The following is a 50640-nucleotide window of genomic DNA, read 5'->3' on the forward strand; positions in this document are numbered from 1 at the left end:
GGCGGCAAGGGCATGCGCATCGCCCACTCCAAAAACGAGGTCGCCGAAGGCTACACGCTCGCCAAGGCCGAGGCGAAATCCTCATTCGGCGACGACCGCATCTTCATCGAGAAGTTCATCGAGAGCCCGCGCCACATCGAGATCCAGGTGCTGGGCGACAAGCACGGCCATGTCGTCCACCTGTTCGAGCGCGAATGCTCCATCCAGCGGCGCAACCAGAAGGTCATCGAGGAGGCACCGTCGCCGCTGCTCGACGAGAGCGCCCGCCGCAAGATGGGCGAACAGGCAGTCGCGCTGGCCAAGGCCGTGAACTACGATTCCGCAGGGACCGTCGAGTTCGTCGCCGGCCAGGACAAGAGCTTCTTCTTCCTGGAGATGAACACCCGCCTGCAGGTCGAGCATCCCGTCACCGAGTTGGTTACCGGCATCGACCTGGTCGAGCAGATGATCCGGGTCGCGGCTGGCGAGAAGCTGAGCATCGCACAGAAGGATGTCAGCTTGACCGGTTGGGCAGTGGAATCGCGCGTCTATGCCGAAGACCCGTTCCGCAACTTCCTGCCCTCGATCGGCCGCCTGGTGAAGTATCGCCCGCCGGCCGAGAGCAAGTCCGAAGGCATCACCGTGCGCAACGACACCGGCGTGCAGGAGGGCGGCGAGATCTCGATCTATTACGATCCGATGATCGCGAAGCTGGTCACCCATGCGCCGTCGCGCGCTGCGGCGATCGAGGCGCAATCGAGCGCGCTCGATGCGTTCTATGTCGACGGCATCCGCCACAACATCCCGTTTTTATCGGCGCTGATGAACCATCCGCGCTGGCGCGAGGGCAAGCTGTCGACCGGCTTCATCGCGGAGGAATTCCCGAAGGGCTTCGCTCCGCGCGCGCCGGAAGGCGAGGTGGCGCGCCGGCTCGCCGCGGTGGGCGCCGCGATTGATCACGTGCTCGGCGAGCGCAAGCGCCAGATCTCGGGCCAGATGATCGGTCGTCCGGTCAAGCGGCAAGGCCGCCGCGCGGTGTGGCTCGGCCGCGACGAGATCGTGCTCGACATCACCCGTGCGGACGGTGCGATCGCGGTGCGCTTCGTAGGCGCCGACGGCAAGGTCGGCACGGCGCATCATTTGATCTCGCATTGGAAACCAGGCGAGCCGGTTTGGCAGGGCACCATCGATGGTGCCTCGATCGCGGTCCAGGTGCGGCCGGTCTCTAATGGCGTCCGGCTCACCCACCAGGGCGTCGAGACCGCGGTCTATGTCTACACGGAGGCTGAGGCTGCATCGGCACGGCTGATGCCGGTGGTCACCGCCACTGATACCGGCAAGAAGCTGCTGTGCCCGATGCCGGGGCTGGTGGTCTCGATCGCCGTCAGCGAAGGCCAGGAGATCAAGGCGGGCGAGACGCTCGCCGTGATCGAGGCGATGAAGATGCAGAACGTGCTGCGCGCCGAACAGGACGGCACGGTGAAGAAGATCCACGCCGCCGCCGGCGCCACGCTGGCAGTGGACGCGCTGATTCTGGAGTTTGCTTAAAGGCAACCTGCCGTCGTCGGCAGTCTCCGTCCTTGCGAGCGAGCGAAGCAATCCAGAGCTCGGACAAGATCCTGGATTGCTTCCGCCGTCGCCCTTCGGGCTATGGCGGACAAGTCGTCGCTTTGTTCCTCGCAATGACGGGGAGAGGAGTGACAAATGACCTTCCGTGCACGCAGAGACCAACTGCGCTCCATCCTCACCGGCACGCGTTGCATTCGACCGGGCTCGGTCTACGATGCGATCTCGATGCGCATTGCTGACGACCTCGGCTTCGAGCTCGGCATGTTCGGCGGCTCGGTGGCATCGCTCGCCGTGCTCGGCGATCCCGACATTGCGCTGATCACACTCACCGAACTTGCCGAGCAGGTGCGGCGGATGTCGCGTGCATCGGCGCTGCCATTCCTGGTCGATGCCGATCACGGCTATGGCAACGCGCTCAACGTGCGCCGTACGGTGCAGGAGCTGGAGGCCGCCGGCGCGGCCGGCCTCACGATCGAGGATACGCTGCTGCCGCCAGCCTTTGGCGACGCCAAGACACAGCTCATTTCTCTGGAGGAGGGCGTCGGCAAGATGAAGGGGGCGCTCGACGGCCGCGGCGATCCGTCGTTCGTCATCCTCGGCCGCACTGGTGCGGTTTCGATCACCTCGCTCGACGATGCGATTGCGCGCGCGAAGGCCTACGAGACTGTTGGCGTCGACGGATTGTTCTTCACCGGCATCAAGGCGCGCGGCGAGCTCGATGCCATCGCGGCCGCGACCAGGCTGCCGATCGTGCTCGGCGGCGCGCCGGAGGAGATGTCGGATCTGGATTATCTCGCCGCCCGCCGCGTCCGCATCGCGCTGCAGGGCCACGCACCGATCGCCGCTGCCACGCAGGCCGTCTACGAGACGCTGAAGGCGCTGCGCGAGGGCACGCCGCCGAAGCAGCTCAAGGGGCTGGCATCGGGCGAATTGACCGCGCGCGTGACCCGCGAGGCGGAGGTCAAGGCGCGCGGCCGCGACATGCTCGGATTGAAGTCATGAGGGCCGACCGGAGCATCGTTCACGTTCTTATCCGCGGCCGAGTCCAGGGCGTCGGCTACCGCGCCTGGGTCGAGGACCAGGCCACGCTCAACGGTCTCGAAGGCTGGGTGCGCAACCGCCAGGACAGCAGCGTCGAAGCCGTATTCGCCGGCCCCGCGCAGGACGTCGCCGAGATGGTCGCGCTGTGCCGGAAAGGGCCGCCGGCCGCCCGTGTCGACGCCGTGACCGAGGAGCCCGCGACCGCCGACCAGCTCAAGCTGCGCCAGGCAGGGGAAGAGTTTTCGGTCCTGTCGACGGTGTAACGGCTTCACGCGAACGCCTCATTGCCCGACGCGCTGCACCGTCATAGACGGCAGCTCGCCAAACGTCTCGCGATAGTAGCGGGCGAAGTGGCCGGGATTGACGAAATTGCAGGTGGCCGCGGCCGCGGCCACGGTCATGGCCGGATCGCCCGACAGCAGCAGCTCGCGGGCGCGGCGCAGCCGCACGGATTTGGCGAACGCGATCGGTGAATAGCCGCGCACGCGCTCGAATGCCCGGAACAGCGAGCGCGCGCTGACGCCGGCTTCCACGACCAGCCGCTCGATCGTGATGGCCTCGCGCCAGCTCGCCTCGATGAAGTCCTCCATCCGTCTGACCAGGCTGAATTCCGGTAGCGGCGCCGGCGCGTCCAGCAGCTCGCGATATTTGTGCCGGCTTGCCGACAGGAAAGCGACCTGTATCGCGTCCTCCAGTTCACGACAGACCGCGCGGGGCAGGGCCACGGTACTGTCATTGAGCTGCTGCGCGACGAAGGTGATCAGCCGCAACAGGCTGCGCGCCTGCGGATCGTGGGCCGGGATCGCATGCTCGAACCCGTGATCGCCCTTCGGCTGCATGCCGATGATCGCAGTGAGCTTCCGCGTCAGCGCGGCCTGGTTGAAGCGCAGGGTCATGCGCTCGTGGCCGCCCTGAGACACCATCTGCCAGGGGACGCCGGCAGGCGTGACTGCAAACTGGCGCTCGTCGATGTCGGTGACCTGACTGCCGACGCAGCTCAGGCCACGCCCCCGAAGCGCGATCTGCAGCCGGACGACGTCCATGGGATATTGATCGGCGACGAGATCGCAACTCGTCGCGCCGAACGCGAGGCCCGTCGTTTCGAGATTGAGCGCATTGAGCCGCGCCTTGAAGGGACCGGCGTTGCGCAGCTCGATTCTGACAGCACCAAGCCACCGCATAGCAAGCTCGCGCAGCTGCTCCGAGTCGGAGGTGCAGAGCGCCTGGAAGCGATGCAGGGGCTCTGGGTGCGGATCTGCCATCTCTGTCAGGCCACGATTTCCGGCACGTTGGCCACGGTCGGTCCGAAAATATCGGCGAATGTCTGCCGAAGCGCAATATCGATGTCGGCCATGGTCACGGGATGGCCGAGATCGACCAGGCTGGTGACGCCATAGCGCGGATCGACCACGCCGCAGGGCACGATCGCCCGGAAGTGCGAAAGGTCCGGCTCGACATTGATGGCGATGCCGTGGAACGACACCCAGCGCTTCAGTCGTACACCGATCGCGGCGATCTTGTCCTCGAAGCCATCGCCCTTGTCCGGGCGCCTGACCCAGACTCCGACGCGGTCCTCACGCCGCTCGCCGCGGATGTTGAAGGCATCCAATGTCTCGATGATCCATTGCTCCAGCGCCGCGACATAAGCGCGGACGTCGGGCCGGCGCCGCTTCAGGTCCAGCATCACGTAGGCGATCCGCTGGCCGGGACCGTGATAGGTCACCTGGCCGCCGCGGCCGGTCGCAATCAGCGGAAAGCGCGGATCGAGCAGGTCGCCGGCCTTGCCCGAGGTGCCCAGGGTGTAGAGCGGGGGGTGTTCGAGCAGCCAAACCAGCTCCGGCGCTTCACCGGATGCGATGGCGGCGGCGCGCGCCTCCATCGCTGCGACCGCCTCGGCATAGTCGGCCGGCGAATCGGAGATGCGCCATTCGACCGCGCTGTCGGCGGCGGCGGCGAAGGTGGTCAGATCAAGGTTTTCGCGGCTGTTAACCATTGGCTAACCACAACGTGATGATGTCCCGGTCACGCACTCTAGTTTGATTTCGGTGGCCGTGCAGTGTCTACCCTCGATAAAGTGACCGTCGACCTCATGGTTGTCCTCGGGACGTCCACCATGCCCATCCATCAGGTGCTGCGCCTGTCGCGCGGTGCCATCATCGAGCTGGACGCAACCGAGGCGGACGAGGTCAAGGTGCTGGCCAACAATTTGCCGGTGGCGAGCGGGGTGGTGCTGGTCGACCGCAACCGAATCGCGGTCGAGGTCAAGCAGATGCTGACGAAATCGCCCGGCGGCAAAGAAGGCACAAAAAAACCCGGTATAAACCCCTGATGCGAGGGCGCCGCGGGCCTTGTGGCGCCAGCATCGATTTGTTACATCGGCGCCGTTGATCCGGTTCGCCGATTTCGGTTCCGGTCTTCCTTCGCGCTCGTGGCGGAATTGGTAGACGCGCTGCCTTGAGGTGGCAGTGAGTAAAATCGTGGGGGTTCGAGTCCCTCCGAGCGCACCACTCCCACGCGTAAGCAACTGAAGCTGCTACGCTTTTTCCAAATGTTACCACGGAAAGTTACTACTCTGTTCTCGGTGCATGTTCCTGTTTTGTTCTCATCGGGCATCGCCAGGAAGTCGTCGAGCGACTGACTCCGATCAAACGCCACGACCTTGTCCATGCCGCTGATGCCGAGCTTCTCGCGGTCGGTCTGCGCGATGTAGAGGGCCGGCATCTTCGGGTCCGTCCAGCCGAACATCGGCATCATCTGGCTCTCGGTGCACTCGGCATAAGCCGCCACTTCGGCGCGCGCCTTGCGGACCCCATGGCAGCTCTTCTTGGGCTCGTTGAAGCCGGCCAGCACCGCGTACTTCTTGAACTTCATTGCCCAGGCCTTCTTGTTCAGCACCCGGCCTCTGACCCGCCTGCCGGTGAAGACCTCCGCGCCGATCATCCCGGCCGCGCGTGCCGCCCGCAGGCTGTCTGCGAATTGCGGATGCACCGGCACCGTGGTGTTGCCCTGGTGAGAATTTGAAAGCTCTTAGCCAGCACTGCAAGAACGCGGGCACCATTTTCCGTGCCGGGCGGCTTCACCGCGATCCTGGACACGCTGAAGAGCCGCAAGACCGATCGTAGGCGTCGCAATGACACATCACAGCTAACGAAGCGAACATCGCGAGCGGCGCCCGCCGAGCTTACGCTCGGAGAGCTAGGCCAGCGATAGCCGCGAGGCTGGCGGTGGAATGTAGCCGCGCCAATGGACCGAGCACGAGACCGCCGGTGATCGAATCTGGCTGAAACCAGTTTAGCCGTTCTGCCCTCATGAGAGAGGCAAGCGGGTCAACTCGGCCAGGAATGAGCGCGGGCAGCGATCGCGAATTGCAGTCCGGCGCGGACCAATCTTGGACACGCTGGAACAGTTGGCGACCAAGAGAGTTTTTCGGCGAGGGTACGAAGACTCCAGCTTAAGAGGCCGTGACTAACATGGTGTCCGCAGAAAAAGTCCTGCAAGATTGTGCGAACTGTGGGTTCTGGCCGATGGCTCTTCGCCGCCGTGGTTCTTTTGGCTCCATTAAATTCCGTTGCGGGCGGTGCGGATCGACGGTGAGATATGATCAAATCGCAACACGATCGTCATTCGGACCTCCGACCCGGCCAGTAACCGTGCGACTGCCGAAGCTAAGGTAATGCGATGATGTCATTTACCAATCGCACGTGATCCGAGAGCGCACACGAGGAGCTCGAACCGGTGTGGATATGGGAGTAGCTCAAACCTCACGTACGGCCGCCAAATGGAAGCCTTCGCTTTATCGTCGCACCGTTCGAACGCCCGCTCATCCCCCGGTCGTGAAGCCAGGAAAGAGCGTCATGCCGCCGTCGACAAAGAACGTCGCTCCGGTCACATAATCGGCAGCATCCGACACGAGCCAAGCGACCGCCTGCGCGATGTCCTCGGGCTCGCCGATGCGCTTGTAAGGTACGAGTGTCATCAGCTCTTTGTAGGCCGCGGGCGTCTCCCAGGCAGATTTGTTGATCGGGGTACGGATGGCGCCCGGCGCGATCGCGTTGGCCCGGATCGCCAGCGGCGCCACTTCCTGGGCAATGCTTCGCATCAATTGCATCACTCCACCCTTTGAGGCGGCGTAGTTGACATGGCCGGCCCAGGGAATTTCCTGGTGCACCGAGCTCATAAAAACGAGCTTGCCGGCGGCGGCGGAGACCTCGCGCACAACGCCACGCGTCTTGAATTCGCGGACCGCTTCGCGGGCACAAAGGAACTGACCGGTCAGATTGACGGAAATAACCTCATTCCACTGCTTCAGCGTCATGTCGAGCAGAGGCGCATCACGCTGCAGGCCGGCATTGTTGACGCAGATGTGGAGTGTTCCGAAGTGGTTGATCGCCTTGGCGAACATGGCCTGCACGTCTTCTTCCCGGCTGACGTCGGCCTTAATGGCGAGCGCGCGGCGCCCGCTAGCTTCAATGCGGTGCGCAACCTCTTCGGCGCTCTCTGGATTCGTCACATAGTTGACGACGACGTCGGCGCCGGATGCGCCAAGGCCGAGTGCGACTGCCTTGCCGATGCCTGAATTCGCGCCGGTCACAAGGGCGGCTTGCCCTGCCAGCACCACAGGGAATTGAGCGGGCGGTCGCTGGCGCTGTCCCGGTGGTGCCGGCGCCGCGGGATCGGTTGTCGAGTCAGTCATGGCTTGCTCCTCTCGCCGTCCTGCGTCTTCCGGCTTGACTTGAAATCGCTCGATGGCCGCTGCGTTTCTCCGACGGCTTGTCGCGATGCGTGAGATTGTGAGCTGTGTTGACCAGCGCCATATGCGAAAACGCCTGTGGAAAGTTGCCGACTAGGCGGCGTCGACCCACGTCATACTCCTCCGCTAATAATCCAACATCATTACGCAGGGCGAGGAGGCGCTCGAGCAAAGTCTTGGCATCGGACTCGCGGCCGATCAGGTGATAGGCATCCGCAAGCCAGAAACTGCAAGCCAGGAACATGCCTTCGCCCGGAGGCAAGCCATCCCCTGCGGCTTTCGTGTCGTAGCGTCGAACGAAGCCGTCCGCGACCAATCCGTTTTCGATCGCGTTGATGGTTGAGATCACGCGCTGATCATCCGGCGGCAAAAAGCCGACCGCCGCAATCAGCAGCAGGCTCGCATCGAGCTGAGGCTCGCCATAGACCTGGACAAACGCACCTTGCTTTTCATCGAAACCGTGGCGGCAGACATCCGCATGAATGGTCTCGCGGATCGCTTTCCATTCGCCGACCGGGCCGTCCATGCCGAACTCCTCCGCCGACTTGATCGCCCGATCGAACGCGACCCATGTCATGATCTTCGAATAGGTGAAATGCTTGCGGCCGCCGCGAACTTCCCAGATCCCCTCATCAGGCTCGGTCCAGATGTGTTTCAGATGCGATAGGAGCGCACACTGGATTTCCCAGGCTCGCTCGTTTTCGGGGAGACCTCCGCAGCGCGCCTGATATAGCGCGTCCATGAGTTCGCCATAGACATCCAGCTGAAGCTGGGTATGCGCGGCATTGCCGACCCGGACCGGGCGCGATCCTTCATAACCGGAAAGCCACGGCACCTCCCACTCCGTCAGGCGCCGCTCACCCGATACGGCGTACATGATTTGAAGCTGCTTGGGGCTGCCGGCAACTGCGCGAACGAGCCAATCACGCCAAGCCCGTGCTTCATCGTAATAGCCTGCGCCCATCAAGGTAAGCAGACTAAGCGTGGCGTCTCGAATCCAGCAAAATCGATAATCCCAATTCCTGCTGCCGCCGAGTTGCTCGGGGAGCGACGTCGTCGCGGCAGCGACGATGCCGCCGCTCGGTTGAAACGTGAGCGCCTTCAGGGTAATGAGCGAGCGCCTGACATACTCAGAATATGCGCCAGCATCCTCACAACGTCCGGACCAACTCAGCCAGAACCGCTCGCACTGCGCGAGCAGATCGGAAGGGGCGACCTCGGCGGCTTCGTGCTGATATGAAACCTGATGCGTCAGCACGAAGCTCTTGCTCTCGCCCCGGGAAATAGTGAAGTCGCCGACCGTGCTCATGCCCAGGCCGGTCATGGATACGTCGCTGCGCAACACCAGCATGGCGGCGCCGGCGACCAACGTCAGCGCGCCGTCCTGCAGGCGGCTGACCCAAGGTATGGAAATCCCGTAGTCGAACCGGACAGCGAGTTCGCTCCGCATTTCGACGCTGCCTTCCAGACCTTCAACAATACGGACGATCCTCGAATGACCGGATTTCAGAGGCATGAAGTCGGTTACGCGGACCTTCCCTTGCTCAGCCTCGAAAATGGTCTCGAGAATCAACGTGCCAGGGCGATAACGTCGCTCCTGCTTGCACGGTTTAAGCGCTGAGAGGCGCCAAAATCCGTTGTCCTCCGTTCCGAGCAGCTTTGCAAAACAGCTGTCTGAATCGAACCTTGGCAGGCACAGCCAATCAATCGAGCCATCCAGCCCGACAAGGGCTGACGTCTCGCAGTCACCGATTAGCGCGTAGTCTTCGATCCAAGGCATGACATACCCGATGTATGAAGCTCACAGTGATATTCTTGTTCCCGGCAGACGGGCACGCTTAGTGTAGACTTTAGGATCATCGTCGTTGCAGAGGTCGTTTGCGGTGCATGCGAGCGGCTGCGCGGTGGCCGCGTCCCTTCAAGGTCGCGATCGAAGTCGCACTGATGCAGCTCAACGAAGAGCTGCCAAGACGGCTTGCTGAAATGCTGAAGGGACGGGATTGCGGCCCTCGCGGCTCGACATCGAACTCGCCGAAAGCGAAATCATCGCAGATCGGCAGCATGCGCTTCAAATCGTACTCGCGTTGAAAGCCATTGGCGTTACGGTCGCAGGGGACGCATTCGGCGCGCGATATTCCTCCTTGTCGACGCGACCCGCCGCGCTCAACGGGTGAGCACGTCACTGAGGGTCAATGTGAACATGGCTATCACAAAGACCAGGCCGGAGATTGCAGCGAGCCGGACCAGTGATTTCGATGTGACGAGCTCCATGAACAGCAGCAAGACGAGCGTGGATTTTACGGCGGCGATGATAATGCCGGCCGCGGTCGTCAGCCGACCCATCGGCACATAGGCGAGTCCGAGGCTGAGCAGCAGCAGCGCAAGCAGCGCGGCCCAGATCACGATGTTCTTGCGCCACAAATGGGCGGCGGTCGCTCTGCGCAGCGTCATGAGGCGCGCCCCGGAAGATAGATCAACGGATAAAGGATGATCCACACGATATCGACGAGGTGCCAGTAGAGCGCTGTGACCTCGAGTTCCGGGTTCTCACGAATCCGAAGTTTTCGCTGATAGAACATCCAGAATAGGCGGCTGACCAATACCATGCCGATAGACAAATGGATGGCGTGTACCCCTGTCACAAGCCAATAGAGCCCATAGAACAGCTGGGCGCCGGCCTGTGGAAGTGCGAAGCTTGCGCCTGGCACCAGATGCTTGTCGATGTCCTCCTTGTATTCGAAGCCCTTGAGGATGACGAATGCGAGCCCGAGCATCGCGGTGATGAGTAAGCAACCAAGCACCAGCCGGCGCAGCCGCGCGCCTGACTCGGCAGCCTGGGACGCCATCGCCATGAACAAGCTGCTTGTGAGCAGAATAGCGGTGTTGATGGTCCCATACCAGATGTTGGTCTCGCGTCCGGCTGCAGCAAACGCCTCAGGGTGCTCGACGCGGCAGATCGTATAGGTCAACAGCAACGCCCCGAAAAAAAGTGTCTCGCTGCCAAGGAATACCCAAATGCCGAACTTGGCCGCCTCGCGCTGCCGGTCGAAGTCGACCCAGGGTTCTCTGAGCAGTGCGCTTTCGTCGCTCATTGCGTTCCCCTGGCGTTTTGCACCTCTGGCCGGTTGGTTCCGGCTGAAAGGCCCTCGGCATGGTAATCATACGGCGGCCGGTCGACGCGCGGCTGCCAGTCGAAGTTCTTCGGCGGCGGCGGCGACGTGGTGGTCCACTCAAGTCCCGTTGCCGCCCATGGATTGTTGCCGGCGCGGGCGCCATAGAACAGCGACCAGGTGAGATAGCCAAGCGGAAGCAGATAGGCGACGGCAAGGACTGCAGCGCCCGCCGAGGACATGACGTTGTAGATCTGGAATTCGGGCGGGTAGGTGTGATAGCGCCTGGGCATGCCAAGATAACCCGCAAAGAACTGGGGCAGGAACGTCATGTTGAAGCCGGAATACATCAGAATGGCGGCGAATTTCGCCCAGCTCTCCGGATAGAGCTTGCCCGTGACCTTCGGCCACCAGAAGTGCAGCCCGGCGAAGAATGCCGATACCGAGCCGCCGACCATGATGTAGTGGAAATGAGCCACGACGAAGTAGGTGTCGGTAACATGAATGTCCACCGGAATGGACGCGAGGAATAGACCCGAAAGGCCACCGGTGGTGAACAGTCCGACAAAGCCCAGTGCATAAAGCATTGGCGATTCAAAGCTGATCTGACCGCGGTAGAGCGAAGCGGTCCAGTTGAACACCTTGATCGCAGATGGGACCGCGATGATGAAGGAGAGGAATGAGAAGACCAGACTCGCCAGCGCCGACTGGCCTGAGACGAACATGTGGTGTCCCCACACGAAGAAGCCGATGCCGGAGATCGCAAGCATGGCATAGACCATGAAGTCGTAGCCGAAAATGCGCCGCCGCGCGAAGCAAGGAATCACTTCGGACACGACCCCCATCGCGGGCAGAACCATGATGTAGACGGCAGGATGCGAGTAGAACCAGAACAGGTGCTGAAACAGAACCGGGTCACCGCCGCGCGCCGGGTCGAAGATCGGTAGCCCCAGCCAGCGCTCCGCGATGACGAGCAGCAGTGAGATCGCCAATACCGGCGTGGCCAGGACCATGATCAGGGAAGTCGCATAGATTGCCCAGACGAACAGTGGCAGGCGGAACCATGTCATTCCCGGGGCCCGCAGCATGTGCGTGGTTGCAATGAAATTGACGCCCGTTGCGATGCTTGCGAACCCGACGACGAACACGCCAGCCGCTGCGGCGAAAACATGCGTGTTGGAGAACATCGACGAGTAGGGCGTGTAGAACGTCCAGCCGGTATCGACGCCGCCAGCGACCAGCGCATAGACAGTGCAAGCGCCGGCAGCCAGGGTCAGGTACCAGCTGAAGAGGTTGAGCCGCGGAAAGGCGACATCCGGTGCTCCGATCATCAGCGGCAGCAGAAAGTTGCCGAGCGTGTTCGGAATGGACGGGACCAGGAAGAACCACACCATGACGATGCCATGGAAAGAGAAGAGCTTGTTGTAGGTGTCTGACGTCATCAGCCAGCCGTTCGGCTGGAACAGCTCGAGGCGTACGGCGGTGATCGCTGCGCCACCCAGGAAAAAGAAAAATGTGATCGTCACTGCGTAGAGGATCGCAATCCGCTTGTGGTCCGTGGTGGTGAGCCAGGATGCGAGCGTCGAGCCATGGCGTAGATAGTCCGGGCGCGGGGGTAACGGCAGCTCTCCGGCCAGCAGGGCATCAGTCATTTTGCTTCTCCTGCGCAAGCGAGCGGATATAGGCGGTCAGGCTCTGAATCTCGCCGTCGTCGAGCAGCCCCTTGAAGCTCGGCATGATGGGTTCATAGCCGGCGACGATGTCCCGCTTGGGCTGGAGGATCGAGTCGCGGATGTAGGCATCGTCCGCCTTGATCGTGCGGCCGTCCGAGAGGTGCACATCCCGGCCATAGACGCCGTCAAGGCGGGGGGCATGGACGCTGGAGGAGTTGGCATGGCACCCCGAGCAGCCCTGCGCGATGAACAGCTTGGCGCCTTCATGGGCGAGGTCGTCGCCTTCAGGCTGCTCGGTGAGCCACCGGGCATAATCCTCTTGGCGCATCACGATGATCTTGCCGCGCATCATGGAATGGTTGGTGCCGCAATATTCCGCGCAGAGCAGCGGGAATACGCCGGTTTTGGTGGCCTGAAACCAGATGTCCGTGTCACGGCCAGGCAGGACATCCTTCTTGACCCGAAACGCCGGAACGAAGAACGAGTGGATGACGTCCTGCGAGCTCATCAGCAGGTGGACAGGCTTGTTGAGCGGCACGTGGAGCGCATTGATTTCTCTCGCGCCGTTCGAGTGCTGCGTCTTCCACATCCATTGCTTGGCAACGACATGGATTTCCAGCGCGCCTACAGGCGCAGCCAGGCTGCTGAGATCGGCCGAAGAGACCCACCAGAACAAAAATGCGAAGGTCAGCAACGTCGCAAGCGTCCAACCGATCTCGAATTCGTGGCTGAGAAGCTCCGGCATCGGGCCGCGCTTGGCCGCGGATCCCCGGCGATAACGCACGGCAAACAGCAGGATGAGCCCGAAGACGAGCACCACGGTGGCACCCGACAGAACCAGCAGCAGGTAGAAAATATGATCAACGGTGACGGCGTGAGTGCTCGCCTCCGGCAGGCTGAAGGACGCGTTCATGCCGAGGCTCCGGTTTTGCGCCCGCGGAGCAACATCAGGCCCACTGCGCCCGCAAGCACGACGACGGTCAGCCCCCCCGCGATCTGCAGCAGGGCGGTGATCCGGCGCGTGTAGATGCCGTGCACCGCATCGAACCCATAGCAGAGCAGGGCGATCCGTCCGCTTATGCCGCCGATGCGGCCGGCTCCGGCTTCGAGCAGCGCCAGCCGCAGATCGGTAGGCTGCAGCGCGAGGCTCGACATGGCCCGAACAACGTGTCCATCGATGCCCAGTGTCATGAAGGCGGCAGGATGGGCGATAGCGTCATGATCGCCGTCAAGCTCGGTATGATAGCCAATTGCTCCGAGTAGGGTCGCAATGGCCTCCGGCGTCCCGCTCAACACGGAAATGCCTGGCCCGCCGATCTGGCCGTTCGTAAACCGCCGGGCATCGTCGACACCGTCGCGCGGATCGATGCCGACGACGACAACGCTGTAGTCACGGCCGGCCGCGAGCCCGGTCTGTTTCAGTGCAGAGGCCGCGATTGAGAGCGCCGGGCCACAGATCTGCTTGCAGGTGAAATCAGCCGGGATCAGCAGCGTCGGACGGTTCCCGATGGCTGCGCCGATGGTGACAGCGCTCCCCTGGAGATCTTTGAAGGACAAAGACAGTGGGACGCGGGCGTTGGGCGGAGGCTCAAGGCCGACGCGGCCGATCTGCTGGTCCGTCAATTCGGCCGCCGCCAATGTCGGCCACAGCGCAAGCGCAATGACGAGGAGAGCCGGTCTCATGGGCTGCCTCCACGCGCGCCGGCGGGCGAAGGGGACGACGGTTGAAGCGGATCGTAGGCGTGCTCGCCACGGGCAGTGATCATGCGCATGGCTTCATCGATCGGGATTCGTGCGACACCGCGATCACGGTCTACCCACGCATAGCCCGACAATGCGCTGCGCTGCGAGGCTTCGAAGTGGGCGAGGTCGTTCTGAGGAAGCGTCTGCAGTGCCGGCTGCGGAAACTGTCTCTCCACTCTCGGGCCCAAAGCGCCGGGCGCCTCCCGCGTGACGAACAGGAGAAGCCCAGCGATGGCGATCCCGACGAAGATGAGGAAGCCGCCGACGATGATTAGAATCGGGCGATCGCTGACCTCCGGCGGCTGCGGCAGTGTGCGTTTTCCCATGTCGTCATTGGGCATGGCGTGCCTCTGCGGCTGCGCTGCTTCCGGCGAGCAACACGGTGATCACCGTGAGGAGAATGAGGAGGGCGGCCCCGGTTGCGATGACAAGGCCTTGAAACGCAAAGGCCGGCACCAGCAGCCAAGTGAGATGCAGGGCCGTGCCGGTCAGCAGAAGCAGACCCGTAACACGCAGCCCGAAGCGGCTGCTTCGTACTGATTTCAGCAGCAACATCGCAAATGGCAGCACTGCGCCGACGACAAAAGCGAAGACAAGGGTGAGTGTCCACCCGAATGTGCTGCGTTTGAGGAACCAGGCCGCCTTGTGCGGCAGATCGCCGTACCAGGCGACGACGTAGGTCATGTATTCGAGATAGACGACGCCGAGCAGTGTCGCGATCACGAGACCTGCGACATCACTTGCAGCCTTGCCATCGAGATCCGGCGGGCTGAGCGCCGCCGCGACGACAAGCGCCGCAAGCAACTGCTGGATTGCGATCATCGACGCGAAGGCCGTGGCGACATAATGCGGCTCAATCGAAAGATACCAATCAACCGCGACCAGGCTGATCATGAGACCGAAGAATGCAAGGCCAAGCGCGGCCAGCAGTCGACCGCCGAGCTCCAAAGCGAAGGTCACGCCGAGCACGGACCAGCCGACCAGCGCGATCACAGCGCGAAGAATGAAGGATGGCTCGCTCAGATACCAACGCGCAACATCGGGGCTGATTTGGCCGGGATCGGCGGCCCAGGGATAGATCGCGTGCAAGCCTGCGAGAACCGGAACGAAGGCGATAGCAACCAGAGGCATCATTGCGGCCAGCGGGCGCAACACCGGCGCGATAGCGTAGCCCCACCGGCCACCGGTCAGGCGATGAATGAGCAGCAGCGTCATGCTTCCGATCGGCGCGCAGCTCCAGATCGCAAAGCCGAGCAGCCAGCCCCGGAGCAGGCTCGGATATGATCCTGCAAATGCCGCCAGAGTCCCAAGAACGACTGCGGCGACCAACAGCAAGAGCCCGGCGGCTGACCGCCGCGTTCCCACCATGCCGAGCGTGTATCTGCTCAGTGCCAAGATCATGGGAGCTTGCTCTTCAGCTCTGGGACATCCGAGACCTTGGTGTCCTGTGATTGTTGCAGCGCGCGAATATAGGCGACGATCGCCCAACGGTCGCGCGGCTCGACCCGCGCTGCGTAGGAATACATCACGCCATAACCGTTGGTGATGACGTCGAAGAAGTGCTGGCGGTCTGCCGCGCGCAGGCGGTCGGTGTGGTAAGATGGCGGAGCGGGGAAGCCGCGCTGCACGACCATGCCGTCGCCGCGTCCCGACAACCCGTGGCAGGGCGAGCAGTAGGTGTCGTAGCGCTCGCGGCCGCGCGACAACAGGGCCGTATCCACGGCGGGTGGCGTGGCAGCCTGCCGGTTTCGCTCGAGGTCACCCTGCGCGACCGTCCCGTCGGGGAACGTCTGGGCTTCTGCGCCGTCCCTGAACAGCCCGGCCTTCGAATAGGTGGCGTAGCGGTTCTGCTGAAACATCGAATGGTCTCCGCAGCCAGCGACCAGCAATGACAGGATCAGAGATGGCAGCAGGCGGCCGATCATGGCTGGCGTAGCTCCGTCACTTCCACCGCGCCGGCGTGCCGGAGCGAGGCGCGCAGATCCGATGCGTCACGTTGCGTGGCTGCGAGCAGAAAATAGCGGTCCTGTGTTGCGCGCTCGAAGCCGGGGATATCAAACAGAGGATCATGCAGCCGGGGCAGGCGGCAGGACCAAAAGAATGCGATGACGCCGGCAAGCGCGGCAGCGAACACGCCGACCTCGAACGGCACCAGCAAAAACACCTGCCAGGAGTTGAGCGGGCGACCCCCGCTGATAATCGGGTAATTGATCACCGCGCTGTACCATTGCAGCCCGAAGGCAAAGGCTGCGGTGCCAAGTCCGCCGGCCAACATCACGGGCCGGATATTGGAACGCTCCTGACCGAGCTGATCCGCCAACCCCTCGATCGGAAAGGGAGTGAAGGCCTCCAGCACGTCGTACCCGGCCGCTCTCGCCTGCGCCAGCCCGGCTTTCAGCGCGTCTGCGTCCAGGAATTCCGCCAGGAGAGTCGCTGTCATGCGGCGGCCTCCTCATGAGCGAGCTCTCTCACGTCGAACATCGAGACGCTCGGAACCAGTCGCACGAACAGCAGGAACAGAAATGCGAAGAAGCCGAGCGGCGCGATCAGGAAGGACCAATCCCAGAACGTGAAGTGGAAGCTGCGCCAGAGTGTCGGCATATAGCCATGTGAAAGCGTGTTCCAGACGATCAGGATACGCTCGAGCCACATTCCGACATTGATAGCGATCGCGACCGCAATCAGGATTGCGAGCGAGCGGCGCGCGACCGGCAGCCATAGAACTTGAGGAATGACGCAGTTACAGGCCAGCAAGGTCCAAAACAGCGGCGCATAGGTGCCGGTGAATTCGAAGCGCACCAGCTCGCGGTCGCTGTGCTCGCCGCCGTACCAGCCCATGAACCATTCGGTTGCATAGGAATAGAACATGACGATGGATGCCATCAGCAGGACGCGGGCCATGACCTCGAAATGGCGGCGGGTGATGATGGCCTGAAGGCCGAGACCCCAGCGGATCGCAGCCGCGAGCACGACGACCATCGCGAAACCGGAATACATGGCGCCGACGACGAAGTAGGGCGGGAAGATACTTTCCTGCCAGCCGGGCATCAGGCTGGCGGCGAAGTCGAGGCCGACGATCGAGTGGACCGAACAGACCAGCGGCACGCCGAGTGCTGCCATCGTGCTGTGCAGCGTCTGCAGGCGCGCCCATTCACGCGCCGAGCCCCGCCATCCCAGCGCGAATGCGCCATACAGCAATTGGCCGGCGCGCGACGGGGCGCGGTCGCGCATCGTGGCGAGGTCGGGGATCAGGCTCACATACCAGAACAGGATCGAGAACAGCAGATAGCTGATGATGGCCCAAAAATCCCACACCAGGGCGCTTCGCCATTGCGGCCACAGTGACATCGTGTTGGGATACGGAGCGAGCCAGTAAGCATAGATCGGCCGGCCAAGATGGATGATGGGCATCAGCCCGGCGATCGCAACGGCGAACAGTGTCATCGCCTCGGCGAAGCGGTTGATCGAGGCCCGCCATTTCTGCCTCGTCAGCAGCAGCATTGCCGAGATCAGCGTGCCGGCATTGCCGATCCCGATCCACCAGACGTAGTTCGCGATCGCCACCCCCCAGACGACGGTGGAGTTGATGCCCCAGATGCCGATCCCGCGATAGAACAGCCAGCCGATTGCGCCGAACAGCCAGAGCACGAACGGCGTGCTGGCAAGCAGAGCCAGCCACCAAGCCCTGCCGAAGCCAACGAAAAGTGGATCGGCGACCGCCTGCGTGACTTCAACGTCGTCGGCATGGCGGGAGGAGATCCAGCGGTGCGGCGGCGGATACTCGGGGACGAGAAGCTGCGTCATGTCGGCTGCTCGGTACTGGCTGGAGCAGGATTGCGAACGTCGGCCAGATAGGTCGTGCGCGGCCGCGTCCCCAAATGACCGAGCAAGACGTAGTGGCGCGGGTCGGCCTTTTTCTGGGTGATTTCGGCGTCAGCCTGGTTTAGATCGCCGAAGCTGATGGCGCGCGTCGGGCAGGCGTTCTGGCAAGCGGTCCGCACCTCATCGGGTCCGATCGGCCGATCATCGCGTTCTGCCGCTCGCCGGGCCGCGCTGATGCGCTGGACGCAATAGGTGCACTTCTCCATCACGCCGCGGGCGCGAACCGTCACTTCTGGGTTCTTCTGGCCTCGGTAGGATTCGGCGCCGAGATTGGCGTATTCCTCACCGTCGGCGTAACCGAAGAAGTTGAATCGCCTCACCTTGTAAGGGCAGTTCGCCTCGCAGAAGCGAGTTCCGATGCAGCGGTTGTAGACCTGCCCATTCAGCCCCTCGCTGTCGTGGACGGACGCCGCCACCGGGCAAACCGGTTCGCAGGGCGCGTGCTCGCACTGCATGCAGGGCACCGGCTGAAAGCCGAGTTGTGGGTTGTCGACCGAACCGTGGTCGTAAGCGTCGATGCGCAGCCAGTGCATGTCGCGGCCCATCGCAATCTGCTCGGGCCCGACCACGGGAACGTTGTTCTCGGACTGGCAGGCCATGACGCACGCATTGCAGCCAATGCAGACCGACGTGTCGATCACCATGGCCCAGGCGTGGCCGTCGCCGGGACGCACGCTTGGCGGCATCAGGCTCGGGTGTTCGTCGCTAGGAGGCGATGGCGCAGGCATCGCGGAGAGCCGATGCAGGGGATACAACTCCCGCACCTCCTCATCAGTGCGCACCACGTTCTGAGTGGTGAGGATCGGCTCGCGGCGCCCCGTCGGTTTGATCGAGACCTGCGGGAGGTGCCAAAGGTGGCTGGAATCACGAATCGCATATACGTTGCCACCGACACCATTGCCGATTGCGCCCGCGTTGCTCCGACCGCCGCCCAACGTAAGCGCGCAGACGCCGCTGGCCCCACCAGGTTCGACCAACACGGCAACCTCGATCGATCGGCCGTTCGCCTCAACGGTCACGACATCCCCGGACGACAGCTTGAGCCGGACGGCATCGTCCGGCTGGACGGACAGCGCATTCCCCCAGACCTGCTTGGTCAACGGCTTCGGGCATTCCTGCAGCCAGGCATTGTTGGCGAACGAGCCGTCCCATACGCTCGGATCGGGGCGCAGCACGAGGCCGATGCCCTCGACCGCAGCTCCGCTGGTCGGAATCGGCGGCAACGTCGGCGCGCCCGATGCGGGCGGCGCTGAGGTCTCCGCGATCACGCCATCATGGAGGGTTTGCTGCCACCACGTCTCGAAATCTCCCGTTCCGGCGCTGCTCCGCCACGTCTGGCGCACGAGCTCGTACGGGCTTGCATCCGCGTCACCGCCAAGCAGTGCAAGGAGCTCGTGATCCGTGAAGGTCTGATAGAGCGGCTTGATCAGCGGTTGGATGATGCTCGCGCTGCCGTCGCTCGCGCGCAAATCGGACCAGGATTCCAGCGGGTGGCTCAGCGGCACGTGCCAGGTTGCGAAGGCTGCGGTCTCGTCGACATAGCCGCCCATGTGCAGTCGGAACGGCGCCTTCTTTGCCTGTGTTCCGAGGTCCAGATCGGCTGGGGCATCGTAGATCGGATTGACGTCGATCGTCACGAGCTGGCGCACGTGACCTTGACCAAGGTCGTCCACGAGCTGCTTCAGGGAGCCCGGTTGCTTGCCTGACGGAGTTCGATCGCCCGGATCGATCAGCTGAACCGGAGCATTCAGCTGCGCGTTGATCCAGTGCGCAAGAGCGTGTGTTTCTTTGGAAAGCGTGGCGCCAGCGAGCACCAGCGTCTCACCCTTGTTGGCGCGGAGGTCGGCCGAAATCTTCGCAACGAGAGCCTTGTCCCGATCGCCGAGCTCCGGTGCGCTGAGAGGCGCACCGAAGGCCTGAGCCAGCGCCACTGTGAAGCGCTCGATGGCCTCGGGACGAAGGGCGATGCGTTCGTCCGCTTTTGCGCCCGTGAGCGTCAGCGCGCTCTCGACGCAATAAAGCCGAGAGAATCCGCCCTTCACGATCGAACGTCGGCTCGCGAAGCCGTGGCCGTTGCGCACCTGGTCAGGTCCGTGTCCCAGCGGATCGGCATCGAGCGCGACGATCACACGGGCCTTTTCGAAGTCCGGCACGCTCCGAAGCTGCCGGCCATAGGCGAGCTGCGCGCCGGCTCGTGCATTTTCGTCCTCGGTCGGATCATAGGCGTGCCAGCTCGCCGCGGGAAGCGACTGCAACAAGTCATCGATCTGCCGGAGCAGCGTGGGCGACGTAGTTCGCCTGGTCAGCAGACGAAAGCCTTCGCCCTGTCTCCCCCGTGCATCCGAAAGCTCGCTCAGCACCGCCTGACGGAGCGCCTCCCGCGGAGCGATGGCGCCGTTATGAAGGATGGCGCGTGAGCGATCCGGATCATAAAGTGACAGCACGGCTGCCTCGGCGAACACATCCGTCGCGCCCAAGCTAGCCGGATGACGCGGATTGCCCTCCACCTTGATCGGACGACCGTCGATTGCGGTGACGATCACGCCTCTTCCAAAGCCCGCAAGCGCAAGAGTGGTGGCAAATTTCAGCGGCTCGCCGGGGACGATCCGCTCGGGCAGCCTGACATAGGGAATGATCTGCTCGTTGGGCTTGCTGCAGGCCGCGAGCCCGCTTGCCATGCTGCCAGCGAGCAGGCTCAACGCCTGACGACGATTGAGCTTGCTGCGTCTGGGCGGCGCCGGCCGCGTCGGCAATTCCTTTAGCGGTGACATACGGTGCAGTCCGTCAGGTGATCGGTATGGATGTGATACGCTGCGGCGAGTTTCGACCCGATCTCGGCTTGGTTCTTCGGAGGCTGCCATTTGGGGTCGAACACGGCTTCGTGGGGCCGTAGGAACGGCTTGGGGTCACGATGGCAATCCAGACACCATTGCATGGTCAGGGGGGCCCCTTGCCGCATCAGCCGCATCTGTCCGACGTCACCGTGGCAGGTCGTGCAGCCGACGCCCTTGGCGACATGGACCGAGTGATCGAAATAGACGTAGCCCGGGAGTCGGTGGACGCGCTGCCAGGCGATCGGCTTTCCTTTGGCGAGGCTTTCGCGCACTGGTGCCAACATCTCCGCATTGGTCCAGAGCTGCGAATGGCAGGTCATGCAGGTCTCCGTGGGTGGCACTCCGGCGAAACGGGCTTTTTCAACCGAGGTATGGCAATAGCGGCAATCGAGCCCGAGCCCCGAGACGTGATGCTCGTGGCTGAAGGGCACCGGCTGGTTGCGGGTAACGTTCTGGTCCGTGGCGTAGGGTGATCGCATCAATTCGTAGGACAGGCCCACGGCCAGCACCGGCGTGGCACCGATCGCGGCCATCACGAGCACTGCGATCGTGTTTGCACCGGGACGGAAAAGTTGCATTCACGCAAGCCCTTCTACACACTGAAGGCCACCGCTGCTTCATACAGGGAGGATAATTATCCGAGTGGCCGGCGTCTTGAATCGGACGCCGACGCACAAGAGCGGGTCGGAGCGGCGCTATCTGAATAGTAGATGCCAAGTTTGGCATCTGCCAACGCGAACCAAAGGCACAAAGCCAGCTACCTCGGCGCTGCCATTCTCAGCACCGTTTATCGACGCCAGCGCTGATAATGGTGACTGGCTCCTTCACAAGGTCCAGCCGGCCAACCTTGTGCGTCGGTCGTGCTGGCGCCGGTTGTCTCATCAAAAGCGCTGGCTACCTTGGCCATCGTCACTGTTCTTTCACGCGCTGCCGCTTGTCTTTGCGCGCCGGTAACGTTTGTACGCAGTGGCAGTTCCTATGGCGACCGACCCGGTGCATAGTCCATTCGTCGATACAGCTAGCGCGCCGGCTTGTGGCTCTCAGATGCGGCGGCTCGCCGAGCGTCGGCTTCAGCAGGCGACGATCGAGCAGGGAGTTGCATATCGCTCGTTCATGCGACAGGCGCGAGCCGCTCTGGGGTCGGCTCGCCGAAGGCGTCAAGTACGGCTGCTGTCCCACCGCCCGGTGTACTTGAACTCGGGTGCAGATTTCAGCTGATCGGCAGAGGCGTCCATTGTGGCATGCCATTTTTTGTCATTGTCATTGTAACTTACCTTCACGGCTGAGGGGCTGATTGCCACGTAATGATCGCCGATACCCAGAAAGCCACCGACTGAGACGATATAGGCCGTCGTGCGTCCGTCAGGATTGAGCGCGATGTCCTTGATCGTACCAATGTCCTTATTATCCTTGTTGTAGACGTCGAGGCCGACGACTTTTGAACTCAGGTCGTCCTGTCCTGGCACCTTGACGAAGGTCGAGCTTGCGGCAGCCGTAGCGGCATCGTCTGCCGGCTTTGTAGCACTGTGGTCGGCGCTTTCGCCGATGGCACCCACTGTGGTTAGTTCCGCAAATTCGTCCGGGCTGATCGACATCATCACCGGGTTGCCGTTCTGGTCTTTGGCATGGACCGTAAATGAGGATGGCGCGACACGAATATCGGTGTAGCCGGATTTCTGCAGCATCTCGGTCAAGCTCGAGCCCAGGTTTGGATGGCCGCCTTGACCGGCGTTTTCAGCCCACACGTTCGAACCAAAGGCACAGAGCGCGATCGCAGCCGTTCCTGCGAGCAACAAAGCACGCATGACCTATCTCCTTTCGATGAATATTGCCGTCCCCTGATGAACAAACGAACGCCGGGCCTGACCAGTTGCATGAATTATTGCTTAGGTGAGGCTTTCGAATCAGGATTCGTTGTTCGGTTGCGAGCGAAGACCGTGCCGACCCGGAATGAAAGCAGGCGATATCTTTGGTGAGCCCGCTGATTCCGATGTTCGGACCTGGAAACCCCGCGGGACGCAGCCGCGGAAAGCCGTCTCCAGAGCTTCTCTGGATATCATTCCACTTGTCGCGTTACTTCATCCGGCGCGGCTGGATCAGCCGCCAAAAGCGGAAGTTGCTGAGTGGTGAATTTTGCCGGAACTATGGAATTGCGGTGCTGTCGTTCAATTCGAACGATTCCGGTACAGTCACGCGCAGCGTTGTTACGGTCGCGCCAGACTGGCTGGCAACGCCGATCAATCGGCGGTCAAGGCCGCGGGCTGCAACTGCAACAGGTGCCCCGCACAGCAGCCTTCGTTCAGCCAGTAAGCGCTCAATAGGATTAGCGCAGAAGATTGCGAATGTGCGTCGCGAGCCCGTCCATTGCAAACGGCTTTGTCAGGACCGCCATGCCCTGTTCAAGCCCGGTTGCGCCCATGGCGGCCTTCTCGGCATAACCGGTGATGAACAGCACTTTCAGGTTCTTGCGCGCGGTTCTACCAAAATCCGCAAGTTGCCGCCCGTTCATGCCTCCCGGCAAGCCCACGTCCGTAACTAGCAGATCAATACGGGCATCGGAACGAAGGATATGCAGCGCGCTCGCTCCGTCGGCCGCCTCGATGGCCCTATACCCGAGTTCAGCGAGCACCTCGCCAACAAGCATCCGAACCGAAGGCTCATCGTCGACAATGAGGACCGTCTCTCCGGTGCCAGCGCGCGGCGCCGCTGAGAAATCATGGGTGTCGCGCGACGCGTGTCCCTCGCCATGGAACCGCGGTAGGAAGAGATGGATCGTCGTTCCCTGACCCGGCGTGGATGAAATCTGGATCTGGCCGCCCGATTGCTTGGCAAAGCCGTAGATCATGGAGAGCCCAAGACCGGTGCCTTGGCCGAGCGGTTTCGTCGTGTAGAACGGTTCAAATGCTCTTTTCGCGACCTCTTCGCTCATGCCGACTCCGGTATCGGACACGGACAATCGGACATATTCGCCGGACTTCATCTCGAGAGAAAACGCCTCGGCAGCGTCAAGGATGCAATTGGCGGTCTCGATTTTGAGTTGACCGCCGTCGGGCATCGCATCTCGCGCATTGATGCACAGATTGAGCAGCGCGTTCTCGAGCTGGTTGGGATCGACGAGCGTAATCCAGATATCGGGCGCGACGGCAATCGAAAGCTCGATGCCGGGGCCGACCGTATTCGTAATCAGGTCGTTCATTCCGGCGATAAGCTGATTCACTTCGGTCGCCTTGGGATCCAGCGTTTGGCGTCGTGAAAAAGCCAACAGGCGATGTGTCAGCGCGGCGGCGCGATTGGCCGCGCCCTGTGCCGTTGAAATATAGCGATCGACATCCTTGTAGCGGCCTTGCGAGATGCGGATTTGGAGCAGCTCCAAGGCTCCGGAGATTCCTGTCAACAGGTTGTTGAAATCGTGCGCCAGGCCGCCCGTAAGTTGCCCCACCGCTTCCATCTTCTGGGCTTGTCGCAGGGCCTCTTCGGCTTTATCCAACGCCTCCTGCTGGCGCCGCTGCTCGGTGATGTCGCGCGCCACGCAATAAAGCAGGCCCTCGACATTGATCGCCGTCCATGAGAGCACCCGATAGTCACCGGTCCGGGTCCGAAAGCTGCTTTCGAAATCCGACGTCTGCTCGGGCCACGCCAGGCGGTTCACAGCATCCCGCATTTTGCGACGGTCGTCCGGGTGCTCCAGCCATTCGGAGGTCTTGCCGAGAATGTCCGTCGGCAACCAGCCGAGAATCTTGGTCCAGGCGGGGTTGATGCTGATCCATCTACCGTCCGAGGTAGCGACGCCGAGCAGGTCGAGACTGACCTGCCAGACGCGATCGCGCTCTTGCGTGCGTTCGGCGACACGCTGCTCCAGCGTCAGGTTCAATTCCCGGAGCGCTTCTTCGGCCGTGTGACGCTCGTTGACGTCGCGCAGGATCGCGGTCACGAAAACCCGGCCTTCGCTCGACCATTTCGAGGCAGACACGTCGAGAAATGTTGCCGAGCCATCCTTTCGCCGCGCGGTCAACTCGACGGATCGTATCGACGGATCTTCGGACAGCACCGCCCGCCAAAGGTCTTCCCATAACCCTGGCTGCTCAAACAAGCGACCCAAGGGGTTTCCGACCAGTTCAGACCGGCTGTATTGCGTTTCTCGAACTGCTGCGGGATTTGCGAATTGAACGATGCCATCTGCATCAAGGGTCAGAATGATATCAGGCGCACTTTCAACGACGGCATCGTACCGCGCGTTCTGGCGCTCGCGAAGCACGCGTTCGCGCTGCGTCGCGACGGTCACATCCACGATCTGTAGCAGGCAGTGGGAATGCGGCAGTTGCGCTCCGAATGGACGGACTGTCACGTTGTAGATCAGAGGCAGGCCGGCCCGGGTTCGCAGTGGCAGCAAATCCGGATTGAGCGAATAGGTCAGGAAGGCGGACGAGCCCACCGAAAGCGCATCGGTGATAGAGGTTGTCAGTCGACCGAGCGTCCGATCGGGGAAAAGCTCAGCCAGTGTTTGTCCGGCTGCCTGGCCGGGGCCGATGCCACTTGCCGACGAGAGCCAGTAATTCCAGAACACGACGCGTTGATCGCGATCCAGAACGACGACGCCTGAGTCCAATGCGTCCAAGGCACCGGAGAATTGATCGCGCTCAAGCTCGGTCATCGCCGGAAGATACCGCATCGCCCGTCGCCCGTTCGATGAACTCATCAAGCAGATGAACGAGCGCCGTGAGGGAGGGCAAATCCATGATCATTGCAATGTAACCGCTGATGTCGCGCTCGCGAACGGCAAAATTGATAAAGAGAAACATCACAAAGTCACCGGCTTCCGGTGGTGGCGCGAGGCTGAAAAATGTCGCGGCGTTGCCGCGCAGAACCTCGGGCAGCGACATCTTCAGGCTTCGATGAAGCATGTTGGCGATGGTCGCAAGGCAACTGTTGAGAAGAATATTGCCGGTTTCCGCCAGCGCTTCCTGTTCAAGCTCGATGATGTCTTCGAGCGGCAGATCTCCACCCGTGATCGCCCGAACCAGCTCCAGACTCTTGGTCTCCGGAAAAATCAGGAGCGCCCGGCCGGCAATGTCGCCCTCGAACACCTGGTGGACGGCAACCAGGTTCGATGCCTCACGTTCGCTCAGGATGGCGATCGCCCGGCCGCGGGTCTCGAGCGACACCATCGGCACCGACAAATGGACCTGCGCGCCGACCATTTCCCGGAGGCTGGCGGCTGCCCGGCTGACGCCGATATTGACCAGTTCGGTCAGGGCGTCGAGCTGCAACTCACTGAGCAAATCCGGAGGCATGGCACTCATGCTTTGGCTTGCTCGAGCCGCCGTACGGCGCCTTCCAGGAACGCGCCCAAGGCCTGTTCGTTCAAAGGCTTGGTGAGAAACTCGGCTCCGATGCCCTTCGCCTGCGCAACGATCTCAGCCTGGTGATTGGCCGAGACGATGGCAAGCGGCGTAGAAGGGCGGAGCGCGAGGATTTCCGCCGCGAGCTGCAGACCGTCCCGCCCAGGCATGTTGAAGTCCAGAACAGCGATATCGAACGGCGTTTCCCTGACAAGCGAGATTGCCTCGTCGCCGTTCGCCGCCTCGACCCGTTCCCAGTCCGAATAGAGATTTTTGAGCGCCTTGGCCGCCGCCATTCGGGCGAGCTTGCTGTCGTCGACGATCAAGAGCGTGTAGGGCATGCAGTCTCCGGGAGGCCGATTTTTGAGCCGCGAAGTTGGGCTTTTCGCATCTCCGGCGCGTCAGGGAAAGTCCAACTTTTCAGTTGGAGGCGATGGCGGGGGCAACGAGGCGGCTCAGGAGGGCGCCTCTGGGGGGCCCCCGCAGCGCCCGCCCCGCCACCAGCAGGACCTGAATCACGGCAGCATGGGCGCTTTCGCAGTCCCGCCAGTCGATTTCTGCCGCGGGATGGGTCAACAGCAATTGAAGCAATATCTCGGCGTCCTGGGCGGAGCAGACGCCGAACAGCCGGATGGTGGAGGCATCGTGAAGGACGGCGGTCAAACCAGTATCTCCGCCGGATTCAGCACGATCAGCACGCGGCCGTCGCCCAGCAACGTGGTCCCTGCGACCCCCCTGATGCCCGCCAGCAGATCGTCCATCGGTTTCAGCATGACATCCATCCGCTCGCCCAATCGATCGACAACCAGTCCGGCAATCTGGGTTCCAACTGACAGGACCACGATCTTCGCGACGCCCTGGCTGGGCAGTCCAGGGGAAAATCCGAGCATCTCGGCCAGGTCGATGATCGGCACCGTGCGATCGCGCAGCACGACCGCATGGCTGGACCCGATCGGCACGATGCGGTCGCGCCCGACGATGGTTGTTTCCAGGATCGTATCGAGCGGCAGCGCGAACGCTTGGCCCGCGACGTCCACCGTCATCACCGCGGTCATCATCAGGCTGAAGGGAAGGAGCAGGGTGATGGTTGTCCCGGCGCCGGGCGTGGTCTCAAGGGTTACTTTGCCGCCGAGCCGCTCGACGGCTGTCTTGACAGAATCCATCCCGACCCCGCGTCCCGAGAGGTCGGAGACGGTTGCTGCCGTCGAGAAGCCGGCTGCAAAGATGAGGTGAACCGCCTCGCTGTCCGTCATCGCAGCCAGGACATCGGCGCTGGCAATCCGTCGTTCCGCCGCCACGGCGCGCACCCGGGTCAGGTCGATGCCGCCACCGTCGTCTTCGACATCGATCACCACGTTGTCGACATCGCGGCGCGCGCGCAGGATCACCGTGCCGGCGGCCTCCTTGCCGGCGGCGGCGCGCCGTTCCGGGCTTTCGATGCCGTGGTCGACCGCGTTGCGCAGCACATGAAGCAGCGGCTCGAACAGCGCGTCCACGATGGTGGCGTCCGCCTCGGTGTCGTCGCCCTCAACAAGCAATTTCACAGTCTTGCCGACACTGCCGGCGATTTCCCGGACCAATTTCGGAAAGCGACGAAAAACGGATCGCAACGGAAGCACCCGGATGCCAAGCACCGCGGCCTGCAGTTCCGTCGTCAGCCGGTTGAACAGGGCGTGCTGTTCACGCAGCGTCGTCGCCAGAAGGGCCGGCCCTGCGCTTTCCTGACTGAGCTTTGCGACGTGACCGATGGCGTTTTTGAGGACGACCAGTTCGCCGGTCAGCTTGACCAGCGTATCGATCCTGCTCATGTCGACCCGCAGGGCCCTGACCGCACGGACCGGGCCGGTTGTATTGCCGCTGGATGTTTGCCGACCGTCGCCGGTGAGCGCGCGCTCGATCGCCTCGACCAAGGGGGCCGCGCTCAGCGTGGCCTGAGCGGTCGCTGCTGCGCCGCCGAGAGCGGCAGCCGCCTCGCTTTGGCCGAGATATGCGAGCGCGTTGACGGCGGTGCGGCCGACCGAAGCGAGCCGGCCCATCAGTCCGTCGGCGGTGCCGTCGCGCAAAACGAGTAGTTGCGCCTCCAGCAGAGAGGTGGCCGTCAACCGACCGTCCTCAACCGGGGCGTTTGACGACGCCAACTCGCGGATATCCATCGCGCCGCGGACACCGATCAGCGCTGTGCGGACCTGGGCTGCGGACGCTTCCATCAAAGCGACAATGTCGAGGATGGAGCTGAACGTGTTCATTGCTTCAAGAGACGCGGGAGGGTCCCGCAACGCGAGGTCAAGCTTCAACAGATTGGGCAATGCGGCGATCACCTCCATCGGGTCCTGGCCCTGGAAAAAAGCGTCCGCATCGGGGACATATCGCAGCGCCACGCGCGGACCTGTGGTCCGTTCGTGCGGATCGACGCGAAGTCGTTCGAGCCAGTCATGACCGGCGGGTTGCGAAGCCCGGTCGCGCGCGTTGGTCTCGAGCGATGCCGCAAAGCGCGAGATCATGTCGTCTGCGTCGGCCTCCGTGCCGGTCGGCACCTTTCCGTTCGCCTCCATCGCGTCCAGCCACCGCGATGTGAGATCGAGGCAGGTCAGGCACTCGTCGAGCACGCTCGGCACAATGGCCTCTCCGCTCGTCCGGATGCTCGCCAGGATATCTTCGGCCGCGTGCAGGGTCCGCGCCATCGCAGCGAAATCGACGATTCCTGCGGCGCCCTTCAGGGTGTGAAATGCCCGGAAAACGCTATCCAATCGATCTCTGTCGTCAGGCTTTCCTTCCAGCGCCAGCAGATCGTCAGTCGCCTGCGCGACGAGATCGCGCGACTCCAGCAGGAATTGCTCGACGAACTCGTTCATCGACGCACCCCGCAGAAAATGGCGGCGTATTCCGCCAGCAGTTTCTGTCCAATCGGCTTCACGAGGTAATAATTGGCGCCGGCGCTGCGTGCAGCTGCCATGTCCTTGGCACCGGCCTCGGTGCTCGTGACCAGCACCGGCACCGAGGATATGGGAAGCTCCCGGGAGCGCAGCGCGCGCAAAAACGTAATTCCGTCCATCCGCGGCATGTTGACGTCGACGATCGCGAGGTCGAAGCTTTGCGCCAGGATTTTTTCGAGAGCCTCCAATCCGTTCAACGCCTCCTCGACCTCGAAGCTTTGGTCGTCGAGCGCGGCCCGGTAGTAACCCCGGACCAGCGCGGCGTCATCCACAATCAGGATACGCTTTTTTGCGGCCTCGATCACGCGCGCAGCTCCATTGGCTTTCGATAGACGATGGCGCCCGAATATCTGCAGACCTCGAACAGCGGGGAGATGCGGCTCATGGATTCGGTATGTCCGAGGCAAACGAAGCCGCCGGGAAGCAGGTTCTCGTACAGGTTTTCCGCAGCGATCCGCCGCGACTCATCGTCAAAATAGATCAGCACGTTTCTGCAGAAGATGACGTCGAAAGCGCCTTGCAACCGGGTTTGCCTGGTGTCCACGAGATTGACACGTGAAAACCTTACCGACTGGCGAAGGTCGTCGAGGATCTGCCAGCGCTCATCGCCAAGCGGGTGAAAGTAGCGTGCGACCAAATCCGGAGAAAGTTTCATCAACGCTCTCTTTCGGAATATGCCTTCCGCTGCTGCTTCAAGCACGTCCGTATCGATGTCCGATCCGACGATTTCGATATCGTAGTCGTCGACTTCCTTCCAGTTCTCCAGCAGCCAGATCGCGATGGAATAGGGCTCTTCGCCGGTCGAACAGGGCGCAGACCAGATCCGGATCGCATCGCGACCGCGCTTGGCCGCCAGACGCGCTGCGAGCAGATCCGTTGTCAGGCACGCGAGTTGGTAGTCCTCCCGATAGAAGTAGGTCTCATTGATGGTGAAAGCGTTGATGAGCTCTTCCACTTCCCTGCGCTCGTCGTTGCGGAGCTGAGCGAAATAGTCCGTGAACGAGCGGCATGAAGTCGCCGACATCCGCTCGGCAATCCGACGCTCCACGAAGTAACGCTTGGCCTCGGAGAACACCATGCCAGTTCGCCGATAGAGGAATTCGGCCAGTCTGCGGAATTCCTCGCTTGTGAGTGGCGATGGATCGGCCATCGATCAGCGTGAGCCGATGCGGTCGGCCGCCGCCTTGACGGCAAATGCCAGAAACGGGTCGTCTGGAAAGCGTGCGCCGCATCTGGCGAGCGCCGGCAAGCTCGAAGAGGTGCCGATCTCGGCCAGAACCTCGACGGCGGCGGCGCACACATTGGCTTTCTGCTCTCGCTCGATCAGCGCGATGAGCTCGCGGCCGGCATCATCCGCTGCGAGGCCGCGGGCGATCTCGCAGGCGAGCAGGCGGACGTCCTGATCGGGATCCCTCAGAAGCTGAGGCAAATGTCGGCCGGCGGCTGCTGGCATCGCTCTCAATGCGTCGAGCGACGCGGTGCGCTGGGCAGCATCGTCCGAACGCAGGTGAGGCAGCACGGCGCTTGCGGCTTCCGGCGTGCCGATCTTCGCGAGCGCCGTGAAGATGGCCTCGCGGACGCGAGGGATATGCTCTCGCGACAGCGCTTCGCTCAACAATGCGAGCCCATCGGGAACTTCGAACGCGTTGCGCGCTGCGGCCCATCGCTCCTCATCGGTACCACGCAGCAAAGACTCGGCGAGACCCGCACCTTCTGCGACGGCCGCGGGTCCCGGAGCAGAGGGCTTCCTGACCAGTGGCATCAGCCCACCAACCTTTTCAACTGCGCGGCGATCTTCGGAAGCGGAACGACGAAGTCTGCGCCGCCTGCCTTGACCAGCTCGCCAGGCATACCCCATACGACGGCGGTTGCTTCCGCCTCCGCGATCGTTCTTCCACCTTGGCTGTGAACAAGCGCCATCGCCTCGGCCCCATCATTTCCCATGCCCGTCATCAGCACGCCGACCAACAGGTTCGGAGCCACATGATTCAGTGCGCTGCGCACCAGCCGGTCGGTGCTCGGGTGCCAAGGGTATGCCTTGTCGACCGGGGCGGCCATCGCGAACAAGCCCCGGCCGCGCCGCGATACAATGACGTCGGCTTCGCCGCGGCCGATATAGGCGTGTCCCGGCTCGAGCGCGACCGGCTCCACCACTTCTCGTACGGTGATCCGGCTGATGCCATCAAGACGACGCGCCAACGGACCGGTGAAGGTTGCCGGCATATGTTGCGCCACAACGATCGGCCACGGGAAGCTTGCCGGCAATGCAGTCAGGAGCGTCTCGAGCGCCGGGGGGCCCCCGGTCGACGTGCCGATCAGCACCAGACCGGGGTTCGTCGCCACGGGCTTCGGCTGTCTGGTCGAGGCGCGTGGGAGCACCTTTACGCTTTCGCCGATCCGGTGTCGTATTCTCTCGCGCAGGCGCAGAGAGCTTTTCAACTTGGCGCCGGCGGCGGCCCGGACCTTGTCGATCAGCGGCTGCGCCAGAGTATCGATGCCAAGTGAAACGGCACCGGCCGGCTTGGCGACAAAGTCTATCGCACCAAGACGCAATGCCTCGAGCGTCGCATTTGCGCCCGCGGCTGTGGTCGTCGACACCATGACCACGGGGCAGGGGTGCTCGATCATGATCCTGTCGAGGCACGCAAGCCCGTCCATTTCGGGCATGTTGACGTCGAGGGTGACGACATCAGGGCGCGCGACTCCGATGGCGTCGAGCGCTTCCCGGCCGTTTCTAGCGAATTGAACGTCGAAATCGGCCTGCGTCGCAAACACCTGTCCGATCAGTTTTCGGACCAGGGCCGAGTCGTCCACGACCAAGATCTTGATCACGGCTTGGTCTGCCGCGTCTCTTTGCCTCGGACATCCTTGCCGAAGGAATCCAGCAGACCCAGCTCCGCCTGCGTCAGCAACTCGGAAGGGTCCAGCAGCAGGACGATCCTGCCCGATGCCTCCAGATTGATGACCGACCGCACCAGGCCCTGCGCGCTCCCGGTCAGATCGGGTGAAGGCTTGATCATGTCCGATGTACATCGCAGGACGTCTGAAACTCCATCGACGATGAGGCCGGCACGATGACGTTCGGTTCTCACCACGACCAGCCGCCGTCCTGCGAGCTCCGTGGAGGGGCTCATGTCGAAGCGGCGGCGCTGATCGATGACCGGGATCACCTCGCCCCGCAGATTGACCACGCCTTCGAGGAATTTTGGCGTCTTCGGCAGGCGCGTAACCTGATCCGGCACCCGAGCCACTTCGTCAATCGCGTCGATCGGCAGCGCGAATTCGTCGTCGCTGAGACGAAAGACCAGAAACCGCAGTTCATCGGCGTCCGATCTCGCTGAACTGGCATCCGTCATCGGCTTCATCGCGATTTCGCCTTGCATCAGTTTCTGCATGACCTCGTCCCGGAACAGGCGGTCCGGGGCCAGGATCGAGATCAGTCGATCGTGGGCGACGCGGTAGACTTCCTTGATCCTGGTCTCTCCGCCCGCGCGCGCGGCGAGAATCGGTGGGATCTTCTCCACGCGACCCTCATCGATGGCAATCACGGCGCGCATGCGATCGGCGATGAACCCCACCAGAATATCACCGACCGAGACGACCACGGCCTGCTCACGTATCGCGTCCGTCGAGTTTGCCGCAGGCAGACCGAGCAGGCGTCGGAGCGACAACAGGGGCAAGAGTCCATCCCTGTACGACATGACGCCGCGCACGGCGTCATCGCTCCCGGGCACGTAGGTCAGATGATCAGGCGCCGCGACAATTTCCCGGACTGAATCGAGAGGTAAGCCATATTCCTGGCCGGCGACGTCGAACGTGATCAGCCGCTGTCGCACGGCCTCCGCCGAGGAGAGATCCGACGTCGCTTCAGCGCGCGTTGGTTCCGGCGTGCGCCGCGTTGCTCTGCTGCGGGCGAAACCCTGGCGCAGCAATTCCGGCACATCGAGTATCTTGACGACATCGGCGTTGTTTTCGAACGCGCCGCGAAGACGTTCTCCGGGCTCCGAAGCAACGTCGGCTTCGGCCATTTTGACCTTCTCGTGCGAAACACGAACCAGGCTTGCAACTTCATCCACCGCCAATGCGACGTTCGATGTGCCATTCAGTACGATCAGCCGGGAGGCATGGGTGGCGGCGGCCTCGTCTCCTCCAAGCAGGGCCCTTACGCTTGCCACCGGCAGGACCGATCCACGCAGATTGGCGAGGCCCATCAGGCTCCGCGGCGCTTGGGGCACGCGCGCGATGGACGGCAGCCGCAAGACTTCCGACACCAGCATGGCAGGCAGCGCATAGAGCCGCCCGTCACTCCTGAAGGTCAGAAACCGTTCGTCGTGATCGTTGCCGGCCTTGTCGGTGTTATCCATTCTGGTTTTTCAGCTCGTCCGAAAGTGAAGCGATTTCCTCGATGGCCGCCGCCAGATCTTCCGCGCCTTGCGCCTGCTCTGCGGAAGCCATCGCCGCCTGCTGGGACGCGGAGCCTGCTTCCTCCGCCGCGGCGGCGATCTGCCGTGCCGCGGAAGATGTTTCTCCCGTTGCGGCCAGAATGACATCGGCACTCTGCTGGACGGCCTTGTTGGCGCCGGCGAGTACAGCGATCTCGGCACTCATGTCCTCGAACGTTTTGATCACCATGCGATTGTTTTCGACCTCGAGGCTGCCCGCCGCAACGATCTGCTCGATATCGCGGCGCAGGACCGTGATCTGATCGAGAATGCCGCGGATCGTGTCCTTGATCCGTTCGACGCTATCGGAGGCTTCGCGGGCCAAAGCGCGAATATCGGACGATACCAATGCGAACCCGCGTCCTGCTTCGCCGGCGCGCGCGGCTTCGACGGCCCCACTGACCGCGAGCATGGTGGTCTGAATCGTGACCAATGCGATCGCATCGACGTTCTTCTCGATCTTGCGGCCGATGCCCTCCAGCGAAACGATCGTTCCGAGGATGTTTCGGGTCGTGTCCAGCCCGTCGCCGACATCCCGGATCAGTTGCTCGACGCCCGACCGTGCTTCTGCCAGTCTCTCGCCCATGGCAGCCGTCCTGTCGAGGGCGAGTTGGCCACGCTCGCGGGCGATCCGTGCGCTTTTCTCGATTTGATTCAGTGCAGCCGAGGTCTGTTGCGCAGCGGCGGCCTGCTGCTGCGACCCGCGGCTGATCTGCTCCACAGCAGTCGAGATCTGGCCCGCGGCGCTGGAAAGCTCCTGAATGGTCGCCGAAAGCTGCTCGGCCATGCTGGCAATGTTCTCGGCGATAGCAGCACTCGACACCGCGCCGGCCAAATCTTCGGATGCGGATGCCAACGCCTGGGCGGCAGCCTGGCCCTGATCGAGCGATTGCGCCTGTTGACGCACCGCAAGCTGCGCCTCGTTGACGGCCGAAGCCTGCTCCTCGGCAGCGCTGGCAACGAGTTCGGCGCCTCTTTGTGCTTCGTGGATGGCTCTGTCCGCCTCGATGCTGGCCGTGACGGTCTGTTGGCTGCCATCGGCGAGTTCGATCATGTTCTCCCGAAGTACGGACAGGATCTCCACGATCTGTCGTCCAGCCTTGGCTTGAGCGGCGGCCGTCGCGGCTGCGGCTTTGACTGTCGCGGAAGCTTCCCGCACGCTCCCCTGGATTTCTTCGGCGCGGCTTTTGACCTCGAGCGCGCTCTTGTCCGCCGCCTCGGCCAGCACTCTGACTTCGTCCGCCACGACGGCAAAACCACGTCCATGCTCTCCGGCGCGGGCGGCTTCGATGGCCGCGTTCAGGGCCAGCAGATTGGTCTGGTCGGAGATGCGGCTGACCGCGCCCGTGACTTCGCCGACCTCTCGCGCTCGCCGCTCCAATTCGCTGATGATGGTCCCGGAAGCGGCCTGTCGCTCCGAATTCTTTTCGATCGCCTGTATCGATCCGCCGATCTGCGTCGCGGTCTCGGCAAGCGACACTTGCGCTGCTTCGGTCCGGCGCCGCGAGTTGTCAGCCTCGCCGCGAGCCAGTTTCAGGCTCGTGGCGATCTGCTTGATCGCCGCCAACTGCTCTTGGGACGCTCCAGCCGCTTCTTCCGCTCCCGCGCCAATCTGTTCCATGGATCGTCGGAGCTCTTCGGCTGCGGCCGACGCCTCCGTCAAGCCGCTTGCCAGCTCTTCGGTGGCCGCCGCCACCCGCTCGGAGATGCGGCTCTTTCCCGAGGCTTTGCCGGCTTTACGGGCTCGTTTCGCGGCTGGGACCGATTTGGCGACCGGCCGAGCGGCTCGATCAGGCATCCGGGCTTTCGCAGCCGAGCCGGCCAATTTAGTGGTCTTAACAAGAGGCATGATGATCTCGGAGGACTTAAAGCGGACATAAGGTGCAAGCGATGACCATAGGACAAAAGCGGCGTTTGAGCATACCATTTTCCGTAAATCATCCCTTGGCGCGGCCCGGTCGAGTGCACAGGTTCGGGCGCATTCTGCCGCCTCTCCGTCTCAAGATTGGCACCACAAAAAGGATGCCGCGCGCGATCCGTCGGAGCATTGACTAGCGCGGCACATCGATGCGGCGCCCTCGACATCCATACCGGCACACGCACTTGAAATTTCAATACTGCAGATTTCCGGTCAGGTCCTGGTTGCGAAGCCGCGGTCCGTATCCGTCCCTGCGCGAGGGCGAGCGGAACTGCCGTGGCCCGCAGACGTTTGTCCGAGCCAAGGAGGATGCTCTCGATGAAAAAACTGTCGTTCGCGCTCGCGGTGTTTCTCACGGCTCTGCCGTCGTTCGTGCTGGCCCAAGGCCATATGGGCACGCCCCAGGAGCAGAAGGCTTGCTCAAGCGATGCCAAGCGTTTTTGCCGGCAACAGCTCGGCGATGACAATGCGGTCCAGCAGTGCCTGATGCAGAATCGAAGCCGGCTCAGCAAAAGGTGTTCGGCGGTATTCCAGAGCCACGGGATGTAGTTCGCTGCCAGGTCGGGTGCTCAACACCGCGTCTGGGACTCGCAGCCTGCGACGACGGGCGACAGCTGGGATACGGGGCTAGGAAGCCGGCTTCGCGGCAGGCGTCGAACAACTGCTTGTGGACCAGCCGATCACTTTCCACCGGGATGTCGGCCACAGTCGGCCCCGGACCCTTGGCGTTCTGCTCGGTGAACCGGCGTGGAATGCCGAATAGTGTCGCGGCGTCGATCAGCCTGACAGCGTTGCGGACGGTCGTTTTGCCACGTGGATCACAGGCATCAGCCGCCGATGACGAGCAGAAGCGAGCGCTGCGGATCGATGGTGAGCATCGGTGTCATTCGTCCGTCACATGGGCAAGCCGATCCCTGACATAGCGCTCCATGAGGTCGGGTGCCGAGGCGCCGAACATCCGGATGCGGCCGGTGTGCAGCAGCAGTAGCAGCCCGGTCGCATGGGCGAAGCAGTCGACCATGAGCAGGTTGGCCTTTTGCCTGGAGGCGCCGAGCGCGATCGCGGCATCGGCGATCGGCCGCAGCGCCGCTTCGAGGGCCGCGTTGAGCGTCTCGTCGCGTTCGGACCCGAGGCCGGCCGGCTTCATGCCGCCGCGGAATAAATAGAAGCCGAGGTCGAGATCGCGGGGATTGTCCGCGTAATATCTGAAGAATGACATGGCGGCGGCCTTCAGCCGCTGCGCCGGCAACTTCGCCTGCGCGACCGCGCCATCGACCGTCCGGCCCAGCGCGGCGAGCGAGGCCTTCAGCACCTCGGCGTAGATCGCCTCCTTGGAGTCGAAGTGGAAGTAGAGGGCCGCGGCGGTGTAACCGGCCCGGACCGCGATCGCGCGCAGGCTCGCACCCTCCAGGCCTTCCTCCGCAAAGACCTGCTTCGCAGCGTCGAGAATGATGCCGCGCTTGTGGCCGTTGACCGCCTCGCGCCTGCTGCGTCGCCGCTCCGTCATTCCTCTGAATCCAGCTTGACGATTATTCTAACAGCGTTAGAATTTTTAACACCATCCAGAATACGAGACAAGAGGGAGTGGCGCCCATGCTGATGTCGGCCGCCGACTACAGGGAATCGCTTCGCGCCTACAAACCGCGTGTATTTGTGAACGGAAGCGCGGTGGACAGCGTCGCCGATGAGCCGCTGCTCGCGCCGGGCATCGCCGGCGTCGGCGTGACCTACGATTTTGCGCTCAGGCCAGAGCACGCGCCCATCATGACCGCGCGCCAGGGCACGTCCGGCAAGATTGTGAACCGGATGCTGCACATCAATGAGAGCTCGCAGGACCTGCTGTTCAAGCTCGAAGCGGTCCGCCTGGTCTGCCGGACCGCCGGATGCGCGCAGCGCTACCTGACGCATGATGCGCTCAACGGCCTGTACCAGTCGACCAGACTGACCGACCAACGTCATGGCACGGACTATGGCCAGCGCTTCCTCGCTTATCTTCATGAAGTTCAGGATAAGGATCTTACACTCGGCGTGGCGATGACCGACGCGAAGGGCGATCGATCGAAGCGTCCCAGCGCGCAGGTCAATCCCGACGTCTATGTCCACATTAAGGAGCGGCGTCCGGACGGCATCGTTATCAGCGGTACCAAGGCGATCGTGACCGGCGCGCCCTACATGCACGAATTCCTGGTCATGCCATGCCGGACTCACAATCCCGAGGACAAGGATTTCGCGGTGTGCTGCGCCGTGCCGTGCGATGCGCCCGGCGTCACCATCATTGCGAGGCCCGCCGGCCGTCCCGGCGAAGCGGCCGCCAAGTTCTCGGCCAAATATGGCCAGTCGGTCGGCGTCGTGATGTTCGACGATGTCTTTGTTCCGCACGACCGCGTCTTCCTGGCCGGCGAGACCGAGGAGGGCGGCGTCCTCACCACGTCCTATGCCGCGCATCACCGGCATTCCTGCATCGGCGCGCGCGCCGGCTTCGGCGATCTCTTGATCGGCGCCGGCGCGCTGATGATCGAAGCCAATGGGCTCGATATCGACCGCCATGCGCATATTCGCGAAGCGATGGTTGAGCTCATCACCATCACGGAAAGCTTCTATGCCTGCGGCGTCGCCGCGTCGGTCTACTGCGAGAAGGATCCGGCCGGATCAGTGATGCCGGATGCCGTGTTCTCCAATATCGGCAAGCTGCTGCTCGCCACCAAGATCTACGACATGCACCGCGTAGCGCATTACGTCTCCGGCGGCCTGATCGTCGCCCTGCCGGGCCCGGAGGAGGACCACAATCCTGAGACCGGGGCGTCGCTCGCCGCTGTGATGGGCGGCCGGCCGGACATACCCGCGGACAAGCGCGCCGAGGTAGCGCGCTTCATCGAGGATCTGACGGTCTCAAACCAGGCCGGCTGGTATTCGGTGATCTCGCTGCATGGCGGCGGCTCGCCGGAAGCGATGAAGCGCGAGATATGGCGCAACTATCCGGTGATGGAGAAGATCGAGCTGGTCGAAGGCCTGCTCGACCGCGGCATCCTCGATGACGGGCGTCGCGTCTCGAAGCAGCCCGGCCGCTGCTGCGCAACCGGTTGCGAAGTGCCGAAGCCGTCCGAAGGTGGAGGACTGCACTCGCTGGATAGCGCGGCCGAGTAGGGGGCTGCCAAGCGGTCGCTGATCCTCAGCGTCGCCGTCCGCGTGCGGGGCCGGTGTATTCGGCACGCGCCTTTTCGAGCCCGTCCAGGCGCCCGGCGACCGTGCTCATCTGATCCGACAGCAACTTGCGCTCGCCTTGCTCGGCTGACAGCTGGCGCTGCAGATCGTTGATCCGATCCTCGTCGCGCGCCCGGGAGGATTGCAGATCCTTCACGGTGTGCTGGAGATCGGCGAGGGTTTGCTGCGCGGGGCCCTGGGATGCCGGCGACGGCGCGGCGCTCGATCCGCTCGCCATCGGCGGAGCCGAGGCCCGCTCCGCGTGATTGTTCTTCCACAGGAGCGCGCTGCCCACGAGGACCACGACAATGACAACGACCCCCGGAAGAACTTGGCGCGACCGCATCGAAACTCTCTCTCGCTGAGTGGTGGCTTATAGACTTCTGCAAGTCCCGGACAGCGGCTGTTGTTCCATACGCGCCGGCGTCGCGTGACGCGCCGCCTCCCGTGGTCGGCGTCGACCAGCTCCTAATATGATGCGAAGATCGCGTCGCCCTAAGCGATGATGATCTTGATGCCCATGCGCTCGATCGCGCTCGCATCAGTGTCGGCCAGACCATCGTCGGTAATGAAGGCGTGGATCAAATCGAGGCCGCCGAGCCGCGTGAAGGAATTGCGATTCACCTTAGTGGAATCGGCAACGAGATAGACCTCGCTCGCGGCCTTGATCATCGCCTGCTTGATCGGCAAATCAGCGAAACTCGGATAGGTCAGGCCGGCCTCGATGGAGACGCCCGCCGTCGCCAGGAAAAGCCGTGACGCGAAGATGTTGTCGAAATATTGCGCGGACTTCTCGCCGCTGAGCGACAGCGTCGGCGCCTTGAAATGGCCGCCGGGCATGTGAACCTCGAAGGAGGGGATGGCACCGAGCGTCAGCGCGATGTTGAGCGCGTTGGTGATGACGGTGAGGCCTTGCCGCCCGGTCAGATGATTGGCGATTTCGGTGGTCGTCGATCCCGCATCCAGGATCAGCGTCTCATGGTCCTGCACCAGGCTGGCCGCGGCCTTGCCTATTTTTCGCTTGCGATCCATGTTGGCGAGGTGCTGCAGCGACAGCGTCTGTACCTGCTGCGACACCGAGTTCAGATAGGCGCCGCCATGGTCGCGGGTGATGAAGCCGTCCTGCTCCAGCCGCTCCAGATCCTGCCGTACTGTGACTTCGGAGACGCCGAAGGCGCCGCTCAAATCCCTGACCCGGGCGCTGCCTTCCTCCTGCAGCCATTCGAGAATCTTCGCCCGGCGCGGCTCCGCCAGCAGCGCGCTGCGGGGCTCGGCAGCGCCGCCGGTCGCGGTTCGCCGCGTCGCCTTTGGTGATGCCGGCCGCTTCGCAGAGAGCTTCGTCCTACCCGCCATCGCACTCTTTCCCGCGAAAAAGCAGCATTGCCGCTCGACATTTTGCCGGAGCACCCAAGCGAGCCTGGCGTCCGAACGCGCCCAACCACCGATTCGAAGGCTGCCGGGCCAGAGTGACAGATAACCCGGTTGCGATCATGGGCCAAGCACCGCCGAAATGGAAAAGAATAAAATCGAAGAAAATCGAAAGTCAGTATTGACGAATTGTAAGAACCCGTGCTTCGTTCCGACAAAATACGAAATCGACGCGGGGCGGGCGCCGTCCGGCGGGGAGGATCCGATGCGAGCTTTCAAGAAGCCTGTCACGCTCGGCCTGATCGTCGGCAGCAGGCTGTTCTTCAACGGTCAGCCTGCGCTGGCGGCACGCGCGCAGGTCGTTGCCCAGCTCGAGAAGCTCGGCGTTGCGGTCAAGACCATGCCCGCCGAGGCGACCGAGAACGGCGCGGTGCAATCGCGCAAGGATGCAGCGCTCTATGGCGACTTCTTCCGCGCTCACCGCGACGAGATCGACGGCCTCGTGATCCTGCTGCCGAACTTCGGAGACGAGGTGGCGATTTCCGAATGCGTCTCGCGCGCCGCGCTCAACGTTCCGATCCTGTTGCAGGCCAGCAATGACGAAATCGACAAGGTCGACGTGCACAGCCGCCGTGACGCGTTCTGCGGCAAGATATCGGTGACCAACAATTTCTATCAGTACGGCATCCGCTTCACCGATACGTCCGCGCATACGCTCGATGTCGATGGCGGTGAATTCGGTGATGATCTCGCGCGCTTCGCCGCGGTCTGCCGCACCGTTCGCGGCCTGAAGAACGCGCGGATCGGCGCGATCGGCGCCCGGACGTCGCCGTTCCACACCATGCGCTACAGCGAGAAACTGCTGCAGGCGTCGGGAATCACGGTGGTGACGGTCGATCTCTCGGAGATCATCGGTGCGGCGTCGGCGCTGTCAGCCGATGATCGCGACGTCAGGGCCAAGCTCGATGAAATTGCGGCCTACGGCGCGATTCCCGCGACCATCAAGCGCGAGAACATCGTCAAGCAGGCCTGCTTCTCGATCGCGGTCGACCGCTGGATCGAGGAGAACGACTGCGACGCCTCCTCGATCCAGTGCTGGCGCAGCCTGCAGGACAATTTCGGCTGCGCGTCGTGCCTGTCGATGAGCATGATGGGCGAGAAGCTGATGCCGAGCGCCTGCGAGGTCGACGTGATGGGCGCAGTCTCGATGTACGCGCTCGCGCTGGCCTCCAAGGCGCCGCCGGCCATTCTCGACTGGAACAACAACTACGGCCGCGATCGCGACAAATGTGTCTGCACGCATTGCGGCAACTTTCCCAAGAGCTTCACCGGCGACACGCCGGAGATTTCCAATCTCGACGTGCTCGGCGAGGTGATCGGCCGCGAGAAATGTTTTGGCGCGGTCAAGGGCAAGGTCAAGTCCGGCCCGATGACGTTCTTTCGGCTCTCGACCGACGACCGCCATGGCACCATCAAGGCCTATGTCGGCGAGGGCGCCTTCACCGACGATCCGTTCCCGATGGATGGCGGCATCGCGGTCACCACTGTTCCCAGGCTGCGGGCGCTCTTGAGCTTCATCTCCCGCAACGGCTTCGAGCATCACGTCGCGATGGTGCGCGGCCACCATGCCGCGATCGTCGAAGAAGCGATCACCGGCTATCTCGACTGGCCGATCTATCGCCATGAACGGCCGGAGCCCGCGACACCGCTGCTGGTTCGCTGAACAATTTCTGGAGACTCACGTGGCCGCTTCTCATCCCCTTGCCGATCCTCTTGCCGACATGACACGCGCGAAGGCGCGCCAGATCCGGCGCCGTGCGATCGACATGGTCTACCGGGCCAAGCAGGGACATCCGGGCGGCGACATGTCGGTCGCGGACATTCTGGCCGTGCTTTATTTCGGTGTCCTTCGTCTCGACCCTGCGAACCCCAACGATCCCAAGCGCGATCGTTTCGTGCTAAGCAAGGGGCATTGCACCGGCGCGTTGTACGCGAGCTTGGCGGAGAGGGGCTTCTTCCCGGTCGAGCAGCTCGAGACCTACATGCAGCCGCTATCGCGGCTGAACGGGCATCCGAACCGCAACTACACGCCGGGTGTCGAGACCAATACCGGGCCGCTCGGCCACGGCATGCCGGTTGCCGTCGGCATCGCCATTGCAGGTCAGATCGACAAGGCCGATTTCCGGACCTTCGTTATCACCGGGGACGGTGAACTGCAGGAAGGCAGCAATTGGGAAGCGGCCCTGACGGCAGGCCATCGCAAGCTCGCCAACCTTACTCTCATTATCGATCGCAACGGCCTGCAGCAGGGCGCGCGCACCGAGGATACGGCGGCGCTGGATCCGCTCGCGGATAAATGGCGCGCGTTCGGCTGGGAGGTCGTCGAGATCGACGGTCACGACCACGACGCGCTGCTGTCGGTGCTGGCGGCTCCCGTTGGCAACAGGACTAGGCCGCTGTGCGTCGTCGCGCGCACCCATAAGGGGCAGGGCGTGTCCTACATGCGCGATCAGGTGTCCTGGCATCACGGCGTTCCGAACCAGGCCCAATACGAACTGGCACTGCAGGAGATCGGTTGATGAGCGTCGAAAAACCGGCTGCCGGCCGCTACGATTGCCGCGAGGCCTTTGCCAAGACGATCGAGGCGCTTGCGGAAAGCGACGCGCGCATCGTCGCGGTCGTCAATGACAGCGTCGGGTCGAGCAAGCTGGTCGGATTTCAGAACCGCTTTCCGGATCGGCTGATCAATGTCGGCATCGCCGAGCAGGCGATGGTGGGCGTCGGTGCCGGCCTCGCCAATGGCGGAAAGGTGCCGTTCGTCTCCGGCGCGTCGTGCTTCCTGACCGCGCGGGCGCTGGAGCAGATCAAGGCCGACGTCGCCTATAGCAATACCAACGTCAAGCTCTGCGGCATGTCGAGCGGCGTCGCTTATGGCGAGCTCGGACCGACGCATCACTCGATCGAGGACTTCGCCTGGTTGCGCCTGTTGCCCAACCTCACCATCATCGCGCCGTCCGACCGCTGGGAAACCGAGCAGGCGGTGAAGGCGGCTGTCGCGACCGAGGGGCCATTCTTCCTGCGCCTCAGCCGCATGCCCGTTCCCGATCTTGTCAGGCCGGCTGATGCCGTGTTTCGCGTCGGGCGTGCCGAAATTCTGAGGCAAGGCGGCGACGCAGCGATCATTGCCAACGGCGTCATGGTTGCGCGCGCCATCGAGGCGGCCGAGCAGCTCGCGGCCTCCGGGCTCAATGTCCGCGTCGTCAACATGGCCTCGATCGCGCCGCTCGATATCGAGGCGATCCGATCCGCAGCCGAGACTGGCGCAATCGTCACCGCCGAGGAGCATTCGGTGCGTGGCGGCCTCGGCGGCGCGGTGGCCGAAGTCGTTGCGACCTCGCGTCCGTGCCGCTTGCGCATCCTCGGTTTTCCCGGCTTCCTGCCGACCGGCTCGGCCGAATTTCTGCTCGAGCATCATGGCCTGACCGCAAGCGGTCTTGCCGCTGCGGTTCTTCAAACCATCGAAGCCAGAGCAGCCGCATGACCTCAGGCGTCCTCGCCATCGACCAGGGCACGACCAACACCAAGGCGCTGCTGATCGACGCCTCGGGTGCGATCGTCGCGCGTGCCTCGGTGCCGGCGGCGGTGACGCATCCTCAACCCGGTTGGGCAGAGCAATCGGGCGAGGCGATCTGGCAGTCGGTCCAAGCAGCGGTCGGCGAGTGCCTGGCCGCGCGGTCCGACATCAAGCTTGCCTCGATCGGGATTTCGAACCAGCGCGAGTCCGTGCTGATCTGGGATCGCCAGACCGGCGCAGCGCTCGGTCCGTGCGTGACCTGGCAATGCCGGCGCTCGGCAGAGCGGCTTATGCCGCTGCGCCGGCCGGAGGTGGAGAAGCTCGTCACCGAGCGAACCGGGCTCGGCCTCGATCCGTTGTTTCCTGCGGCGAAGATCGGCTGGCTGCTCGATAACATTCCGGGCGCGCGCGCCGCTGCCGAGGCCGGCAAGCTCTGCGCCGGGACCGTCGATTCCTGGCTGCTGTTCAAGCTCACCGGCGGCAAATTCCACGCTACCGATTACAGCAACGCCTCGCGCACCCAGCTGTTCGATATCCATCGCTTGCGCTGGGATGACGAACTCGGACGGCTGTTCGACGTGCCGCTCGGGATCTTGCCGGACGCGTTGCCATCGGACGGCACCTTCGGCGTGACGTCTCCCGTAGGCGCGATACCCGATCGGGTAACCATCGGCGCCATCATGGGTGACTCGCACGCCGCGCTCTATGGACACGGCATTCGCGCGCCTGGCGCAGTCAAGGCCACTTACGGCACCGGCTCCTCGCTGATGACGTTGACCGAGCGCCCGGTGCCGTCGCGCAATGGTCTGTCGACGACGATCGCGTGGGGCGCGGCCGGCAAGGTGGCCTATGCGCTCGAAGGCAACATCTCGGTCTCGGGTCAGGCCGCGGCCTTTGCCACCGCGATGCTCGGGCTCCGCGATGAGTCCGCGCTGACGCAATTGGCGCAGACCGTCGAAACCAGCGATGGCGTCGTGTTTGTGCCCGCATTGGCGGGACTAGGCGCGCCGCATTGGCGGGCCGACGTCCGTGGCCTGTTCATGGGCATGTCGCTGTCGACAAAACCTGCGCATCTCGCGCGGGCGACGCTGGAGGCGATTGCCTTGCAGATATATGACGTCTTCGCCGCTATGCAGGCGGATTGCGGCGGCACGCTGTCGGCGCTGTCCACCGACGGCGGCGCCTCGCGCAACGATCTGTTGATGCAGATCCAAGCCGACATTCTGCAACGGCCGGTGCGCCGCAGCCGGCTCGCCGAGCTCAGCGCCATCGGTACCGGTAGCATGGCCGGATTTGCCACGGGCCTTTGGGGCGAGGAGCACGCACGCGCGCTGTCGGGCGCCGAGGCGGACGTGTTCGCTCCGACAACCGATTCAGTTCAGCGCGACCGGCTGCTTACGGCATGGCGCGCGGCCATCGATCAGGCCATCGCCGGCGTACCGCAGACAGCACGACGGCAAGCACGACAGAATGAGTGAGAGCTTCCCCTCCGACGGAGGGCGTTGGGCAAGGCGCCGCCACAGGCGCCATAGGAAAACAAGAGACAACAGAGGAGGAGACCAAATGACCTTGTTGAAGGCCCTCGGCGGCGCCGCCATCGTCGCGCTCGCCGCGCTGACCAGCGTGGACGCCATGGCCGCCGGCAACGGCAAGCTGATCGTGATCATCACGCCGCCGCACAACAATCCGTTCTTCGCGACCGAGGCAGACGGCGCCGAAGCGAAGGCAAAGGAGCTCGGCTACGAGACGCTGGTGCTGTCGCACGATGACGACGCCAGCAAGCAGAACCAGCTGATCGATACCGCGATCGCGCGCAAAGCGGCCGCGATCATTCTGGACAACGCCGGTGCCGACGCTTCGATCGAGGCGGTGCAGAAGGCGAAGACCGCGGGCATTCCGAGCTTCCTGATCGACCGCGAGATCAACAAGACCGGCATTGCGGTGGCCCAGATCGTCTCGAACAACTATCAGGGTGCCACGCTCGGCGGCCAGGAGTTCGCGAAGCGGATGGGCGAGAAGGGCCCCTATGCCGAGCTCACGGGCAAGGAGTCAGACACCAATGCGGGCATCCGGTCCAAGGGTTATCACGATGTCATCGACCAGTTCACCGACCTGAAGCCGGTTGCCAAGCAGAGCGCCAATTGGAGCCAAACCGAGGCCTACTCCAAGATGGAATCGATGCTGCAGGCACATCCCGAGATCAAGGGCGTGATCTCCGGCAACGACACCATGGCGATGGGCGCGTCGGCCGCGTTGCAGGCGGCGCATCGTGGTGATGTCATCGTGGTCGGCTTCGATGGATCCAACGACGTCCGCGACCAGATCAAGGCCGGCAAGATCGCAGCCACCGTGCTGCAGCCGGCGTTCCAGATCGCGCAGCTGGCCGTCGAGCAGGCCGACGCCTATCTCGCCAAGGGATCGACCGGCAAGCCGGAGAAGCAGTCGATCGACTGTGTGCTGATCACCAAGGATAATGCCGGCAAGCTGAACAACTTCACCTTGGCCAAGTAACGGCGAGGCGTGGAAACTTCCAACACTCACGAAGCGGCGCCGCATGCGGCGTCGCTCCAAACCGCCCATTTCACCTGCTGAGCTGCGATAGACATCGATGGCCATGACGCGACGACACATCCTGGCTCTCTTCTCCGCCGCCGCGCTCGGCGGCTCCGCCGCCACACTTGGCGGCTGCAAGATCGTGGCCAATGCGGATCTGAAGGCGGCGAAGGCGAAGTCAACGGATGAGTTCAATGCCAACGCCTATGTCGACAAGATCTGGACCTCGAAAGTGCTGCCCGACTTCAGAAGCCGGGCGATCGAGGTCGATGCGCTGCTGCAGCAGGCGGCGCAGGACCCGGACAAGGCCGGCCAGGCCCACGGCCATCGCGCCGGTGACGGCAACCCGTGGACCTTCGAGATCAAGGGCGAGGGCAAGATCACGGCGATCGATGCAGCTTCGCGCCACGCCATCGTGACGGTCGAGGTGCAGGCCGCACCGGGAGCGCGCAAGATCAATCTGCAGGTAGGACCGGTAGTGTTCGGCACTGCGTTGCGCGACGCGCTGTCCTTCATCCAGTTCGGCGACTTCGTCAATCAGATCCAGTATGCGCAGGTCTCCCGCGCCTTGAACGATCGCGCCAGCAAGAGCGTTCGCGAGTCCTTCGACCCAAAGGATGCGGTTGGCAAGACGGTAGTGTTCTACGCCGCGGCGGTGCTGAGCGGCGACACCATCACCGCGACCCCCGTCATCATCGAGCCGGCGAAGGGCGGCAAGACATGACTACGTCTGTGTTCCCCGCGCACGACGTCATCCTGAAGGCCGAGGGCGTCGGCAAGGTGTTTCCCGGGACCATCGCGTTGCAGGACGTCGACTTCGAGGTCCGTCGCGGCAAAGTCAACGTGCTCGTGGGTGAGAATGGCGCCGGCAAGTCGACGCTGATGAAGATTCTCGCCGGTGCGACCGCGCCGTCGACCGGCCGGCTGGTGCTGCGGGGTCAGCCGGTGGTGTTTCAGTCCGTGCGCGATGCGGCGGCTCAAGGCATCGGCATCATCTATCAAGAGCTCAATCTCTGTCCGAACCTGAGCGTGGCTGAGAATCTCAGCCTGATCGATCCGCCGACGCGTTTTGGTTTTGATATCGACGGTAAGCGCCAGGTCGAGAAGGCGAGGGCGTTGCTGGCGCGGCTGGAGCATCCGATCGATCCGAACAAGCTCGTCGATGATCTCAGGGTCGGCCAGCAGCAGATCGTCGAGATCGCCAAGGCGCTCGCCGCCGATGTCGACGTGCTGATCATGGATGAGCCGACCTCGGCGCTCAGCGCGGCTGAGGTCGAGATCCTGTTCAAGGTGATCCATGACCTCAAGGCGCATGGCGTCGCGGTCGTCTACATCTCGCATCGGCTCGAGGAGATCACGCGGATCGGCGACTACATCACCGTGCTGCGCGACGGTCGTTGGCAGGCGGACGCGCTGGTGAAGGATATCTCGGTCGACTGGATCATCGAGCGTATGGTCGGCGCGACCGGTCTCGTCTCGCAGGGCAAGGCCGGTCATCTCGGCGGCAAAGCATTGACGGTCGGGAACGTGTCGTTGCCGCGGGCTGCGGGCGGCTTCCTGGTCGACCATGTCAGCTTCTCGGTACGAACAGGCGAGATCGTCTGTCTCTATGGTTTGCTCGGCGCGGGCCGGTCCGAGCTGTTCGAGTGCCTGATGGGGCTGCAGCCGCAGACGGTGGGCCAGATCGAAGTCGGCGGCAAGGACATCACTCGCTTGTCTGTCGCCGCGCGCATCGGCCGGGGGCTCGTGCTGGTGCCGGAGGACCGGCAGCGCGATGGCCTGGTGCAGACGCTCTCGGTCCGCGCCAATCTGACGCTGGCAAGCCTGCGGCGCTTCACCCGGCTGTTCTCGCTCAACGGGACGAAGGAAAGATCGGAAGCGCGCGACATGATCCGGCGCATGACGATCAAGGTCTCGTCTCCGGAAGTCGAGGTGACTGCGCTGAGCGGCGGCAACCAGCAGAAGGTGGTGATCGGCAAGAGCCTCATGACGGGCCCGTCCGTGATTCTTCTCGACGAGCCGTCCCGCGGCGTCGATGTCGGCGCCAAGTCGGAAATCTTCAAGGTGATGCGTCAGCTCTCCGATGCCGGCCTCGCTGTCATCTTCTCAACCTCGGATCTGAAGGAGGCGCTCGGCTACGCTGACCGGATCGTCGTGATGTCGCGCGGAAAGATCGCCGCCGATTATCGCCGCGACGAGGCGACCGAAGCCGCATTGGTCGAAGCCTCGACCGTGGCGTTCCCGGCACAGGAAAGGCTGGTGTCATGAGCAGTGAAGCGTTGACCACGAGCAAGGCCGATTCGCCGCCGCGCAGGCGGCCGATCGCGCTGCTGCTGATGAGCTTCCGCACCTTCATCGCGCTGATCGTCGTGTTCGCCTTCTTCGGCGTGACCACGCCGAACTTTTTGGACATTCCGACGCTGGTCATCGTCGCCAAGCATGTGGCGGTGAATGCGATCCTCGCCATCGGCATGACCTTCGTCATTCTGACCGCGGGCATCGACCTGTCGGTCGGCTCGATCGTCGGCATCTCGGGAATGGTCGCCGGCACCTTGCTGACGCGCGGCATCCCGCTCGATCTGTTCGGCGTCACGATCTTCCCGAATGTCGTGGAGACGATCGCGATCTCTTTGGGTGTGGGCGCTGCGGTCGGGCTGATCAACGGCCTCTTGATCACGCGGCTCAACGTCGCTCCGTTTATCGCGACCCTTGGCACGCTCTATATCGCGCGTGGCGCTGCACTGCTGACATCCGATGGTGCGACGTTCTCGAACCTGGTCGGCGATCCCAATCTCGGCAATACCGGCTTTCCGTTTCTCGGCTCGGGCACGCTGCTCGGCATCCCTTTCTCGATCGTCGCGCTGATCGTGTTTGCCGCGGTGGCGGCTTACGTCGGGGCGCGGACGCCGTTCGGCCGGCACGTCTATGCCGTCGGCGGCAATGAGCGTGCGGCGGCGCTGTCCGGCGTGAGGGTCAACCGCATCAAAGTCTGCGCCTACATGATCTCGGGTTTCTGCGCCGCATTCGCCGGCCTCGTCATCGCCTCGGAGCTGGTGGCGGCACACCCCGCCTCGGGCGAGACCTTCGAGCTCAACGCGATCGCGGCGGCCGTGCTCGGCGGCACCTCGCTGTCCGGCGGCCGCGGCACCATCGCAGGCACCTTGATCGGCGCCTTCGTCATCGGCGTGCTCTCCGACGGCCTGGTGATGCTCGGGGTCAGCTCGTTCTGGCAGATGGTGATCAAGGGCATGGTGATCATCGCAGCCGTCGTGCTCGACCAGATGCAGCGGCGGATGTACCGGCGCTTCGCGCTCGCAGCGCAGCTCGGCTGACCAGCAGAGCGACAGCAACGGGCGCGCACCTCGTCGTGCTCACTGTCCGGCTGCTCGAGAGGCTCTCTCGATCATCGTGCGGAATGTGATCGAATAACGCGGCGCTTCGACAGCGGGAATGCTGTGCTCCCAAACCCGCCGCGAGGCGCCTGACAGCATGTAGAGCGAGCGCGGTTCGGCATCGAGGGTAAAGCGCTCCCACGCAGACCCGTCGGATTTCCGGAACCGGAATTTGCACGGCGATCCGAGAGACAGTCCGAAGACACGGTCGAAATGAGGCTTGTCGCGATGCCAGCCGATGCCGACGCCCATGTCGTATTCGGTACAAAGGACCTGTCCGATCTCGGTTGAAGGGCCGCCGAAGGCTTCGACGTCGGCGATGACGCCCGTCAGCCATGAGGGAATGGGGTCGGCTTGCTCCAACCGTCGCGACAAGTAATTGTATTGGTATCCGAACCACGCCACGCGCCGCTTCCCCTCGAATTGCCCGAATTGAAACGGTTGCAGGGGAAGCGCGCGGATTCTCGCGATGAGCTCTCGCTCCACGTCCGCAGAGATGAAATCGGAGACATATTGCAGACCTTCCGGCCCCGCAGTTGGACGTTCGAACATCGATAGTTGCTGAGGCATGTCGGCGATCCTGCGATGGCATGCCGCGTATGTAGGTGCGCGACGACGGACATCAAAGAGCGTCTCTCCGTCGTCGCCGTGGAACCGGGCGTCCGATCGGTTCGTCTGGTGGCATCTTGCCGCGCTGCTGCGGTCGGTTGCAGCCTCAGCCCTCAGGTAGCCCTGCAGCGATCATGAGCTGCATGACGCGCTCGGACGCCGCGACAAAGACCGGGCTCGAGTTCTCGCGGGGTCTCGGCACATTGCGCGCGGTCGAGCCCGGCCTCAGTTCCTGGCCCTTTGCCAAAGCGGCTTTTGCTTCGTCGGTGCGGCCCAATTGCTGATATGCGGCCGCGAGCAGCATATGCGTGCGCCCGCTCGCGAACGTCGTCGCGAGCGATGGCTGCAGCCAGGGCAGGGCATCTTCGCTGCGGCCCATCAGCGTGCAGGCCCAGCCGGTCCCGAGTGTCCATGTCCATCGCGAGACTGCCGGCGTGTCGAAGCGATAGGCCTGATCGAACGTCGCCAGCGCATCCTCGAGGCGCCCCAAATGAAGCTGCGCGAGCCCAAGATGGTAGAGCGCCGATCCATTCCACGGATTGAAGCTCAGCGTCTTCGCGCAGGCGATCAAACTGTCGACGTACCGGCTGGTCGTATTCAGAAGCCGGCAATAGGCATCCATCACCGGAATGTAATTCGGCCTGGCTCGCAATGCGTGCTCAAGCAGCGATCGGATCCCGCTCTCCATGGACGGGCGCTCGGCCGGGCCGTACCACTCCATCTGAATCCC

48 protein-coding genes and 1 tRNA gene are annotated in these 50640 nt (G+C 63.2%); 16 read left to right on the plus strand and 33 right to left on the minus strand.

What is annotated here, in order from left to right; translation table 11 throughout:
• The 3 genes from WA702_RS15315 to WA702_RS15325 form a co-directional block, all read left to right on the plus strand.
• Positions 1–1527: biotin/lipoyl-containing protein (locus tag WA702_RS15315; protein WP_425111374.1), on the plus strand; the 1527-nt coding region annotated here is incomplete at its 5' end.
• Positions 1528–1683: 156 nt separating this feature from the next.
• Positions 1684–2550, plus strand: coding sequence for an isocitrate lyase/PEP mutase family protein (locus tag WA702_RS15320; protein ID WP_425111375.1), 867 nt, complete (start codon positions 1684–1686; stop codon positions 2548–2550).
• Positions 2547–2852, plus strand: a complete 306-nt coding sequence (locus WA702_RS15325) for an acylphosphatase (RefSeq protein ID WP_425111376.1) — start codon at positions 2547–2549, stop codon at positions 2850–2852. The genes WA702_RS15320 and WA702_RS15325 overlap by 4 nt, the downstream gene beginning before the upstream one ends.
• Before the next feature lie 18 nt (positions 2853–2870).
• Here WA702_RS15325 and WA702_RS15330 read toward each other — a convergent pair whose 3' ends face one another.
• Positions 2871–3851 carry an AraC family transcriptional regulator gene (locus WA702_RS15330; RefSeq protein WP_425111377.1) on the minus strand — a complete coding sequence of 327 codons (981 nt, stop codon included), beginning with the start codon at positions 3849–3851 and terminating at the stop codon, positions 2871–2873.
• Positions 3852–3856: 5 nt separating this feature from the next.
• The gene (gene lipB / locus WA702_RS15335) at positions 3857–4582 is read right to left on the minus strand and encodes a lipoyl(octanoyl) transferase LipB (protein ID WP_425111378.1); all 726 of its coding nucleotides are present in this window, start codon (positions 4580–4582) and stop codon (positions 3857–3859) included.
• A 63-nt stretch (positions 4583–4645) separates the two neighbouring features.
• Here lipB and WA702_RS15340 point away from each other — a divergent pair, with 63 nt between their 5' ends.
• The 3 genes from WA702_RS15340 to WA702_RS15350 all read left to right on the plus strand — a co-directional run bounded on the left by WA702_RS15340 (position 4646) and on the right by WA702_RS15350 (position 5602).
• Complete coding sequence (locus tag WA702_RS15340; RefSeq protein WP_425111379.1) at positions 4646–4918, plus strand: FliM/FliN family flagellar motor switch protein; 273 nt, start codon at positions 4646–4648, stop codon at positions 4916–4918.
• 93 nt (positions 4919–5011) lie between these two features.
• A tRNA-Leu gene (locus tag WA702_RS15345) sits at positions 5012–5096 on the plus strand.
• A gap of 317 nt (positions 5097–5413) precedes the next feature.
• Positions 5414–5602 (plus strand): hypothetical protein, encoded by a 189-nt coding sequence (locus WA702_RS15350; protein WP_425111380.1) that lies wholly within the window; start codon positions 5414–5416, stop codon positions 5600–5602.
• Positions 5603–6409: 807 nt separating this feature from the next.
• Here WA702_RS15350 and WA702_RS15355 read toward each other — a convergent pair.
• From WA702_RS15355 to WA702_RS15480, 26 genes are all read right to left on the minus strand, one after another.
• A complete protein-coding gene (locus WA702_RS15355) occupies positions 6410–7207 on the minus strand; it encodes an SDR family oxidoreductase (protein WP_425111381.1) in 798 nt (265 codons plus the stop codon).
• Positions 7208–7274: 67 nt separating this feature from the next.
• On the minus strand, positions 7275–9119 hold the full coding sequence (locus WA702_RS15360) for a glycoside hydrolase family 15 protein (RefSeq protein ID WP_425111383.1): 1845 nt from the start codon (positions 9117–9119) through the stop codon (positions 7275–7277).
• Positions 9120–9502: 383 nt separating this feature from the next.
• Positions 9503–9790 carry a cytochrome C oxidase subunit IV family protein gene (locus WA702_RS15365; protein ID WP_425111384.1) on the minus strand — a complete coding sequence of 96 codons (288 nt, stop codon included), beginning with the start codon at positions 9788–9790 and terminating at the stop codon, positions 9503–9505.
• Positions 9787–10431: a cytochrome c oxidase subunit 3 gene (locus tag WA702_RS15370; RefSeq protein ID WP_425111385.1), complete on the minus strand. Its 645-nt coding sequence runs from the start codon at positions 10429–10431 to the stop codon at positions 9787–9789. The genes WA702_RS15365 and WA702_RS15370 overlap by 4 nt, the downstream gene beginning before the upstream one ends.
• Entirely contained in the window at positions 10428–12101 is a 1674-nt protein-coding gene (locus WA702_RS15375; protein WP_425111386.1) for a cytochrome c oxidase subunit I, read from the minus strand. The genes WA702_RS15370 and WA702_RS15375 overlap by 4 nt, the downstream gene beginning before the upstream one ends.
• On the minus strand, positions 12094–13035 hold the full coding sequence (gene coxB, locus WA702_RS15380; RefSeq protein ID WP_425111387.1) for a cytochrome c oxidase subunit II: 942 nt from the start codon (positions 13033–13035) through the stop codon (positions 12094–12096). The genes WA702_RS15375 and coxB overlap by 8 nt, the downstream gene beginning before the upstream one ends.
• Positions 13032–13745, minus strand: coding sequence for an SCO family protein (locus WA702_RS15385; protein WP_425111388.1), 714 nt, complete (start codon positions 13743–13745; stop codon positions 13032–13034). The genes coxB and WA702_RS15385 overlap by 4 nt, the downstream gene beginning before the upstream one ends.
• Before the next feature lie 56 nt (positions 13746–13801).
• A complete protein-coding gene (locus WA702_RS15390; RefSeq protein WP_425111389.1) occupies positions 13802–14206 on the minus strand; it encodes a hypothetical protein in 405 nt (134 codons plus the stop codon).
• Positions 14196–14858 carry a hypothetical protein gene (locus WA702_RS15395; RefSeq protein ID WP_425111390.1) on the minus strand — a complete coding sequence of 221 codons (663 nt, stop codon included), beginning with the start codon at positions 14856–14858 and terminating at the stop codon, positions 14196–14198. The genes WA702_RS15390 and WA702_RS15395 overlap by 11 nt, the downstream gene beginning before the upstream one ends.
• A gap of 404 nt (positions 14859–15262) precedes the next feature.
• Positions 15263–15790 carry a c-type cytochrome gene (locus WA702_RS15400; protein WP_425111391.1) on the minus strand — a complete coding sequence of 176 codons (528 nt, stop codon included), beginning with the start codon at positions 15788–15790 and terminating at the stop codon, positions 15263–15265.
• On the minus strand, positions 15787–16305 hold the full coding sequence (locus WA702_RS15405; protein WP_425111392.1) for a DUF3341 domain-containing protein: 519 nt from the start codon (positions 16303–16305) through the stop codon (positions 15787–15789). Before WA702_RS15405 ends, WA702_RS15400 begins: the two co-directional genes overlap by 4 nt.
• Positions 16302–17669, minus strand: coding sequence for an NrfD/PsrC family molybdoenzyme membrane anchor subunit (gene nrfD / locus WA702_RS15410; protein WP_425111393.1), 1368 nt, complete (start codon positions 17667–17669; stop codon positions 16302–16304). Before nrfD ends, WA702_RS15405 begins: the two co-directional genes overlap by 4 nt.
• Positions 17666–20518, minus strand: a complete 2853-nt coding sequence (locus WA702_RS15415; RefSeq protein WP_425111394.1) for a 4Fe-4S dicluster domain-containing protein — start codon at positions 20516–20518, stop codon at positions 17666–17668. The genes nrfD and WA702_RS15415 overlap by 4 nt, the downstream gene beginning before the upstream one ends.
• Positions 20506–21159: a cytochrome c3 family protein gene (locus WA702_RS15420; protein ID WP_425111395.1), complete on the minus strand. Its 654-nt coding sequence runs from the start codon at positions 21157–21159 to the stop codon at positions 20506–20508. The genes WA702_RS15415 and WA702_RS15420 overlap by 13 nt, the downstream gene beginning before the upstream one ends.
• A 579-nt stretch (positions 21160–21738) precedes the next feature.
• Complete coding sequence (locus tag WA702_RS15425) at positions 21739–22386, minus strand: PRC-barrel domain-containing protein (protein WP_425111396.1); 648 nt, start codon at positions 22384–22386, stop codon at positions 21739–21741.
• Positions 22387–22904: 518 nt separating this feature from the next.
• Positions 22905–25250, minus strand: coding sequence for a PAS domain S-box protein (locus tag WA702_RS15430; RefSeq protein ID WP_425111397.1), 2346 nt, complete (start codon positions 25248–25250; stop codon positions 22905–22907).
• The gene (locus WA702_RS15435) at positions 25219–25881 is read right to left on the minus strand and encodes a chemotaxis protein CheX (protein ID WP_425111398.1); all 663 of its coding nucleotides are present in this window, start codon (positions 25879–25881) and stop codon (positions 25219–25221) included. Before WA702_RS15435 ends, WA702_RS15430 begins: the two co-directional genes overlap by 32 nt.
• Positions 25878–26261: a response regulator transcription factor gene (locus tag WA702_RS15440; RefSeq protein WP_425111399.1), complete on the minus strand. Its 384-nt coding sequence runs from the start codon at positions 26259–26261 to the stop codon at positions 25878–25880. The genes WA702_RS15435 and WA702_RS15440 overlap by 4 nt, the downstream gene beginning before the upstream one ends.
• Positions 26262–26340: 79 nt before the next feature.
• Complete coding sequence (locus tag WA702_RS15445; RefSeq protein WP_425111400.1) at positions 26341–26583, minus strand: hypothetical protein; 243 nt, start codon at positions 26581–26583, stop codon at positions 26341–26343.
• Complete coding sequence (locus tag WA702_RS15450) at positions 26580–28772, minus strand: chemotaxis protein CheA (RefSeq protein WP_425111401.1); 2193 nt, start codon at positions 28770–28772, stop codon at positions 26580–26582. Before WA702_RS15450 ends, WA702_RS15445 begins: the two co-directional genes overlap by 4 nt.
• Positions 28769–29158 carry a response regulator gene (locus tag WA702_RS15455; RefSeq protein WP_425111402.1) on the minus strand — a complete coding sequence of 130 codons (390 nt, stop codon included), beginning with the start codon at positions 29156–29158 and terminating at the stop codon, positions 28769–28771. The genes WA702_RS15450 and WA702_RS15455 overlap by 4 nt, the downstream gene beginning before the upstream one ends.
• The gene (locus tag WA702_RS15460) at positions 29155–30003 is read right to left on the minus strand and encodes a CheR family methyltransferase (RefSeq protein ID WP_425111403.1); all 849 of its coding nucleotides are present in this window, start codon (positions 30001–30003) and stop codon (positions 29155–29157) included. The genes WA702_RS15455 and WA702_RS15460 overlap by 4 nt, the downstream gene beginning before the upstream one ends.
• Positions 30004–30006: 3 nt before the next feature.
• Complete coding sequence (locus WA702_RS15465; RefSeq protein WP_425111404.1) at positions 30007–30615, minus strand: HEAT repeat domain-containing protein; 609 nt, start codon at positions 30613–30615, stop codon at positions 30007–30009.
• On the minus strand, positions 30615–31685 hold the full coding sequence (cheB, locus tag WA702_RS15470) for a chemotaxis-specific protein-glutamate methyltransferase CheB (protein ID WP_425111405.1): 1071 nt from the start codon (positions 31683–31685) through the stop codon (positions 30615–30617). The genes WA702_RS15465 and cheB overlap by 1 nt, the downstream gene beginning before the upstream one ends.
• The gene (locus WA702_RS15475) at positions 31682–33217 is read right to left on the minus strand and encodes a chemotaxis protein CheW (RefSeq protein WP_425111406.1); all 1536 of its coding nucleotides are present in this window, start codon (positions 33215–33217) and stop codon (positions 31682–31684) included. The genes cheB and WA702_RS15475 overlap by 4 nt, the downstream gene beginning before the upstream one ends.
• Positions 33210–35144: a methyl-accepting chemotaxis protein gene (locus tag WA702_RS15480; RefSeq protein ID WP_425111407.1), complete on the minus strand. Its 1935-nt coding sequence runs from the start codon at positions 35142–35144 to the stop codon at positions 33210–33212. The genes WA702_RS15475 and WA702_RS15480 overlap by 8 nt, the downstream gene beginning before the upstream one ends.
• Before the next feature lie 387 nt (positions 35145–35531).
• On the opposite strand from WA702_RS15480, the gene WA702_RS15485 reads away from it, so the two are divergent.
• Positions 35532–35762 (plus strand): cysteine rich repeat-containing protein, encoded by a 231-nt coding sequence (locus WA702_RS15485; protein WP_425111408.1) that lies wholly within the window; start codon positions 35532–35534, stop codon positions 35760–35762.
• A 334-nt stretch (positions 35763–36096) separates the two neighbouring features.
• Here WA702_RS15485 and WA702_RS15490 read toward each other — a convergent pair whose 3' ends face one another.
• Positions 36097–36720, minus strand: a complete 624-nt coding sequence (locus tag WA702_RS15490; RefSeq protein WP_425111409.1) for a TetR family transcriptional regulator — start codon at positions 36718–36720, stop codon at positions 36097–36099.
• An 86-nt stretch (positions 36721–36806) separates the two neighbouring features.
• On the opposite strand from WA702_RS15490, the gene WA702_RS15495 reads away from it, so the two are divergent.
• Entirely contained in the window at positions 36807–38357 is a 1551-nt protein-coding gene (locus WA702_RS15495; RefSeq protein WP_425111410.1) for a 4-hydroxyphenylacetate 3-hydroxylase family protein, read from the plus strand.
• Positions 38358–38382: 25 nt separating this feature from the next.
• Here WA702_RS15495 and WA702_RS15500 read toward each other — a convergent pair whose 3' ends face one another.
• Positions 38383–38760: a hypothetical protein gene (locus tag WA702_RS15500; protein WP_425111411.1), complete on the minus strand. Its 378-nt coding sequence runs from the start codon at positions 38758–38760 to the stop codon at positions 38383–38385.
• A gap of 149 nt (positions 38761–38909) precedes the next feature.
• Positions 38910–39767, minus strand: coding sequence for a DeoR/GlpR family DNA-binding transcription regulator (locus tag WA702_RS15505; RefSeq protein ID WP_425111412.1), 858 nt, complete (start codon positions 39765–39767; stop codon positions 38910–38912).
• A 280-nt stretch (positions 39768–40047) separates the two neighbouring features.
• On the opposite strand from WA702_RS15505, the gene WA702_RS15510 reads away from it, so the two are divergent.
• The 8 genes from WA702_RS15510 to WA702_RS15545 all read left to right on the plus strand — a co-directional run bounded on the left by WA702_RS15510 (position 40048) and on the right by WA702_RS15545 (position 49241).
• Entirely contained in the window at positions 40048–41505 is a 1458-nt protein-coding gene (locus WA702_RS15510) for an L-fucose/L-arabinose isomerase family protein (RefSeq protein ID WP_425111413.1), read from the plus strand.
• Positions 41506–41563: 58 nt separating this feature from the next.
• Positions 41564–42361, plus strand: coding sequence for a transketolase (locus WA702_RS15515; RefSeq protein WP_425111422.1), 798 nt, complete (start codon positions 41564–41566; stop codon positions 42359–42361).
• Positions 42361–43323: a transketolase family protein gene (locus WA702_RS15520; RefSeq protein WP_425111414.1), complete on the plus strand. Its 963-nt coding sequence runs from the start codon at positions 42361–42363 to the stop codon at positions 43321–43323. The genes WA702_RS15515 and WA702_RS15520 overlap by 1 nt, the downstream gene beginning before the upstream one ends.
• Positions 43320–44834, plus strand: a complete 1515-nt coding sequence (locus WA702_RS15525; RefSeq protein WP_425111415.1) for an FGGY family carbohydrate kinase — start codon at positions 43320–43322, stop codon at positions 44832–44834. Before WA702_RS15520 ends, WA702_RS15525 begins: the two co-directional genes overlap by 4 nt.
• A gap of 85 nt (positions 44835–44919) precedes the next feature.
• Positions 44920–45867 carry a D-ribose ABC transporter substrate-binding protein gene (locus WA702_RS15530; RefSeq protein WP_425111417.1) on the plus strand — a complete coding sequence of 316 codons (948 nt, stop codon included), beginning with the start codon at positions 44920–44922 and terminating at the stop codon, positions 45865–45867.
• A gap of 97 nt (positions 45868–45964) precedes the next feature.
• The gene (locus WA702_RS15535) at positions 45965–46633 is read left to right on the plus strand and encodes a DUF2291 family protein (RefSeq protein WP_425111418.1); all 669 of its coding nucleotides are present in this window, start codon (positions 45965–45967) and stop codon (positions 46631–46633) included.
• Positions 46630–48177, plus strand: a complete 1548-nt coding sequence (locus WA702_RS15540) for a sugar ABC transporter ATP-binding protein (protein ID WP_425111419.1) — start codon at positions 46630–46632, stop codon at positions 48175–48177. Before WA702_RS15535 ends, WA702_RS15540 begins: the two co-directional genes overlap by 4 nt.
• Positions 48178–48245: 68 nt before the next feature.
• Positions 48246–49241: an ABC transporter permease gene (locus WA702_RS15545; RefSeq protein ID WP_425111423.1), complete on the plus strand. Its 996-nt coding sequence runs from the start codon at positions 48246–48248 to the stop codon at positions 49239–49241.
• A gap of 39 nt (positions 49242–49280) precedes the next feature.
• Here the strand turns inward: WA702_RS15545 and WA702_RS15550 are convergent, their stop codons facing one another.
• Entirely contained in the window at positions 49281–49853 is a 573-nt protein-coding gene (locus WA702_RS15550; RefSeq protein ID WP_425111420.1) for an alpha-ketoglutarate-dependent dioxygenase AlkB, read from the minus strand.
• A gap of 163 nt (positions 49854–50016) precedes the next feature.
• On the minus strand, positions 50017–50640 hold a 624-nt coding region (locus WA702_RS15555; RefSeq protein ID WP_425111421.1), incomplete at its 5' end, for a tetratricopeptide repeat protein.

The organism is Bradyrhizobium sp., from assembly GCF_049798375.1.
GTDB lineage: Bacteria > Pseudomonadota > Alphaproteobacteria > Rhizobiales > Xanthobacteraceae > Bradyrhizobium.

What these genes read in the sequence shown, in the direction of transcription:
- WA702_RS15320 (WP_425111375.1), top strand. Translation starts at nt 1,684, where the DNA reads ATGACCTTCCGTGCACGCAGAGACCAACTGCGCTCCATCCTCACCGGC.
- WA702_RS15325 (WP_425111376.1), top strand. Translation starts at nt 2,547, where the DNA reads ATGAGGGCCGACCGGAGCATCGTTCACGTTCTTATCCGCGGCCGAGTC.
- WA702_RS15330 (WP_425111377.1), bottom strand. Translation starts at nt 3,851, where the DNA reads ATGGCAGATCCGCACCCAGAGCCCCTGCATCGCTTCCAGGCGCTCTGC.
- lipB (WP_425111378.1), bottom strand. Translation starts at nt 4,582, where the DNA reads ATGGTTAACAGCCGCGAAAACCTTGATCTGACCACCTTCGCCGCCGCC.
- WA702_RS15360 (WP_425111383.1), bottom strand. Translation starts at nt 9,119, where the DNA reads ATGCCTTGGATCGAAGACTACGCGCTAATCGGTGACTGCGAGACGTCA.
- WA702_RS15365 (WP_425111384.1), bottom strand. Translation starts at nt 9,790, where the DNA reads ATGACGCTGCGCAGAGCGACCGCCGCCCATTTGTGGCGCAAGAACATC.
- WA702_RS15370 (WP_425111385.1), bottom strand. Translation starts at nt 10,431, where the DNA reads ATGAGCGACGAAAGCGCACTGCTCAGAGAACCCTGGGTCGACTTCGAC.
- WA702_RS15375 (WP_425111386.1), bottom strand. Translation starts at nt 12,101, where the DNA reads ATGACTGATGCCCTGCTGGCCGGAGAGCTGCCGTTACCCCCGCGCCCG.
- coxB (WP_425111387.1), bottom strand. Translation starts at nt 13,035, where the DNA reads ATGAACGCGTCCTTCAGCCTGCCGGAGGCGAGCACTCACGCCGTCACC.
- WA702_RS15390 (WP_425111389.1), bottom strand. Translation starts at nt 14,206, where the DNA reads ATGCCCAATGACGACATGGGAAAACGCACACTGCCGCAGCCGCCGGAG.
- WA702_RS15400 (WP_425111391.1), bottom strand. Translation starts at nt 15,790, where the DNA reads ATGATCGGCCGCCTGCTGCCATCTCTGATCCTGTCATTGCTGGTCGCT.
- WA702_RS15405 (WP_425111392.1), bottom strand. Translation starts at nt 16,305, where the DNA reads ATGACAGCGACTCTCCTGGCGGAATTCCTGGACGCAGACGCGCTGAAA.
- nrfD (WP_425111393.1), bottom strand. Translation starts at nt 17,669, where the DNA reads ATGACGCAGCTTCTCGTCCCCGAGTATCCGCCGCCGCACCGCTGGATC.
- WA702_RS15415 (WP_425111394.1), bottom strand. Translation starts at nt 20,518, where the DNA reads ATGTCACCGCTAAAGGAATTGCCGACGCGGCCGGCGCCGCCCAGACGC.
- WA702_RS15420 (WP_425111395.1), bottom strand. Translation starts at nt 21,159, where the DNA reads ATGCAACTTTTCCGTCCCGGTGCAAACACGATCGCAGTGCTCGTGATG.
- WA702_RS15425 (WP_425111396.1), bottom strand. Translation starts at nt 22,386, where the DNA reads ATGCGTGCTTTGTTGCTCGCAGGAACGGCTGCGATCGCGCTCTGTGCC.
- WA702_RS15430 (WP_425111397.1), bottom strand. Translation starts at nt 25,250, where the DNA reads ATGCGGTATCTTCCGGCGATGACCGAGCTTGAGCGCGATCAATTCTCC.
- WA702_RS15435 (WP_425111398.1), bottom strand. Translation starts at nt 25,881, where the DNA reads ATGAGTGCCATGCCTCCGGATTTGCTCAGTGAGTTGCAGCTCGACGCC.
- WA702_RS15440 (WP_425111399.1), bottom strand. Translation starts at nt 26,261, where the DNA reads ATGCCCTACACGCTCTTGATCGTCGACGACAGCAAGCTCGCCCGAATG.
- WA702_RS15450 (WP_425111401.1), bottom strand. Translation starts at nt 28,772, where the DNA reads ATGAACGAGTTCGTCGAGCAATTCCTGCTGGAGTCGCGCGATCTCGTC.
- WA702_RS15460 (WP_425111403.1), bottom strand. Translation starts at nt 30,003, where the DNA reads ATGGCCGATCCATCGCCACTCACAAGCGAGGAATTCCGCAGACTGGCC.
- WA702_RS15465 (WP_425111404.1), bottom strand. Translation starts at nt 30,615, where the DNA reads ATGCCACTGGTCAGGAAGCCCTCTGCTCCGGGACCCGCGGCCGTCGCA.
- WA702_RS15475 (WP_425111406.1), bottom strand. Translation starts at nt 33,217, where the DNA reads ATGGATAACACCGACAAGGCCGGCAACGATCACGACGAACGGTTTCTG.
- WA702_RS15480 (WP_425111407.1), bottom strand. Translation starts at nt 35,144, where the DNA reads ATGCCTCTTGTTAAGACCACTAAATTGGCCGGCTCGGCTGCGAAAGCC.
- WA702_RS15485 (WP_425111408.1), top strand. Translation starts at nt 35,532, where the DNA reads ATGAAAAAACTGTCGTTCGCGCTCGCGGTGTTTCTCACGGCTCTGCCG.
- WA702_RS15490 (WP_425111409.1), bottom strand. Translation starts at nt 36,720, where the DNA reads ATGACGGAGCGGCGACGCAGCAGGCGCGAGGCGGTCAACGGCCACAAG.
- WA702_RS15495 (WP_425111410.1), top strand. Translation starts at nt 36,807, where the DNA reads ATGCTGATGTCGGCCGCCGACTACAGGGAATCGCTTCGCGCCTACAAA.
- WA702_RS15500 (WP_425111411.1), bottom strand. Translation starts at nt 38,760, where the DNA reads ATGCGGTCGCGCCAAGTTCTTCCGGGGGTCGTTGTCATTGTCGTGGTC.
- WA702_RS15505 (WP_425111412.1), bottom strand. Translation starts at nt 39,767, where the DNA reads ATGGCGGGTAGGACGAAGCTCTCTGCGAAGCGGCCGGCATCACCAAAG.
- WA702_RS15510 (WP_425111413.1), top strand. Translation starts at nt 40,048, where the DNA reads ATGCGAGCTTTCAAGAAGCCTGTCACGCTCGGCCTGATCGTCGGCAGC.
- WA702_RS15515 (WP_425111422.1), top strand. Translation starts at nt 41,564, where the DNA reads ATGACACGCGCGAAGGCGCGCCAGATCCGGCGCCGTGCGATCGACATG.
- WA702_RS15520 (WP_425111414.1), top strand. Translation starts at nt 42,361, where the DNA reads ATGAGCGTCGAAAAACCGGCTGCCGGCCGCTACGATTGCCGCGAGGCC.
- WA702_RS15525 (WP_425111415.1), top strand. Translation starts at nt 43,320, where the DNA reads ATGACCTCAGGCGTCCTCGCCATCGACCAGGGCACGACCAACACCAAG.
- WA702_RS15530 (WP_425111417.1), top strand. Translation starts at nt 44,920, where the DNA reads ATGACCTTGTTGAAGGCCCTCGGCGGCGCCGCCATCGTCGCGCTCGCC.
- WA702_RS15535 (WP_425111418.1), top strand. Translation starts at nt 45,965, where the DNA reads ATGGCCATGACGCGACGACACATCCTGGCTCTCTTCTCCGCCGCCGCG.
- WA702_RS15540 (WP_425111419.1), top strand. Translation starts at nt 46,630, where the DNA reads ATGACTACGTCTGTGTTCCCCGCGCACGACGTCATCCTGAAGGCCGAG.
- WA702_RS15545 (WP_425111423.1), top strand. Translation starts at nt 48,246, where the DNA reads ATGAGCTTCCGCACCTTCATCGCGCTGATCGTCGTGTTCGCCTTCTTC.
- WA702_RS15550 (WP_425111420.1), bottom strand. Translation starts at nt 49,853, where the DNA reads ATGTTCGAACGTCCAACTGCGGGGCCGGAAGGTCTGCAATATGTCTCC.